This is a genomic window from Sphingobacterium sp. SYP-B4668 (assembly GCF_027627455.1).
GTDB lineage: Bacteria > Bacteroidota > Bacteroidia > Sphingobacteriales > Sphingobacteriaceae > Sphingobacterium.
Window position 1 is genome coordinate 2941244 of the sequence record NZ_CP115483.1, and the last position, 57671, is coordinate 2998914.

Consider the following 57671-nt stretch of genomic DNA (forward strand, 5'->3'; position numbering starts at 1 on the left):
CATTTAATCAATTGGCGTTCATAATCTTAGAATGTTAAATTTAAACCTCCAGTAAATGTCTTCACTAATGGATAGTCATAAATATTGGTATTGCTCTTGCCCGATCTTTCTGGATCAAACCCCTTGAACTTGGTGAGCGTAAATATATTCTGCCCGCTGATAAAAAGGCGAAGCCCTTTGAGCTTTATACGTTGGAGTATCTGATCGGATAAGGTGTATCCAAGTTCAATGTTTTTCAATCGGAGATAGGATAGGTCCTCGACATAGTAGGCGGATTTGATACTGGAACGCTGACTGTCGATATATACTCGTTGATATGTATTATTTGGTCTTTGGGGTGTCCAGCGATCGATCATCCATCCGGCTGTATTGTAGTTATTGAAAAATGGCGATACAAGCTCGCCTTGACTCCACCCCTCACCACCTAAGACTCCCTGAAAAAAGGTGGTGACATCAAATTGTTTATACCTAGCGCCTAAGCTAAACGAATACAGCATATCGGGATTGGGATTACCAAGGGCTACACGATCATGATCCATGTCGATAATACCATCCTCATTTTGATCTTTAAATCTAATATCGCCAGGTGCAGCAATCAATCCTGAATAGGAGTTTACCACTGCTCCATCTGCATCGAAAGTGGTGAGGTGCTGATGTATCTCGGCTTCATTTTGATAGATACCTTCTGTCTCGTAGCCGTAAAGGGTATTGATAGGAAGCCCTTCTTCTAGCAATAAACCTGTCGTACTGTTTAGGATACGAGGCTGATCGCTCAGAGAGAGGATCTTATTCTTATTGAATGATAGTATTACATTACCGTTGATACTCCAATCATCATGAATCTTCTTGTTGTACCCGAGGGATATCTCGAGCCCTGTATTCTTCATCTTTCCGGCATTCTTCCAAGGGGTCTCGGTAAAACCAAACGTACTGGATACAGGGAGCTGCATCAAGATATCATCTGTCTGCTTTTGATAATAATCGATACTGAACTGGAGACTGTTGAATAAGGAAAGATCTAATCCTATATTTCTCTGCGTGGTGGTCTCCCAGGTCAGGTCCTTGTTGGCAATATATGAGGTGGCCGCTCCTGTATACTCTTTATCATCCCAGATGTAATTGGATCCGCCAATCGATAAAATATCAATACCTGCATAGGAGCTCCATATCTTTTCATTGCCCAGCTTGCCCCACGAAGCTCTTACCTTGAACTCGTTGATCCAATCATAATTGTCTTTGACAAATGCTTCTTGTCCGATACGCCATCCCCCAGAAAATGAAGGGAATAAACCCCACTTTTTGTCAACAGCAAATTTGGAAGAGCCATCATAACGCAAATTGGCCTCAAACAAGTACTTATCAGCGTAATCGTAATTAAAGCGACCGAAAAGGGATAGATTAGTTACTTCGGTCTGCCAAGAGGAATTTTTTTGGGTGGTGGGATCACCGACCTCCAAACTAGGTAGATTAGCGGTCAACCTTTTTCGTTCGGTCTGGTAATACTTACCCTCCCATTTACTTTGTTGGCCACCGGCCAAAAACTTAAAATGATGCTTCTCCTGTAGGTTGAACCAATATGATAGGGTTGCAAAACTGGAAAAATTTCCATGTCTATAGGTGCTCTCTCTAATTTCAGACTCTCTATTATTATTCCTTCCGATGGTCTGCTCCCCATTGGATCCTGTCTCGATGGCATATAGATATACATTGGGTGCATAAGTCATGGTAAAATCTTGTGAACGATCATAATTGGCGGCAATATCCATCACCAATCGATTGGTGAAGAATATAGATCCTTGTACATTGGCGTTAAAGTTTTTTAAATCACTTTCACGCTTGCCCCCTTCTTCTAGGACAGCATCGTCATAAAACCAAGAAGTCCATCCATAGCCTTCCATCTTGGCAACCACAGTGGGATGCATCTGTACAATGCGTGCCAAGGTGGATCCCGAGCCGGAAACGCGATCGATCTGAGGGCCGGAGTATCCTGCAAAATTGGACGTTATCTTTACTTTGTTGTCAAAAAAATTACTAACGGTGTTTGCTCTGAAATTGTACTTGCGGTAGGAAGTGCCCTCGAGTATCCCCTTTTGATCCATGACACCACCGGACAGGGTATAACTTGCATTTTCATTGCCACCGTTGATCTTGACGTAATGATTTTGCAGAGTAGCGGGTTTGAAGTAGAAATCTGCCCAATTACGATCGGGATATAGTGCGAGATCCTCTCCTTTTCTAAAGTGATCGATATAATCTTGATTGTACTGCGGCAGTTTATTGGAATTGAGCAGCGCTTCATTATACAATTCCAAAAAATCTACAGACCCCAAAAGCTCTGGGTACCTGGTGACTTGTTGAACGGAAAAATAGCCGTTGTACTCGATGCTGGCTTCGCCCTTTTTTGCTTTCTTGGTGGTAATCAAGACAACCCCATTGGCTGCCTTATTTCCATAGATTGCAGCAGATGCAGCATCTTTGAGGACAGAGATGTTGTCTATATCTTTAGGGTCGACTTTGTCAAAGGAGGACTCGAACCCATCGATAATAATTAAGGGTGAGGCATTGTTGAGCGTACCTATGCCGCGGATGACTACCTCACCTGCATCGGCCCCCGGGCGACCAGAATTCTGGGTGACCTGCACACCGGTGACCTTGCCTTGTAAGGCCATGGAGACGTCGGTCAAGGGTCTATTTTTAAAATCAGCGGTAGATACAGTGGCAATGGCTCCCGTTACTTTGGCTTTACTAGTGGTGCCGAAACCTACAGCGACAGCTTCATCCAGTGCGATAGCAGTCTCTTCCAGCTCTACGATTAAGGGCTTTGTGGCTTCGGTAATAGTGAGTGTGGCTGTTCGAAATCCCATATAGGTAACCTCTAACTGGTCACCTACTTTACCCGTGATGGCGAAAACACCTTGTTGATTGGAGGTACCGATTTGAGAGGTACGGAGATTTCGGATAGTCGCTCCCGCAATTTCCTTCTTGGAAGTGGAGTGCACTTTGCCACTAAACGTCTGCACTTGGGCTTGCTGAGCAAATGTAAAGGTCAAGCTCAAACCCAGTATTAACGTAAGCATAACGATGCGTAACACATGTTGTCGAATTAATATCATAAGTTTAAATTGGTTAATTATTCAAATGTAATGAGGAGCCGTTTAGCGGTCTTATATGTTTGTACTAATATCTGCAAGATTTATGGGTAAACCTGACAGGCACCTTTGAATTAATCAGATATATATGACTACTGAACATATCTGTATATATACAAAATATGACTTTTGGCATGGGTGGTACTGACCAATGAAAAATAGCTAAGCCAAGCAGTAGTATACTATAATAGCAGTCACCGCTACAAAAAAATAAAAATAGTGAGGAGTACAACTACAGAAGCGGATAGCATATGTTTACAATCCTATTGCACAAGAATCAGCGTACTAGGAAGTCTGGAATCGATATCTAGCACTTGGATGGAAAGAGACCCAATTGAAGCGAGATGGTGCTAGATGTATCGGTAAAACCTGCAATCGATAACGTTAAAATTGGATAGATGCGGTGCCGAAAAAGGTAATTGACATGATTAATCAATAAAGATAGGCAATATAAACACATAAATATAAACACGTTACATCATGCATATAAACAAGATGTATCGAGGAGTATCTCTGATAAGGAGGAACTTATCAGAGATACTAGCTATGCATCCTCGAGAATAAAAGTTATTCTGCGTTTGGACTAGGGATTTGTGCGAAAAAATCCTCAATCGCTTGTCTATCTATGTATACGATATCTTGCATGCCTTGCGCAATGCGCTTAATTTTCAAAAATTTGGACCGTAATACCTCTGCTGAATAGGTGTGCCGTTCGGGATTCATCTTATTCGTCTTTTCCAGACTGACATGTGAATCAAATTGACCGATGAAGGTATTGTCCATGGTTAAGTTGTTGGTGGATGCCTGTAGGTCAAAGCTGGACTTTTGCTGTGCAATAAACAAGTTTTCAAAAATCTTGGTTTGATCGGCATATCCACCCCAGGAATCTGACGTCAATATAGAGCGGTGCACGTTGTCAGCACTTTTGGGTCCAGCATAGATAATATTTCTATATATGGATGTCTCCTTCGCCGGGCCTGCAATATGAATGGATGGTGAAAACATACCTACCCGGGTGGGCCGGGTTCGATTCCCATCATCTATACTCAAATTGTACTGTACGCGAGTGCCGATATTACCGATTTGATCCTGTGATTCACCAGAATTACATATCAAAACGAAGCCGCCTGCATTTTGGTGGCTGTAGTTGTATTGGATAACAGTATTCCGGCAGTTGTAATCTGAATCAAATCCTTGTGCATCCCAAGGAGCATTATGTCCGGTGACTTCGTTAAACTGGATGGTGGTATTGTCGCAGCTCCAAGGCCAAAATCCTGCCGCAGCTTCGGTTTGAGGTAACGTCTCTGGGCAATCTATCATTTTGTTGAATTCAATCAATGTGTTGACACAGGCTATAGGCACAATGCCATCCCCAGGTACTCCCTCAATAAAATTGTTTCGGATAATGGTATTGGTACTGGGGAACCACCGATCGTTGCGATTCCAATTGGCACTCCAAATCATCCCGTTCCGTTGGCACCGTTTGATGGTACAGTCTTCAATCACCAATGCGTCAAAATTGGAGAGAATGGAATCGCCGCGGCTTTCTATTAGAATACCTGATCCTCCACCTTCGCTCTTAACCAAGCTGCCGTTGACATCTCGAATGTCTAAGCCGCTCAATACGATAGCATGAGCTGTACCATAATTCTTACTTTCCAGCTTAACACCTGTACGGGAGGGCAATACCGTAGATCCGGTATTGACAACTTCAATGTCTTTGAGCTGTAGATAGGAGCTATTACGAATACGCACTGCATATAAGGAATGATCCGGAGCCATGATGACTGGCTTGGGGCCTTGACCATAAGTGGATACCACAATAGGTTCCATAAAGCTCCCTTGCCCCGAAAGCTCTAAGAGCTGCTTAAATATTTCTCCTCGCTTCAATACAACATGGTCTCCAGCGCTCAACCGAAGATCAGCTAATCTATTAAAGCTTTTCCAAGCCTCTTGGGAAGAAAGACCGGAATTCGTATCCTTACCACCTGTTGGATCTATATAATAAGTACTTGCTGATAAAAAATAAGGTATCAGTAAGAAAATAAGTGATTGCAATTGCTTCATCTCATGAGTTGATAAGGAGTCTAGATTTCAATAATATCGTTGAAATCTAGGCTCGGTTAATTATTTGTTGTTAGCTATTTCCACAGGGGATGTTGCTCTAACTGGCTATTTGCATCCACTTCGGCCTGAGGAATAGGCCAAATGTACTCCTGCTCACCTCTAAAATTGCGTTTCTCATATAAGAAATAGGTGCCGATATTGTTAAAAAGTGCTCGCTCCGCTTCTATGTGATTGACAGCATCTTGTAGCTCCTTCCATCTATATAAATCGAACAACCGAAGACCTTCAAAAGCGGTCTCTACTCTCCTTTCGTGCTTTATAAGATCTAATAATTGCGTCTTTGAAAGGTTCATACCTTCAACATCCTTAATGCTAGGCATGGCAACGCGAGCACGCACCTGATCAACAAGACCGTAGACTTCCTGTTGATTGTAAGTGCCGCTTTGAACTAAGGCTTCTGCTAGTGATAGTAATACTTCGGCATATCGAATGACGTAAAAATCTTGTCCAGAATCCCATGCGTCATTAGAGGATTGATTTGGATTGAAATACTTATACACATATACGGTAGATCTGGAAGGTGCTGCTCCGCCAAAAAACTCTGCATTGGAGCTCCCCCACTTCATCCCGGGAACAAAGAGGGTGGCTTTCAAACGGGGGTCGCGGTTTTCATAGCGCTTGCTATCGGGTCTATTATTTTGGAGGTCGTCAACGCCTTCTACATATACAGATGAAGTATGAGTAGGTTTTCCGTCCAGGCAATAGAAAGATTTGGCGAGATCTAAAGTTCCGTTTTCAGCCTCTAGAGGTGAGTCATAATGGGCGGCAAAAGACGACCCTTCTTTTAGACCTGGGCCTTCAAAACGAACGGAAAATACAATTTCATTGCTATTTTCGGCCGCTTGGGAGAAAAGGGTGCCGTAGTTGTTGTAAAGTCCGTATTTGCCGCTGCTGATGACGGCTTGATAGGCTTGGGCAGCTACATCCCATTGCTCATTATAAAGGGCCAATCTGCCCAATAGGCTTAAGGCGGCTCCCTTTGTGATACGTCCTCTACTGGCTGCCTCGATTGGTAATTTTGCAGCTGCATCACGCAAATCAGCTAGGACAACATTGACGATTTCCTTGCGTGGGGTCTTGGCCGTATTTGCATTGTCCATGCCCCTTTCTTCCCGTGTGAAGGGCACGTCATTGTAAGTCATTGTCAGATTGGTGTACATAAGCGAGCGGATGACGACTGCTTCAGCCTTCATTAGTTCTTTCTTTTCGGCATCCATATCAACACCCTCTATCCTGGTGATGAGCGTATTGCATCGGTTGATAACTTCATAGGATGCCGACCAAAAGGAGCCAATGAGTCCACTGCTAGGTGTATGTGTACCGGTGGCAATATCAAAGCCGGCCATCCAACCATCCCAATTAAAATGCCCCCCATTGTCGGTCAGATTGTCCATCATGGCAAATCCCTTTTCCCAAGGCCCACCGTTGTACAAATAGTTATTTTGGAGACCATCATAACAAGAGGTAAGTCCCATCATAGCGTCTTGTTCGGTGAGCCAAAAAGTCTCATTCGAAATGCCAGTCAAGGAATGTCTATCCAAAAAATCATCGCTACAGGCTCCTAGACTTAAACTGAGCAAGGTGATATATAGTATTTTTTTCATTTCGTTTAAAATTAAAATCTAAGGTTGATACCAAACGAGTAGGTCTTAATATTGGGATGAACATCATTACGCATATCCCAGCTTGCTTTTTCGGGATCGAAATCTTTAATGCTGCTAAAGGTGAGCAAATTGGCTCCGGCTGCATAAAGTCGTAAATTGGAGATGCCGTATTTTTGAAGTAAGGAACCCTCAAAATCATACCCAAGCTCGATATTCTTTAATCTTAGGTAGTCTCCACTGGTCAACCAGAATGAAGAATACCGATCATTGATATTACCGCCGAGACGTGGCATAGTACCTTCGATATTGGAAGCACTGTATCGATCTAACCAACGTTGGGTAATATTCCCCCCATTGGATAGCGTAGTCTGCTCCCAATTGAAGCGATCTAGGCCTGCTATCCCTTGCCAAAACATGGATAGGGCTATTTTTTTGTACTGCAAACCGAGGTTAAATCCATATTCCAACTTCGGGAACGGATTGCCAATGATCATACGGTCGTCATCGCTGATATTGCCGTCTTGATTGATATCGGCATACATAATGTCACCCAATTGGGGTGTATTGCCATACTGGGTAATGGTCTTGGCTACTCCATCGACCACCGTAGTGCGAGCGAGGTCGTCTTGGGTGCGGTAAAGACCTGTGGATACAAGGCCATAATATGAACTGATGGCATAACCTTCTCTATTAATGGTATTGGTTCCGTAATTATCAATACCTCTGTTGTCGACAATTTTATTCTTGACGGCAGAAAGGTTGAGACCTAAGGACCACTTCCAATCTTCTCTTGCATCACGATAGGTTCCTGCAAACTCCCAACCTTTATTTTCGACCCGCCCAGCATTTTGGTAAGGTGCTGCCAATCCGCCCAAGAAAGATGGCGCCATTGCCAATCTTAACAAGATATCAGAGGTTTGCTTATTGAACCAATCGAAGGTCAAAGACAACTTGTTATCAAAGAGGGTCGCATCTATACCTAAATCGGTCATTTCTGTGGTCTCCCATCGAATGTTGTCATTTGCTAGATTGACCTTACGAAGTCCAGTGGATAAGGCATCACCAAAATAGTAATTACCACCTACTTGGAGTGCTTGTGAAAAAGCATAGTTACCAATTTCTTGATTGCCTAGCCGTCCCCAACTTCCGCGAACTTTCAGTGCAGAAATAAAATCAACATTTTGCATAAAGGACTCTCTATCTACATTCCATCCGGCAGAGAACGATGGAAATGTTCCGTACCTATGTTTTTTTGGCATTCGAGAGGATCCATCATGCCTTAAATTGACCTCTAAGAGGTACTTGGAGTCATAATTATAGTTTAATCGTCCAAAGAACGACTGTAGTGCATTTTCATAGGCAGACCCTGTAACTGCGGGATTGAGTGTTCCGCCATCAATCTCGTAAATATTGTCGGTCGGAAAATTCTGTATGTAGGCAGACCCTAAGTCTGTCCGACCAACTTGTAGGGAATGTGCTACCATCACGTCAAAGTGGTGCTTGTCGACAATCTTTTTATAGGAAAGGATATTCTCATTGAGGACGGTGGTTGACTTAAAGTTGTAGTCATTTAGACTGTTGGTCGAAATCCGTTGAAGTATCTTACCATCAGGACCATAAATTGTCCTAGTGGGACTAAACGTAGAGATATCTTGTCTAAATATTTTGTAACCTAAGTTGGTCTGGAATGATAATCCGGGTAATAGTTCAATACCGGCAAACATCTTACCATCGAAGCGTGTATTTTCGTAGTCCTTGTTACCTAGATACAGGGACTCGATGGGATTCTTAAAAATGGTGTGAGAAAGCGAAGTGCCATCAACGTAACCGTAGTGACCATTTGAATATTTGACAGGCACTGTAGGGCGAGTAAACCAATTGATCATACGCATCAGCCCCTCGCCGGTCACATCTGTGATGGGTTCTTGGATATCCTGCTTACTGCCGGATAGATTTAATCCGACATTTACCCTTCCTAGACGTGAATCTACGTTGGATCTAAAGCCATACCTTTTACTACCGGTATTGAGCATGATGCCTTTTTGATCTAAATACTGCGCCGATACCATAAATTTTGACACCTCATTTCCACCATTTACAGAGAGATGATGCTGGTACATTGGAGCGGTTCTAAACATTTCATCAAGCCATTTGGTATCTGCAAATCGATCTGGATCTGAACCGTCCTCGATTTTCTTTAACATATCGGGGGTGTAGATGTCGGCACCTTTGGCATCATTGAATGCCAATGCCCAATCCTTGGCTCCAAGATACTTAGTCATGACACTAGGTGTCTGCGCTGCAACACTACCTGCATAACTGATCTTGGTGTGCTGAGGTAAACCGCGCTTGGTGGTTACCAAAATAACTCCGTTGGCTGCTCTAACACCATATATAGATGCTGACGCGGCATCCTTTAATACGGAGACAGAGGCTATATCATGTGGCGCAATATCTGAAATCTGGGACACATCGCTTTCTACGCCATCGATGAGGACCATGGGATTATTATTGTCGCTCAAGGTGCCTATACCACGAATTCTTATCTCTGGATTGTCTTTACCTGCTTGTGCACCGTTATTGGTCAAAACAACACCAGGAAGTCTACCCTGGAGCATGTTGGTGGTATTGGCCAAGGGAGTATTGGCTACCTCTTCAAAATTTACAGCACTAACGGCGCCTGTTAAATTTTCTTTTTTCTGAGTACCATATCCCACGACGACGACCTCATCTACACTAATTAAATCATCCTCTAAAACAATGGTTAGAGGGGTATAATTTTGAATGCTCTTCGTGACGGCCTTATAGCCTATGGAACTAAAGTTCAGTTGATCGCCAATCGTGACCGGTAGGCTGAAAGCACCCTGTTGATCGGTCTGCGATGAATTGGATTTGTCTTTAACCGTAATGGTAACCCCTGCTACCCCACGCCCTGATACATCCACAACCTTTCCGCTGATGCTTTGTTGGGATACTATCTCTACCGCCTGTGATGCTATCAGTCCTTTGGAACTGATTAGGGACTTGCTCGGCTTAGCTTTCTTGATGATAATGGCCTTATTCTCTATTACATATTCAAGATTGTGCTTTGCGAGAACCATATCTAAGGCCTTTCCTAGATTTTCATTTTTAAAATTGACATCCAAACGCATACTTGCGATATCAGATGACTTGGAAACCACGTCGTAATCGACCTGTTTTTTGATTGCTCGAAAAAAATCGGACATCTTAATATTCTTTCCAGAATAGCTGATTACCTGACTATGAACCGTAGCGAAGCAGCTTAAGCTACAGACTAGGGTGAAAATTAGGGTGAGTTTCATAGATAACATAAGTTGGCTCGGTGGGTACAAAGGATTACACCCCCAAAACATTTTAGGTTTTTTCATATATTTGATTAGTTTTTAATTGAATAAATCTTGTACGGTTTGTTTTTATTGATTACTTCATGCCAAGGAATGGAGGTTCCTTGGCATTCGTCATTCTAATTTTTACCTGCTAACGACTACCCTCCTTCCTTCTATAGCGAAGCGAGCCGCGCCAGTCAACTCGATCATATGTAAAACTTCTTTAATATCCCGATATTTGGAAACTGTCGCCCAAATAAGCTCCTCTTTGATATTGTCTTTGTATTCGACTTCGACATCATACCAAGCGGCAATCTTTTCCATGACCTCTACCAAAGGCTCATTATTGAATAGGAAGTAGCCATCCTTCCATGCTAAAAACGATTCGACCTCTACTTGTTTGACGGGTAAGTCTACCCCATCTCTAGTGGTAAGCTGTTGCCCGGGTCGTAAAACAACTTGTCCTTGTCTTAACGCAACCTTCCCTTCTACTAAAGTGGTCTGACTCTCGTGTCCTAAAGCGCGTACGTTGAATTTGGTACCTAAAACACGAATATCCTGCTGAAGTGCATGGACAATAAATGGTCTGCTCTTATCGTGGCTGACCTCAAAATAGGCCTCTCCGGTGAGTGACACTTTACGTTCGTAATCGCCTAATGTTGTGAAAAATTTCAGGGAAGAATTGGCATTTAGCCAAACTTTGGTGCCGTCCACGAGTACAACCTTAAATTCTCCACCTTTAGGGGTGGTGATTTGATCGACGCCCTCAGCACGCGATGTGCGGCCAGTGAGTGTATAGGTAATGGTCCCATTGTCCGACTTCTGAATCAGGACTCCATTCTTTTCGAGACGCTCGTTGTTGTCGACTTCTTCTAAATCAACAATTTCACCATTGGATAGTACCAGGGTAGCTTTGTTGCCGCCTATTGCAATTTGATTGTCTGCTATAGTGCCACTTCCAGGCCAATAGTATAATCCTGCACAAAGTGTGACGAGCAGAATAGCTGCCGCAGCCCAATATATGTACCGGTTGCTCGCGGACGACTTGCGCATACGCTTGGGATTAAAATGGGCCAGACGTTTTAGATCTTCTTCTATCAAAGCGCTTGGTACATCTATGGAAGACTTTGAGGCTGCTTCCTTTAAATACCAAGCATCAAGAATACTCCTCTCCTCTTTAGATATGGTCCCATTCTGTAGTTTTTTCAATAAATCCTGCAGATTGTCATTCATAAAAATAATTGCTTACTATGTGGTAGACGGCCAGCGGGACAAAAAGGATGACAAGTATTTTTAAATAAATAAAAAAAACATAGCGTTATCCGCAACACTACTTCAGTCAGCGCCTCCAATTAAACCTATTAAAGCGGGATAAGAGGAATCGCATCATAAAAATAGTAGCATAAACTTGACACGAAGTTTTTTCAATGCTCGGCCGATATGTGTCTTAACGGTATTAACAGATATATCTAATGTTTCAGCGATTTCGGCATTGGACTTCTCTTCCATTCGGCTCATATTGAAAACCACACGCATCTGTTCGGGAAGTTGAGAAACTTCTTGTTCAATCAGCTGCATCAACTCTTGCTCACGAGCGGCATCATCCTGAGGAGAAGTGCTTATATCCATATCTAACGTGGTCTGAAATTTTCGTATGGCCGCTTGGTGCGCATATATATCCAAGACCTTGTTCTTTACAGCTCGAAACAAATAAGCTTTAAAACTTGAATGGATGACAATTTCATTGCGTCTCTGCCAAGCCACTGTGAATACATCTTGAACGACATCGGTCGCTTCTTCTGGATTACCAAGCATTTTGAGTGCGTGCATATAGAGCACAGCAAAATTATCCGTGTAAATTTTTTCAAACTTAACTCCGTCTTGGTCTGAAAAAGAAGATATTGACTTTTTCTTATCACTCATGGACATCTCGGTACGCTATTATGTATTAATCATAAATTGGATTGGTCGTGATGTACAATGATACAAATAATTTAAATCAATAGAAAAAGTGAAAGGGAGAGCACAAGTCAACTTAAGCTAAATCTTGCACAACTGTATAGACGCTGTGTAAGGAGCTTATTTTTTTATTTTCTCAACATAGGACAAGTTTTTATTGATCTAGACTACCCATATTTGTATTCACAAATAACCATAAATCAAAGAAGATGAAGCAAATATTTATCAATCTAGCAGTAAAAGACGTTGAAAGGTCGATGGACTTTTATATTAATTTGGGATTTACCGTCAATCCTCAATTTTGCGATGACCACGCCAAATGTATGGTTTGGAGTGATGCGATTTTTGTCATGATCATGAGTCACGAAAAGTTTGCAACTTTCACAAAAAAACCAATTGCGGATACAAAAAACCACATAGCGGGCTTATTTGCTTTATCGGTAGAGAGTATAGACAAAGTGAACGAGATCGTTGAAAATGGACTGCATGCAGGTGGTACTGAACCTATGCCAATGACTGATTATGGCTTTATGCAACTACGGAAAATAGAAGACTATGATGGTCATACTTGGGAAGTATTTTTTATGGACATGACTAAATTACCTAATCGAATCTGACACTAAAAAAGAAGTAGAACAGAGAGATGTATGACGCCCACAACTATGAATTGCTAGCGTACTCTTCTACCTTGCAATCTACAAACGAAAAATTCAGCAATGGAGGATATTTATTGTAATATATTTTAATATATTTATAAAAAATTAAGAATATGAATAGTATAAGCTGTCTTCCCCCACCAAGAAATTAAAAACACTTATTTTTTTAGCAAGATAGATCTATCGTCTGAAGCGATACTCCTGGTCGTGCTTTCGTAAATAAACTTTTACTAATTTCTAATCATCTCCCTAGGAGATAGACAGCTTATATGAAAAATTCTTATTTGGTACTGCATATAGCGGTGCTATTAGCCGGTTTCACCGGTGTATTTGGTAAATTGATTACCTTGAATGAAGTACCCCTTGTCTGGTATAGAGCATTATTTTCAGCGATTATCTTATTTTTTGGATTAAGAATTCTTAAGGTAAAACGACTGACATCTAGCAAAGAAGCTGTCAAAATTGCCAAGGTGGGATTACTTCTTATGGTTCACTGGGTATTTTTCTACGCAAGCATTAAATATTCGAACATCTCGATTGGAGTGGTTTGCTATTGTCTAACGAGTTTCTTTACAGCAATATTTGAACCCCTCTTTAACAACAAAAAATATAGCATCGTCCAACTGTCTTTAAGTGCGTTGACCTTATTAGGTATCAGCCTAATATTCCATTTTGACTCGTCTTACCAAGTAGGTATTATGTTGGGGGTGATATCGTCAGCTTTTGGCGCATTCTATACCATTTACAATGAAAGATTGGTGCAGACCTATGACAGTAAGCTGATTAATTATTACCAAATGATGGGTGGGACGTGGGTATTGGGGCTGCTTTTGCCTGCTTTTTTCTATCTCTTCCCGCATGAACGTATGATACCCAATTGGTCAGAATTACTTAATCTACTCTTATTGGCTTTGTTCTGTACCGTTGGACTCTATGTGTTGTTTGCAGAATCTCTAAAAAGATTGTCTGCTTTCACGGTAAACCTAAGCTTCAATCTAGAGCCAATTTATTCCATCATCATCGCCTTTATATTCTTCCATGAGGGTGGGGAAGTGAATCTGTCGTTCTACATAGGTTTGGTACTGGTGATGCTCTCAGTCATCCTACAGTCGCTGGTATTTTCGAAGCAAAACGATTTAAAGGTCTAAAAAGGCATTAGGGAGTCTCTATACGGAGACTCCCTAAATAAGGGACCTTGATTATGGCATTGAAAATATTAGAATACTATTCGGCCAAAGAAATGCTGTTATAGGTTGCAGAGATATCAAAATGAACTATCATCTTATTTAGTGCCATTGAAGGGCTTTCGGATCTTGTAAATTTTGTTGGCTAATTACATTAATTGAAAAATGCTATATTGTCTATAGGTAAACCACATCTCAAATCTACTTGAATAGGTGGGTTTGCTATGACAAGCGTATATTCGCAAACAACTAAAAACTAGAAATTTACTAATTTAGTCTACCATAACTATTGAAAAAAACAATTTCAATTAACCTCATAAAAGCAATGAAAAGTTTCATATTATCGTTGGCATTACTAGCCATTGTCTATCCCGGATTTGGGCAGACCTACAAAACCAAGGATTTTGTAAAGATACCGCAAGGTGTAGAAATAACCAAAACGATAACGGTAAAAAATTGTGATGAAGTTATAAAAGCAGGATCAGTAATAACGCGGGAAATCAAGAAGAAAAATGGGAAAGAAGAAGTGACTATTGTGAAGGTAGATACCCTGAAAATAGATACGAAATTGGGGTTTGACAAGGCGGTGCCCCTAAAATTGAGTTCGCTACCAGGAAAAGCAAATATATCGGCGAGCGAAAAGGATGGCTCTACTCTATTGATAAACTACTACCTCAATCCGGAACATACGCTTGATAGTGGAACAAATATCAGAATTGTCTATTATAAAATAGACTGTGATGGGAAACCATTTATTGAAAAACAAGAAGCAAGACAACGTAGGTTATCACAGGATACATCTGTGCTATTATGCAAGATATCTAATAAGCAAGACACCGCAGCAGATTGGTTCAAATACAGTGACGTTGTTATTGAAGTATATAAAAATGACATGATAGACTACTATTTGATCAATAAGTACGACCGCAACGGCAGCTACAGTATGCAATTGGATAATCGCGAGTATATCTCTTATACCAAAAGGTCAATGGAATTTGGGGCTATTACGATACCGCTTAAATACCGATTTGGATATACTAGGGATATAGATGGAAATGCCGTGAAAGTCAATAATGAATTTATTGCAGATGCTAATTTAGGCTTATTTGCGGGGTACAAACTGGGACGATATCGCGTCCGTAATGATGGTGGTAAGCTCAAGGACCTGTCTGATCTGGGAGCGACAATTGGCGTATTTGCAAGCCTGTCGTCAACTTCTATCGATAGTCTCTCTACGGCTGGATCGGGCACACCGCTGAAAACAGGAGAAAAAATAAGCATTGGTGTATTCTCTCCGGGCCTGGGCATTATGTTAAGCATCTACAATGTACAGATTGGAGGGTTTATAGGATATGATTTTGGCTTCGGCGCGAATGGGGGGAAGTGGAACTTTCATAAACGGCCGTGGCTTGGATTCGGAGTGGCCTACAGTCTGGCCAGTTTTTGGAAGTCATAGTCGAGGGATCGAGATGCTCTATTTTATAAATTCTGGTCGCGTAAGTTAGCGGTAGCTAAGCGGTCATTTTCAACTTGTTCCTGTCGTCTGATAACAACGGCCAGTCTTCTTTCGGAAGACTGGCCGTTGTTGATTGGTATGCATAGACTCTATTTTTTATCCCACCACACTTTGGATAGAAATGAATCTCCATTGGACATTCGGGAAATCGCCGTTTTGTAGTTGGCTTCATTGAGCTGAGCCTCTTCGGACGAGTAGATTGCTCTTCGAGGAATCTGACCATTGGTAGATCCTTGACTAGATCCTGGCGTCAATGTGGGATACCCTGTCCTTCTCCACTCGGCAAATGCTTCGAAATTGCGCCCAAAAAGGTGAATCCATTTCTGTGTCTGAATCTTTTCAAGTCGCTGATCCACGGAGAGGCCATTAAAAGACAATACTTGATCAATATAAGTTTGTGAAATGCTGTTCATATTATAGGGTGCTGCTGCAAATGCGGCCTTGACGGCATCCTGAAATATCATCTGGGCATCGACCTGGTCCCATCCCAACAGGGCTGCCTCAGCTCTAAAAAATGCCACCTCAGAATATGTAAGGGCATAGGACGGAATAGGAGCAAAAGAGATATTAAACCATGTTTTAGTAGAGGCTGTTGAATAATTGGCGCGGATGATCTGTGCCAACTCATTGTCGGTAAGCGCAACACCAATCCCTTCATACTTGTCGATACCGGAGCCGACAGAACTTGCTGTAGGGGCTACAATCAATGGTAACCGAGGGTCGTTCATATTTTTGAGGGTATTAACGAGTGTATTAGCGAGATAACGGATATCGGAGCTACCTGTGATAAATTGTCGCAGCATAGGGTTGTAATTTTCCGCTTGGGCATTATTGAATGTAGGTACAGCGGCATTATCGGCATTGGAAGCCAATAGTCCATGTGGAGACGCAATAGCCGCGGTCACAGTCTGCTGTGCCAACTGTGCATTGGCATATCGTATCCGCATGCCGAGCTTTAATTTTAAGGAATTACCAAATTTGGCCCATTTGGAAACATTACCTCCATAAAAGAAATCTGCTGTTCCATAAGAATTGTCTGCGGTATTTAAGCGAGACAATGCTACATCTAATTGCTGTATCAATGCCGGATAGATATCTTCCTGCTTGTCAAATACAGGTGTGCGTTGTATATCTCCCGCATCTTGCGTGACGGCGGAAAAAGGAATATCTCCAAATAAATCTGTCATCCGTTGCCAAATATATATTTCGTAAATCTTGGCTATAGCTAGTTTGCTACGTCCTTCAGGGAGATCTTCTTTTCCTTTGAGTTCTTGTCGAATCTGTGTCAGGTTCTTCAACAGGTCATAATGCTGGGACCAAATAGCATTTTCGGGAGCCTCAATATAGCGGGATACGGGTACAATAGGTCCTCCTGCCCAATGCTGGACCCAGGATCCGAATTTATTATTTGGCAACTCACCAGATTCATAAAAGGTACCGTCTCGTAGGGTACGTGAGAGTAAGAGTGCTGGATCGATGGTGGTAACCGATGTAGGTGGTTTGTTAATCTGCTCAAAATCCTTTGTACAAGCGCTCAATATGGTAGAGCCAATAAGGAGACCCAATCCAAATTTGTATATGTTACTGCTTTTCATTGTTCTAGATATTAAAAGTTTACAGATAAGTTGACACCAATGTTGCGCATCATCGGTAATGAAGTAGACTCGATACCGATTGACGAGTTATTGGTATTAAAAGAGGCAGACTCTGGTGAAAACCCATCTGTCTTACGTTGGAAGTAGAATAAATTACGTCCATAGACACCAACTTTGGCACCCTGTATATACTTTTGTGGAAGTATGCCTTTAGGAAGACTGTAAGAAAGGCTAATCTCGCGCATGGCGATATAGCTGCCGTCATTGAGCATTTCCTCAGACACCATGACTTCCTTCTCCCCGGCAACTACATTCCAATAATCTTGGGCGTGCACTTGCATGGTATTCTGCACACCTGAATTAGTCCAAGTATTGTCTGCCTGCAAGCTACCGATATAGCCCGAAGCTACATAGGTGCCGTCACGACCCTCAACCGTCTTATTGGATACACCATAGATAATCTGCTCGCGGTTAGATTGGGAGAAAATCATTCCGCCTTGGCGAATATCGACCAAAGCGTATAATGCAAGGCCTTTGTAACGGAATGTATTAGAAAAACCTCCCAGCCATTTAGGTTGAGCATTACCAAGGTCGGTCGTGACACGACCTGCAGTACGAAGTGGTAGGCCGGTATTGGGGTCAATCAACCTGTTGCCCGCATCATCTTTAATCCACGCAAACTGCGTCCCTATAAGCTGCCCAAAGGGCTTGCCGACTTCCGCTACAACATTGATTCCGCGATCGGACCCCAATAAGAAGACATCTACACCGGGAGCCAATGATTTGACCATATTGCGATTGCGATTGAAATTGAAAGAGGTCTCCCACTGGAATCCTGACGCTGTCTTAACAGGTGTGCCACCTAAGACAAATTCGATCCCTTTGTTGGAAATCTCGCCGGCATTAATTCGATTGACCTTGAACATACTGGAAGGTGCAATGGGAATATCTAGGATCTGATTTTTGGTATTGGCATCATAGTAAGTGAAGGAGAAGCTCATGCGATTACTAAGAAATCGCAAATCAGCACCAAACTCGACTGAAGTGGTCAACTCATTCTTCAAATTTGGATCAGGGATAACATCGGTAAAAGAAGCTAGTGGAGTACCGCCATGGGTATATTGATTCAAGCTGTAGGCTCCTGTGAGCTGATAGGGATTGCCCGAACTACCTGCTTGTGCCCAAGATGCTCTGACTTTAACGAAGGAAAGGGCATTGGAGTTGAATTGCCAGATATCGGAGAGAATCAAACTACCACTAACCGATGGATAGAAAAAGGAATTATTATTTTTGGATAAAGTAGATGACCAATCGTTACGCGCAGAGAAGTCTAAGAAAGCATAATCTTTATAGCTAACTTGTCCGGAAGCATATACGGAATTAATCTCCGACTCAACCAGGTTAAAGATATAGGAATTGGTCGTGGTATTATTGATGACATAAAGATCGGGAACAATAAATTGGTTACCGGTATTGCCTGTATTGCGCATAAACCTGCTCAGGTGGCTCCCCCCAACATTCAATCCAATCTTGATATCGTCTGTAGCACTGAAATTGGAACTTAATAGTGCGTCTAAATTATTCTCACGCGAACGGATTATCTCCTCTCGAATATCGCCTTTGCGATTCAAACTTGCATAAGTGCCGATGGGACGATAGCGGAAACGCTGATCGGTATATATATCAGTGCCTCCGGTTGCTGTCAAACGCAGCCAAGGTGCAAATTCATATGATAATCGTAACAAACCGATCAGACGGTCGCGTCGGTCGGAATTCCTATTTTCCCTAACAGTCCAGTACGGATTGGCTGTTGAACTATTTGTGGCATAGGTCTTCTCTAATCCTTCGAACAAATTGGAGAACCCGAGTTGATTGTCGATGTCCTGCTTTGTCCACTTGTAGTCCGCTAGCACGTCCATGCCCATACTCCGCGGCTGAGAAATCAACAGGTAGGCCGGGTTGTCAGCAGCATCTGAAAGAGTTGGTCTATTGACTCCTTCTTGCATAATATAGTTGGCTTTGACATCAATGCTAAGCTTGTCTGTTATATTGGCTTGTGTGCGTAGGTTAAAACTATTACGATCGATTGTATTGGTCGGTACATATCCATTGATATGCGTATTGGCATATGAAAACCGATAGTTGATCTTTTCATTACCTCCGTCTACACTTAAGTCATTCACAAACTGTCTTTCGGTATCGAAAAAATCGCTATAAGTATTGGGTTTGGGGGTGAGCGCGAGTACATTCCCAAATTGATCTTCATATTGTTGTCCTTGCATCTTGGGACCCCAAGAGGAGCGCATCAATCGGTCTCTCCCGGCACTCATTTTAGGCATACCGATAGAATTGTTGGCAACGGCATCTGCCATGGTCACGATGGAACCATCACTCTTACGAAAATGCGTGAAGTCGCCATTTAAGCCTTGCCCATATATATTCTGAAAATCAGGAAGTACAAGGGCTGTACCTATCGAGAAGTCACTATTAAAATTAATATTGAGTCCTTTGCCTGCTTTTCCGGTCTTAGTGGTAATGAGGATGACCCCATTGGACCCACGTTGTCCGTAAAGTGCTGCGGCATTGGGTCCTTTCAGAACTGACATACTTTCGATATCTTCGGGATTGATATTACTGATGCCATCGCCATAATCTGTCCCCCCGGTACTTCCTGCTGCTCCATGATTCTGATTGTCGATAGGTACGCCATCGACTACATAAAGGGGCTGGCTATTTCCAATTAAAGAGTTATTGCCTCGGATGATTACTTTTGAAGATCCACCTGCGCCAGATGCCGCTCTACTTACCTGTACGCCTGCGACCTTTCCAGAAAGTGCATTGGCCACGTTTGCCTCTTTGCCTTGAGTAAGCTCGTTGCCCTTTAACTCAGCAACGGTATAGCCTAATGCTTTCTTCTCTCGCTTGATACCTAAAGCCGTAACCACAACTTCATCGAGTAAATCATTTTTTGTTTCTAAAGTGACAATAATTGCAAGCTTGTCATTACCTTTTATAGCATAGCCTGTGAGCTCCTTCTTGGTATAGCCGAGCGAACTGATAGTAAAAACATAGCCCTCGCCTGCTGGAATTCCATCGAATAGAAAGACACCTTCGGTATCTGTAGTCGTACTTTTCCGAAAGTTGATTAACTTATTCTCGATGACAATAGTGGCATTGGATATTGTAACGCCCTGCTCATCGCGCACTACTCCGGATACAGATGCCTTGCTCTGTGCCTCGGCTACGGATACTCCTATGAGCATCGACATGGCTAAAGCGTAAGAAAGCCTCGGATTAAAGGACGGTCGCTTCGTCCACAAGTGGAGGGCGAGGCCCACCCTTGGTACAAAATGTCTGTTTCTTTTCATATTAGTTGTATTTGTTCATTACTTTTCTATTCACTAGGACTTCTACGCCTCCATTGGTATGGAGTATGGACTAATTTTTTAACATCTGATGTCGTCAGTAACATGTAAACGTACACTATAAGAGAAACACTCAAGTGTATGGCATCTACCTATTTAATCTTATTTACACGTTCTCCAATTTCCGTCCCTTTATATCTTGTCACTCAATTTGAGCCTTGCTTCAATTGGGCGCCTTTTCCATTCTTATCTACCTCAAGTGTGAGGTGGTATAGAAAAGCGATATCTTGAAGAATAAGCTGATAATCTGTCGCTTCTCGCTCGTATCGTCCGGAAAAGTAAAGCTCATCTATATGTGGAATCGTCCAACGGGTATTGGTACCATATATATGATCAATTTCTTTAAAGACTAGTGATAATTTGGTGTTCTTAAACACCAAATCTGCAGGTTTTGATTTCGCAGCCACAGTCTTTCTCTCCTTTGGAGGCGCTATTTTTTTGCTATTGGCCATTAGAGCAAGTGTAGACCGTTGGATGTGCAACTCCTCTCCTGGACTCAATAGTTGACTGATACGGTGACCATTTGCTTGCTCATGGTGATCCTCAACCCGAATAGAACCTTCAATCAGCCGGACGGCAACCTGCTTGCCCTGACGAGGGGCATCCACCTCAAATTGGGTACCTAATGCAGTCGTAACCAAGGGGTCTGAATAGACCATAAATGGCTTAGTCTTATCTTTATGGACGGTAAACTCTGCTTTACCAATCAACCATACTTCGCGTTTGCTTTTCCACTTGAAGCTCTCGGCATAGCGTACTTCTGCATCCGGATAAAGTAGTACGGTACTGCTATCACTCATGAGAATATTCATTGGCTGGTTGCTGGCATTGATGCGATAGAGGGTGGGCGTCTGTTCTTGGATACCGAAAAGTACGGGAGACTGCAGTTTGTGGGTCAACTGCTCCCCAATGGCACAAATAAATAATAAGATTGCAGCCGCGACTACTCTGTACAGAAATGAAAAATGGAAAACAGGTCGGACCTCGTCTTCATTTAGTTGCTGTACAATCTCATTGAAGACTTCGTCTTGTCTAGACTGACTATATCCAGTAGGAACATCTACAGACCAGGTCTCCCACTCTTCTTCCGGAAGAAAATCAACTACCTCCTCTCCTTGTCCATCCAAATAAGCTTGCACAAAAGCGTGTTCTTCGGGTGTACATAGGCCCTTTAAATATTTATCGACTAATTCTTTATTGATTTCCATCTAACTGGTATACGACACCAATTGGTGTATACCCCTAGTCGTTATAAAAAAAATTTAGAAAAAGAATAATAGAAAGAATAACGTCTTTTTGAGGACTTTGAGTGCGGAAGCAATGTGATTTTCAACGGTACGAACGGAGATATGGAGGCGTTCGGCAATTTGTGCGTATGTTTGATGTTCGAAACGACTGAGGCGAAATACCATCTGACGCATTGGAGGCATACGATTTACTTCCTGGTGTAAGCGGTCCATATTTTCACGGTCTTCGACAGCGGTCTGATAAGTATGATTGGTGTATCCTTCCCATAGGCTATCATTGCGGCTATATCTTGCAGATTGCCGCATGTAATCAATCAGCACGGAACGAGTGATGCAAAAGAGTTGGGCCTCCCACTTGATATGGTCGAGATCGTAATGACTATTTTTCCAAATCTTGATAAAAACCAGTTGTACGATTTCTTCGGCAACAAAGTCCGAACCGGTCTTTTTGAATACGTAGGCATAAACACGGGTATTCCATGCTTTGTAAAGCAATTCAAAAGCGGTAAAATCGGAGGTCTGTTGAGCAAAATCAGCCGACATAATCAAGTGTTAAAATGTGAACGCTGGCTAAAATAGACTTATCATATTACCGCAATGTAAAACATTTATTAACATTGTGATATAGACAGCTGACTATTGTAAACGTGTGCTCGTTAAATAATTGATAATAAGTACTTAAAATCGGTCAACGCAGCGGTAGACATTTTACAGATGCCTAACGAATGTGCTACCTGATTGACTTGATTAAAATTAGTGATATTTTCTGTGTTGACGATGGGTTGTGCAAAGATAAATGTATTCACATTTTTTTCACATTCGAACAAACGGGTATTTTCGCATTACTATGCCTTTCATTTTGTTGAATGTCGCTGTAGGTATTTGACATTAATGCTGAGAAGAATAGGCTTAGGGACTTCCTATTGTAAGTTCAGGAATTAGCGATTAAAAACATCGTCTATTTTAACATGCTTCTTTGGATATTTTCATAGCTATTCAAGGGTATTGAATAGCTATGAAAAGCTATCCTTCAATCCTGACGTTTCTTTGCGAGGTAGTGGTCTATACTGTATAGATAGGTGGGTATGCTTGCTAATAGGAAGCAGGCGCTGACACCTACCCAAACCGAATAGTTAAAAGTAGATTTAATACCGAGAGAGAGGGTCATGGAAAGAGCAAACAGTACCAAAAGTACACCCGAGCCAATGGCTGCAAGGCGTATACGATAGCCGATAAGTAACAAGATGGCTAATAAAACCTCTAACACTGTAGCGGAAACTGCAAAAAAAATGCCGGCCCATGTGGGTGCAAAGAAATTGAGTTGATTGGAATAGGCAACAAAATTCTCCCAATTACCCCATACTACGTCCGCACTGCCGGGTGCACCCCAATAGCCAAAACGATCGGCCACCGCGGATAAAAAAGCCGTGGCTACTGCGAACCGCGTAAATAATTGTATAAAACTGGTATTCATATGCTTACGTATTTATTTCAGTAAAGATAGTTGTCCTTATGCTAGAAAGTGTTAAACCAGTTTAAGAAATTAAAGGGTATCAAGACAATGCCCAAGGATCGCATGGATTCTTGAGCTTTGTAATAGCCTTTTAAAACTTCCAGACAATATCAAAAAAATAGAACTACAATCTCGTCAACAATTTGGTCGTACAGTTTCTCCACCATCTTTAGAAAGTGATATATATCACAAAATCAGATGACACATATCATTGTCTATTTAAAAAAAGATCGAGACTTTAGTCAATTAGCGTGTCAATTATTCAATTTACAGAAACCGAATGAAACAAACCTATCTTCCTAAAGTACCGAACAATCTATATGGAGAAGATTTGTGCGCAGTTATTGACAAACTTAGCAGCACTACAAATGAAAGCCACAATAAGCTATATACCCTTATTTCTAAATTGCTTCAGCTTGATTTATTGGAAGACCATGCTATTACGTTGAATAAAGGCTATACCAATGAGGATAAAGAAACAATCGTGATAGAGGCAAAAAACGTGATAAAATATGTTTCGAATAAGGAAATAGTAGCCCGCTGGTTGGATATGTTGATGCTTGTCAATAAAAAGGAAATAATCAACTGCGTTCCTTTGGTCAGACGTTACTACGCTGATTTGTATCAAACCACCAATAAGGCTGACTACCTCATTCGCTCCTTGCACTTGGTGGGTCTTGCAAAACATACATTTAGCGAGATGTATGTAGAGATTTTTGATGAAGGTAAGCTAGCAGTACTTCAATCACCACCCCCTTTTCTACAAAGAAGGATACTTGAAGAATTGATGCATTTGTTCGGAGCGACGAGGTGCCAAGTTGAATTTTCAACATTCCTACAGGAGCAGATAGCATATTTCAGATTGATGAAAGACTTCGAAGCGGCTAAACATACGCTGCTGTCTTTACTGACTATCCACGCAATCAATAAAAACGAATACCGTATCAAATTCGGAGAGCTAAGTGAGTTGGATGGCGATAGTATCGCACATGGGCAAAGTGGCGATACCTACTATCCCTGCATCTCGCAGATATATCTGGAGGGTCTTAAAGCTATAAAGCCGACCAGAGGATCTGAAGACCTCAAAAAAAGACTGCAGATAAAAGCAAAGGAAGCTCAACGAATTGATGTGGAAATGATACAAGAAATGGGGGGAGATATATTGCCTGAAATCAAAGGTAGTCATGTCGAGAAAATGATTAACAACCTGAATCCAAGCAGCTTTGCGGATGTTTACAACATTTTATTGACTCTACCTGTGCTACCGAAAGCCGAGATAAATGCAATGTGTGCTCAAATAGAGAAACTAGAGCGGAAAAGACGACTGGCAAAGTCTTCTGCGGCACATATAAAAGTTAATGGTAGATCAGCAGGAATGGCGCATGAGGAAGTAATCGCGGCACAAGAAAATGCTGTTAGAATGATTTGTAGAGAACGTATTTTGCGTTTAATACTTGATTTGAAAAACAAATTGGATCGCTATGAAGGATTCAATCAAGGCGATGTAGCTCGACTTCTCGTCACATTTGGAGATGGTGCAGCCTCTGAAAGCAGAATGGAGCTTTATATCAAGGGGATATATGCTGGCTTCGAAAACAACTTTGTAACCAGCGCGCATATACTAATGCCACAAATCGAAGAAAGTCTTAGACTCTTATTAATCCAAAATGGAATTAGCTTGGAAGATTCAGAAACATCGTTGTCACCTGAAAATTCGTTAGGGTATTATCTAGAAAAACTTCGGAGTATTTCTACTGACGATGTAATTGATGAATTGAAAAGTTTTTTGGTAGATGATAACAACTATAGGTTTCAAAATCAACTAGCACATGGATGGATGGAACCAAAGGCCATACAAAAATATGGATTGTACCTCTGGTGGATATGTTTAAAACTCATCTTTAGCACACGCGAGCTTTTTCCCCGGGGCAAAGGATAATTTTAACCAAAATCGAAAAGAGAGAACCCAAGAACATTTTGTGGACGCCTTCGGTTTTTTTGGAGAAGTAGGCGCTCAGCCTATGATTGCTGTGATTGATAAAAAGGAATAAAGCTAACAGCAACACCGTAGCCAACATACTCTTAACTAAATGATATCGCTGATATCGGTTTTTTGTTCGTTAATTCGATTTACAAACAGGACTGGCTTCCCCTGGCTGGACATTCCCAAACTATAGAAAAATTTATATTTTTGAATACAAAGAACTGGACGACCGGACATCACAGCCGGTCTCCAAGAGCAACTTAGCTTTTTCAAACGCTCTACGATGAGGCTGTCTGCCAAACTTCGAACTGTCTGGTCTATCGACCTAAATAGACGACCTTTCTTATCTATATAGAAAAATACGTCAACGCTGTCCGTAATCGTAGGCACAGTAATATCCGCAATGGTTTCTTGCTGGAAATTGATATCGAAGATAAGCCTCTTGGTTCCGTGTTGATAGGCGGGAAGTATGTCTGCAACCGTAAAAATAGAAATCCCTTCACATGTCCTGTCCTTTATCTCATAGCGTTGAAAGCATGCAACTGTCTTCTGATTTTCCAATTTTGCCGCCACAAGCGACGAATCCGAAGGTGGAGCAATCCGCTTTGCGATCGGAAAAGGTACCTGTTGGGCATATGACTTCGACAGGAAGAGCATCCATATCGCTAAACTCCAAATAGATGGAAGAAATAGTATCAAACGACATTTTATGGTTAATAAAGCTTCCATTTTGAATGTATTAAAGATACAAATAAGAATGAAACCCTCCAAAGGGTAACGATTAATACTTATCTTTTTCTTCTGTAATTTGCATGTGCTTAACCATATCGAATAAAATACAAAAGCGCACCGTTAATAACTGATATTGATTTTTTTACAATACATTTGGAGTGGTTTGTTTATTGATAGATACCAAAAAATGAAATTAACTAAATTCCTTTTCGGCTACGTCGCTATCTTTTTACTCTTTGTCACCGACAGCTTCGCTCAAAAGCTCAACACCACTATTCTGCATTCTTTAAACTTTTGCGACACTATCCCTTTCGAATACACAAAGGGTAAAATTATTGTAAAGGCAATTGTAAATGCTAAGCCGGCTCGTTTCATATTTGACACCGGTGCTCCATTCCTAATATCCGATAGACTATGCGATGAACTACGATTGAGCTCTCATCAACATATCAGGGTGACGGATGTATCTACTGCATCGCAAGACCTTCCTATCGTGGAGGTAAACAAGCTGGCAGTTGGGAACATCAATTTTTCAAATGCTCAGGCAATAGTTTATGAAAAAGGTAAAACTGGAATAATGGATTGCTTTGACGTAGAGGGCCTGATTGGGAGCACAATAGTAAAAGACTGTATAGTACATATAGATGCCAAGAGACAGGTCATCATTTTGACAGACCGAGTAGAAAATATAGGGATAGAGAATAGTACCCCAACAAAAATAAGATTAGATGAGAATAGTCGTCCATTTGTACCTTTACACATCGGGGTGAAATCGAAGATTGAAGCTCTTTTTGACAGTGGCTCGGATAAAATACTGCCCCTATCATTTGCTACCTTTCAAAAGTTGGAGAAAGAAAAAGCAGTGTCGGTATTGAACAAAGGCTATGGCTCCATCTCTTCGAGCTTGTTTGGACCTGGACAAAAGGGAAAGGAATATAGGATACATATAGGATCACTTCTAATCAACACTACGCATGTAGACGGTATAGTAGCCACAGCATCGGAATATAAGAATAAAAATGCGATAGGGATGGGCATTAGTCAGTATGGAACGATTACTATCGACTACCCTAAAAAAAGATTTTATTTTAACCCTTATAAAGCGGTGGAGTCTGTTAACAATCAGTCTTTTCTGGGGTTTGAGGCCCAACAAATGGGTGATAGTTTCGTTATTTCAGCTGTTTATGAAAACTCTCCTGCCGCTAAATCCGGATTAAAATATGGGCAAAAGATTATACAAATTGACGATTTGAAGATAAATGGCTCAGAAGATGTGTGTGAGGCTTACCTTAAAGATACGCTGAAAAGAGAGTCTATTGTAATCACTATAATGGAGGAAAACGGAGAAGTAAAAATCTTAGGCGTAACACGCGAGCAATAAAAGGACGGAAATCTAAATCGTCGCTTACGGCAGCGGAAATCGACTAATAAGATAAAAATAAGCCGAATACCCTCGATTGAACTAGGAACTGAACGACTAAAGAATGAAATACCAGCACATTTTCAAAGCAGCCTTAAACTGGAAGCAGCCAGCAACATCAACACATAAAATCTACAACAAAAGCCATCAAATTTCTATTGTAGGTAAAGCAGATATGCAGGTATCGGCAGCTAAAGCTTTCAAGGGAGACCCAGCATTATACAATCCGGAAGACATGTTGCTGAGCAGCTTGATGTCGTGTCACATGATGTCTTATTTGTATGTGTGTGACCGACACGATATCGAAGTAATTTCTTATTCCGATTATGCAGAAGCGGTGCTGGAAGTAGATACAGCTGGTAGTGGTCGTATTGTACAGGTACACCTTACCCCTCAGGTAACTATCCGAAATGCCTCTCAAATAGAATTGGCGTTAAGTTTGCATAAAGAGGCAAATAAGCTCTGTTTCATAGCTAATTCATGTAATTTCCCTGTACACCACCATGCAAAATGTAATGCAATTTAAGTAGTTTAACCCAATGAGTAACGTGATTTGTCACGACAAAGGCAAGGACCGATACTAAGCAAAATAATTGTTTAAAAGCGATAGCGAAGCATAACTCCTCCCGGTATATTTAGGAAAGTCGATGCGCCTTACGGTACAGCCGGATTCGCCCCTAATCGGTCATGAACCCTCATTATCAAATTTCATCCTTTTGGATCCATTTTGTCATCTGGGGTGCTTCGTACCTTTCCATTTTATCCAGTAAATCTTCAATGGTCTCCGCAACTAATAACATTCGTTGATTTTCGGGTTTCAATAAACCTTCATTGACCATGTGTTCGATAAATTGAATCAAATGGTCATAGAATCCATTTATATTCAAGAGGCCTACCGGCTTGTTATGTAAACCGAGCTGTCCCCAAGTAATCATCTCAAAAAGCTCTTCAAGCGTACCAAATCCACCCGGAAGCGCGACAACGGCATCTGAATAATCATGCATAATTCGCTTACGGTCGTGCATAGTATCCACGGTAATCAATTTGGTGACTCCAGTATGTTCTCGTTCCTTGGAATTCAAGAATTGAGGAATGACACCAATCACTTCACCTCCTTTTGACAATGCCCCATTTGCCACGGCCCCCATCAATCCAACTCTACCTCCCCCGTATACCAAACGGATACCACGTTGTGCAAAAATATGCCCCACATATGTCGCTTGTTTTTCATAACAATCGGATTGTCCTAAACTAGACGCGCAGAAAACAACAATGCTTTTAACTTTATACATAAACAATTATAAACAAATTTGTGCATCTCTCGTGTTTTTTAGACAAAATGAATATGACTAGAGGTCTTCTTGAACTTATAAAAGATATCTCAATAAAAGACAATAATCTTATATTTACGATACTAAAGGAATGACGATTTTAAAGATATTTGGCTATCATCAAAATGACATTTGAAGAAATAACAAGTAATGACCTCGAAGAATTAAGAACCTTAGGTCCGGATGATTGGAACGATATCGTTCCAGACTTTGAATTTTACATTCGGTCTCCCTACTGCCATCCCATCAAAGTTGTTGAAGCAAAAAGAATTATCGGAATAGGATCGTTAATTATATTTGAGCACACAGCTTGGTTGGCGCATATCATTGTAGATACTTCTTCTAGGGGCCGAGGTATCGGAGCAATGATCGTCAACGAATTGATTCAAATTTCAACCGTTAAAGGGATAAAAAGTTGTCTGCTCATTGCTACGGAATTGGGAAAACCCATATATCTTCGAGCTGGATTTAGAATAGTAGGCGAATATACATTTCTCAAAAGAGATAAAGGATGGCCATATTTTAAGATATCAGAAGATGTAATACCCTTTGAAGAAAAGTATCGACATGCTCTTTATAAATTAGACCAACGAATTTCGGGTGAAAATCGTGAGAATATACTAAAGGAGCAGTTGCGTGAATGTTTGATATACGTCAAAGAGGAAAAAGTCGAGGGGTACTACATGCCAAATCTAAAAGAAGGGATGATCTTCGCAAATACGGTTCATGCAGGAATAGAACTTATGAAAATAAAATATGAAACTATTGACAAAGCAGTGCTTCCTTCGGCCAACTTTCAGGCCCTCGCCTTTCTCAAACAGAATGGATTTATTGAAACAGCCACGGCTCCAAGAATGGCTGTAGGGCCAGATATAAACTGGGAACCAACGAAGATGTACAGCAGAATTGCCGGGAGTCTAGGGTAATGATAACGTTAATTAGCGCCTTTCTCCACACGAGCAAATTGTTGCCGATCAAACAGAAGGTTTACGATTTGATGCGTGTTGACTATGAAGAGATTTAATACCTGAATATGATAACCATACAGAATATATTGAAGCAAGTACTGATTGCCTCCACCCTTTTGATGGTATGTAGTTGTAGTTCGACCAATTCAGAAAAAACTGCACTAGTAGGCAAATGGGAAGGGTCGCTTAAAGATTCAACAAGTGGAGATAGCCTTGAAAAGATTATCTTGGAATTTACCACGAACGGCGAATTGCGTCAACATTTAGGTGAAGGGCAATTACAAAATACGATAGAATCGGAATATGAGGTGAAAAATGGTCAAATCATCACAATAGAGAAGGAGACCAAGGAAAGGGACAAAAGTAGTTACAACATAGTAAACGACACCTTGACGATCGTTTATGAAGGGCTTACGAATACGTACATCAAGTTAAAGCAAGAAAAGGAATAAATAAGGCTATCTACATCTGATAAATAGCCTCTTTACCTTAAAATAATGCTTGACGTTAAATCGATAACACCCACCTTACATCAAAGAGGTCCGTGATTTCGATGAGTGTCTGATTTTCCCAATTTTTCGTTGGAAGCATAGTCATACCACCTGTCAATCGCTCTGCAAGCAGCTTTCTATCAGCAATCGTCTTACAGGAGAGAAAAATAGCTATGTAATTGCCGATTTCCCGCCCCTCGTCATGCACTAAATCTGAACCGTGAATGATGACACTGCTGGAAATTAGGGAACCACTGATGATCGGCGCTTCTGTGTACCCCTCTAATTTGGCCTCCAAAACTTCAAAGTACAAGAATCCTCCAAAACATTTTTGATAAGATGTAAGTGCTTTCTTACAATTTCCAGCGAACGTAATGAAGATACCACTGGTTGCTCTAGCGCGATCTTGAACAAACATATTATAGGGATTAGGCTTCCGGGATATCAGGTTCAACTAATTTTTTCATTTTATCCAGCGACTCTTGCCAACCTAGGTAGCACATTTCAACCGGAATCATATCTGGAATATTTTCTTGTATGACTTTCAACTCGGTACCGCACGAGACTTTATTCAACCACACAGTAGTCGTTATTTCGCCAGGCAAATTTGGATTATCAAACCGATCGACGTATTTGACTAGTTCGTTAGGCACAATTTCCAAATACTCCCCACCGAAAGAATGCCCCTTGCCCGTACTGAAATTAATAAAGGTCATTTTGAATACGCCACCGATCTTAAAGTCCATCTCTTGCACCGTACAGATAAAACCGTAAGGTGGCAACCAACTGGCGTGTGCTACCGGATCTGCAAAGGCACGAAATACTTTTTCAGGACTCGCCTGAATAATCCTATGTAAGGAAACACTATTATTTTTCATCGTTATAGATTTTTTAGATTTGACTTATTCATTATTAAATTCTTCATTTCGCCTATATCCGAATCGCACTTACTGATTTATTGGCATTCGGACTGTGAGATGATATAGCGTATATCTATCCTTTAGTTAACTGCCCTTATCTAATCTTGTTGTTGTAAATATAAGAGACTGCAAGTATGCCAAGTACCACAACTGGCATCAACATAAATCCAATATTCTTGTCAACAAACGCATGACTAATAAAGGCAAAAATAAGACTAAAAGAAAGACCAGCATATGCCCACTCTCTTACAGTAGCAGACATTTTGGGATAGGCAATTGCTATCACACCCAGTACTTTGCAAATAATAAGTGTATAGGCAAAGTAATCGGGATATCCTAAAGGTTTTGTGCCTGCATTTGCATATTGCGGAGCAAAAAGAAGAGTGCCAAGTGGCATTACACCTTCCCAGAGGATAAGGATGACCGTCGCTATCCAAAAGATAATTTTGTTCTTTTTCATGGTTATAAACTACTAATAAGTGACTGATTCCACACACTTTAACTATAGACCGGAATTAGGGATCTGCTCACACTTGTTATGTGTGCGTAATATTTCCGTCCAGTCCATGTGAATAACCGCCAATTATTTCATTGTTACATATTTTACGAAGTTATCTAAAATAGCTTGCCACCCTTGTTTCTGAAATTCAGGATCATTTTGTGTCTCTGGATCAAAAATTGTTGTCAACACCGTTTGACCATGATCCTCTTGAAATACTGTACTAACAGTACGACCATCGGACATCGTATAGGTGATTTCTTTATAACGCTCGACCGTATCATATATTCCTTCAAAATCAAATCCAAAGCTGCCATCTTTGGCTTCCATTCTATTCTTGAACTTACCGTGTACGCGGAGGTCATTTTCGCTGGCTGGGCAATGCCAGCTTGGGTCGGGAGTATTCCATTGCATGATATCGGAAGGTGTATTCCAAGCGTGCCATACTTTCTCTACGGGAGCATTGATTGTTGCTTCTACCTTGATTTTTGTTTGTTGTGTCATTGCTTAAAATTTTTGGTTTATAATGCTACTACAAAGATGGGACAGGTTACAAAATTCCAACCATTGCAAAAACGACAACTTTAGGGGTGTATTACGACAGAAACAATATGTATATTTACTTTACTAACGAAAAAGATATGCGCATCTCAGTTTTTGTACCTCAACACGGAGTAATAGAAGCAATTACTCCGGCATTCAGGACCTTTCATACGGCTAATGAATTTCTTACGGTATTTGGGAAAAAACCAATTTTTGATGTAGAATACGTGGGTTTGCAGGAATATGTGCCCGCCAATAATGGCGAGTATACGATAAAAACGAATCGACTTATTAGCGATGTCACCCAAACAGATTTGCTTATCATACCGCCCACTTTAGGGGATATGGACTACGGCATAAAAGCAAATGCAGAGGCCATACCCTATTTTACAAAGCTACATTTAAAGGGAACCAGTCTCGCTAGCTTATGTGTGGGAGCTTTCCTCCTAGCAGAAACTGGATTGCTAACCGGTAAAAAATGTTCTACACATTGGGCATATATCAATGAGTTTAGGGAAAAATACCCACAAGTAGAAGTAGAAGATGGCGCCATAATAACCGAATATGAGAATATCTATAGTAGCGGTGGCGCTAGCAGCCTCTGGAACCTAATACTTTACCTAGTAGAGAAGTATTCTGATAGAGAGACTGCCGTGATGATTGCCAAATATTTTGCTTTGGATATCAGTAGAGACAGCCAATCTCAATTTGCTATCTTTAGAGGACAGAGAAATCATAGTGACGCTGAGATGCAGAAAGCGCAGGACTATATAGAAAAAAACTATGAAGGAAAAATTACCGTTGAGGATTTAGCAAACCTTACTAGCGTAGGCCGGCGAACATTTGAAAGAAGATTTAAAGAAGCGACAAACAATACTCCTATTGAGTACATACAGCGAGTACGAATTGAAGCTGCTAAGAAATTTTTTGAGGCATCCCGGAAAAACGTATCTGAGGTCATGTATGATGTAGGGTACACGGATACTAAAGCATTCAGGGACATTTTTAAAAAAATTACAGGTCTTACGCCGATAGAGTATCGGAATAAATTTGCGAAGGTTTCGAACGAAGTATAGGGCTCATCATAAGAGATTAATTACTTTTTCCAGCGGGCGACCAATAATCGCCTTTCCGTCTTTTATGATAATTGGTCGTTCTATCAATATCGGGTGCTTTAACATAATCTCAAGCCAATCCTCATCACTTAAAATAAGGCTTGCGAATTGTTGCTGAAATAGTGACTCATTCTGTCGTATAAGCTCAAACGGCTTCATTTGGAGTAACTTCAAGATGGCAATCAATTCCGCTTTACTCGGCACGTCGTAAAGATACTCCTGCACTTGGAGTTCAATCTGACTCTGATTTAGCAAATCTAGTGCAGCACAGCTTTTACTACACATCTTATTGTGATATATCTTGATCATGATTACTATTTAATGGCTCTTCGCATCGTCTTAAAGCTTGTATAGCACATCTTCCCATACATAGGCTTCATATTACTGTTTTTTATGGAAATTATGATAGTTTGCAGATGGATTAGTTTCCTGGGCCAAACTATGAGGATTTGTCCCTTATTTATTGGATCTTTTTTTGATTGTTCAATATTTTCTTTATCATTACTATTTGACCGAGGTGGTAATAGCTATGCTCTATCATCGCCTCTATATTCCTCAAATAAGTCCCATACTTTTCTTCAACAAAATATTCAGAGAGTCGACCCTCAGGCAACCGCTCTACAAGTTCTGCAAATTCTTCGGCATCTCTCCAAAATTTGAGAAGAAAATTAGTCCATTGTTCCTGTGATTGAATGAGCTGGAAATCGAAACTATACTTATCTTTTATATCCAGTGCACCCCCCAACAATACTAGTCTAATTCCATTGATGTAATAGTGAACATGTTGCGCAAGAACCGAAATGGAATTTAAATCTAGAAGTCTCGTTATTGCGACTTGCCAATCCAAATTTCCCAATTGATCTTTATAATTTGTATTTGCTATCCAGACCCCATTTAGGATCACCTCTCGAAATCTATTTGCAAGTTTAACTTGACTTGTCATAGTTCCCTCCGCCCCTAGTTAATATCCAACCCAGATACTCACGAGAGCCTCGTTGAGCATGATTTAGGACCATATGTGATTACCTTCTGTTAATATAATCGGTTTTCCATCTGTTATGACGATGGTATGTTCATGCTGTGCCATGTATCCTCCTTTATTACCAACCATTGTCCAACCGTCACTGAGCTCTGTTGCATAAGTAGATGATGTAGAGATAAACGTTTCAATCGCGACGACCGAATTCTTTTTAAATCGCCGTTGATCAAACCTGTTTTTGTAGTTTAGTAATTCGTCTGGCTCTTCGTGCAAACTCCTTCCTATACCGTGACCGCCAAGATTTTTGATAACTTTATATCCCTTTTTTCTTGCTTCAGACTCCATCAAATGTCCTACATCAGCTATTTTGACTCCGCCACGGATATTGTCTATCGCTTTTCTTAAGATATCTTTGGATGCATCCACTAGTTTTTGATGTTGATGGATATCTGTGCCTAGTACAAACGATGCTCCATTGTCCGACCAAAAGCCATTAAGTTCGGCCGAAACATCAATATTTATTAAATCACCATCTTGGAGTACACGCCTATCTGAGGGAATGCCATGGCAAAACTCATCATCAACACTAATACAAGTCCACCCAGGGAATCCATAGGTTAAAAAAGGAGCTGAATTTGCACCAAATTCGGTCAAAATATTTGCACCATATTCATCCAAGTCTTTCGTGCTCATTCCAGGTTGAGCGTAGTCAATCATTTTTCTTAATGTATAGGCAACAGCTTTACTTGCCTCCTGCATTCCTATTAATTCGGATTGTGATGTTATGGACATTTCGATATTTTATTAGCACCTTATTGTCCTTTCTGGAGCTTCTCATTCAATGACAATCCAATGACAATCAGCGAATTGAAAACGATACACCCCCTCTTTGGACACTCAAATTTACCAAAAAAATATCGAGAATAATGTATCTATTCCTTTATAATCTACCATCAAGGAGATGATTTGACATAAAATAAACGGTAAAAACTAATCTGCTGGCAGCCCCAAAGTCTATCGTCAACATTAATTAAATTCTTATGTAAGAATTTAGAAACTGTAATTCCTCTAGGGCTGAATCATCGTAAACTATCTCTCCATTATTCAGGAAAAATATATTGGGGAAACAAATCTATATGTGTCCTTATGAGAGCTAATCTTTATAAATCAGGTATTTTTTACGCATTATTTTGTATTTGGCAAGTCCGGGTGCCCAACTTTTCCGAATCTCCGCCTCACTCACTCCATTTTCAATCTGCGTGCGAAAAGCATCTACACCGACGAGCCTCTCAATACTTCCAATTTGCTTTGAAAAACTTTGATCGAAAAACTTATCTTTTTCAGGAGACTTTTCATATAGCTCCTTAATCCAAGTCAGATTGATTTGTTTGCTATTCACAAGTTCCTGCAAATTATAGCTTCGTAAATCTAGTCCATAACACATTTCGTTCATAAAAAGTGGCGTCTCACTCATTCCTTTTTTACTGACAGGCGTAAAGGAAAATGAATAAATTCCCTTATAGACGGGGCTTCCAAGTATAGTGAAAGGAAAATCGGTCCCTCTACCGTGATTTATTTTCACTCCCTCAAAAAGGCAGGTGCTGGGATAGAGCAATATGCTTTGTTCGGTATTCAGATTTGGCGAAGGACTTACCGGTAGTCGATAGAGCATATTATGCTTGTAATTTTCGACAGGGATAATCTTTAACTTACATTTCTTAGAGGTAGCCATCCATCCTTCTCCATTGACCATTTGAGCAAATTCAGCAGTTGTCAAGCCGTGTGCAATAGGAAGAGGAAATTGACCAATACCTGATTTATGCTTCATATCTAGTATTGGCCCATCGATAAGATAAGCATTTGGATTGGGGCGATCCAAAATCATAAGTTCCTTACTATTTTCCGCGCAGGCCTCCATAATATCACGCAATGTGTTAATATTGGTATAAAAACGCACGCCCATATCTTGAACATCATATATGAATATATCGACGTCTTTCAAATCCTGATTTGATGGCTTCTTCTTGTTTCCATACAATGAGATGATAGGAATCTGGGTTTGTTGGTCTATCTCATCAGACACCTCCGTGCCATTACTGGCATTCCCTCTGAAACCGTGTTCCGGCCCAAAAATCTTAACAATCTGGATACCCAAGCTTAAAAGACTGTCCACAAGATGCTTATCTTTAATCACCGTGGAGGGATTGCCAAGTATAGCAACCCGTTTTCCTTTTAAATAAGGGACGTAACGCTCCGTTTGTTCTGCTCCAGTACGTATCCGATCATTACAATAATCAAGAGTTGTTTGGGCTTTCAAGAATGTAACATTCATTGCAATAAACATTACGGCAATCAAAAGATGAAATTTATAACTCATAACAAGGTTGTAAACAAATGAATAGTAAATCTAATGAAAATTGCTGCAATTTGCAAATCTAAATATTAAAACGGCATAAAAACGGAGCTATATTTCTTTATTCCTCTTTCATAAATACATAGCATCACTATTATTCGGTGATGTAAAAAATAGCTACCAGTAATAGGCTCCGAAAAACGACAAAAGGCTATCTTCTTATAGTAGCCTATTTTAATTACTACTTTCAGAAGATGGCCTACTGTAAAGGGATCGATTTGTTTTATTCGGCTATGATAGATCTATCCAGATGCACATAGCCACCATCTACGTGGATCAACTGTCCTGTCGTATGGCTGGACCGGTCTGACAATAGAAACACCGTCATATCGGCAATCTCCTCTGGCGTAGTCATCCGGTGTTCCAAAGGAATACGATCAGTTATCTTCTTCAATGTCTCTTCGGGATTTGTCAATGTCTGAATCCATCGGTCATATTGGGGGGTAGAAGACTCCGCTACGACAATAGCATTGACTCTGACCGAATATGGTAAAAGCTCAACAGCCCACTCCCGGGTCAATGCGTTGCGCCCACCGTTGGATGCGGCATAAGCTGACGTATTGCCCTGCCCCGTCTCCGCGGTCTTAGATGTGATGTTGACGATACTGCCCTTTGCTAGCTTTAATGCTGCCAGTGAATGATGGGCCATTAAATAGTAATGGATTAGATTTTTATGAAGAGAATCCACAAATTTTTGATAATCTCCAGACGCCAATCCTACTCCGTCATTGACTCCTGCATTATTAACAAGCCCATCAATACGTCCGTAGCGCTCCAACGTCTTTTCAACGGCAATTGCATTATGCTCGGGGATGGAAAGTTCGGCTTCAATACATAGGGCTGTGTTGCCTAACGCTTCTACCTCCGCTTTAACTATTTCATTATCCTGCGTATTGCGTCCAACGATAACAGGGATAGCACCTTCGGCAGCGAGCGCGAGCACAATCGCCCGACCGATGCCTTTGGCTCCGCCCGTGACAATGACCACTTTATCTTTAAGGTTCAAATTCATGATGTAATTCCAAATTATAGATTATAAATTTTTACAGCATTCAAAGCCCAAAAAGCATCACGCTGATTGGTATCGAATGTGTCCAGCTTAGATTCAACAATAGCTATTCCCTCTTCATAAGAAGCTGCAAGCAGACATACTGGCCAATCTGATCCAAACATAATACGATGATGCCCAAAGCAAGCAAACACATGTTCAAGATATCGAGCAAAGTGTTCAAGTTTCCAACTTTTCCACTCGGCCTCGGTAGCCAAACCCGACACTTTACAGCTCACATTTGGAAATGACGAAAGTTGCTCAATGAAGTGTGCCCAATCGTCAAATTCTTGTATTTTGATTGGGGGTTTCGCAATATGATCTAATATGAATTGTTGCTCAGGATTATTGGATACGCAAGTAAGCACACTCGTGTAGTGTTTCGGACTAACTAACAGATCGTAAGTGAATCCGTATTGGACGAGTTGAGCAAGCCCATTTTGGAAGGAATCACGTATCAAAAAATCAGGATCTGCCTCTGCTTCCACCACGTGTCTAAATCCTTTGATCAATGGCTGCTTTTTGTACTTTTCCAGATATTCTCCAATCTTAGGGGAACGAAAGTCAACCCAACCAATTACTCCTTTAATAAAGGAATTTTGAATGGCTAATCCAACCAAGAAGTCGGTTTCTAGATGTGACTGATCTGCTTGAACAGCAATGCAGGCCTCAAATCCATTACGCTGTAGAATAGGCTTCAGGTCTGCCGGCATAAAATCTTGCCGAATCATATCCATCTCCGCTGTAATCCAACTGTCACGAACGGGATCAAATCTCCAGAAGTGCTGATGTGAATCTATGCGCATAATCCTAAGATATTAAGACCGATAAGCGACTACTTCTTGACGTGATTCACCCAAACCATCAGCACCCAACTCTACAACATCACCAGGTTGAAGATAAATAGGAGGATTGAAACCAAGACCTACGCCTGCTGGAGTACCTGTGGAAATCACATCACCTGGTAGAAGAGTCATGAATCGAGAGACATAACTAACAATAAAAGGTACTGAGAAAATCAGGTTTTTGGTATTTCCATCTTGATATTTCTTACCGTTGACCTTCAGCCAAAGGCGTACATTGTTGATATCTTCAATTTCGTCTGCTGTGGCCATATAAGGTCCCATTGGAGCAAAGGTATCGCATCCCTTACCTTTATCCCACGTGCCACCTCTCTCTAATTGATACTCGCGCTCTGATACATCATTATGCAATACATATCCTGCAACATAGTCCAATGCATTGGATTCTTCCACATAAGACGTTCGCTTCCCGATGACAATACCAAACTCAACTTCCCAATCAGTCTTAACCGAATTCTTAGGAATCATGATTTGATCGTTCGGTCCCATCAATGAGGTGGTAGATTTCATAAAAATAATAGGTTCAGCAGGAATTGCCGCACCGGTTTCTTCAGCATGATCCTTATAGTTAAGTCCTATACAAACAATCTTAGAAGGACGCGCAAATGGTGCACCTAGACGTATTTCATCGGCTACCTCGACTAATTGACCTTGGTTGGCTTTTACAAATTCTTCTAATCTAACCAGGCCATCTTCCTCAAAAAATGACTCATTATAATCTCCTCCAAAAGCAGAAGTGTCATAATTGACTCCATCTATCTGTACGCCAATCTTTTCTTTTCCTTGCTCACCGAAACGAATTAATTTCATATTTTTTACTTTTAGTATTATGTGTCTTGACATGTACTGTGTGTGATTATTTCGGACTGGAATAAAATTCAGGCCGGTCATATCTTACCTCACTTACATGCTTATTATTAGTTATTCAATTTAATAAATCCACCATCAATCGGATAGTCGTTGCCAGTGATAAATCCAGCATCGTCACTACATAGGAACAATGCTAATTTAGCGATTTCTTCTGGTTGTGCCATTCGACCTATCGGTTGACTCTTGGACAACTTATCAAACATTTCCTGCTCCTGCCCTGGATAATTTTTTGAAATAAAGCCATCCACGAATGGCGTGTGAACCCGTGCGGGCGAAATACTATTACAACGGATTCCATCGGCCATATAATCTCGGGCAACCGACAGCGACATTGCGAATATAGCACCTTTACTCATAGAATACGCAAATCTATCTGCGATACCCACCCAAGCGGCTATAGAAGCCAAATTCAAAATAGCCCCTCCCCCCTGTCTCTTCATCACGGGAATCACCGCATACAATGCGTTATATGCCCCTTTGACATTGACATTAAAAACGCGTTCAAAATCTTCCGATTTACAACCTTCCAAGTTGCCGACATGGGCTATCCCAGCATTATTAACCAATACATCCACCTGACCAATACCATTCACGACAGCCAAAACCTCGTCTTGAATACTGACATTGCAAATATGAGCTTCCGCTAATCCTCCAGCATCTTTTATCTCGCCGACCACTTGGGCTGCCCCTTCAGTATTAAGGTCCAAAATATGCACGTGTGCGCCATTGGAGGCAAACAAAAGACTAATGGCTCTACCTATACCACTACCTCCTCCAGTAATAATTGCAGACTTGCCTTGTAATTTATTCATAATATTATTTTTATAACAGACTAATAACTATTCAAACTCAGCAACATTGGATTATAAAGATACACCTCTGCGCCAAGGTATGAAATCATCCTGACCTAGTAGCACCGCTTTCGGTTGCATTTGACCACTGGCTACTTGGATGACATACTCTAAAATGCGATGTGCTGCCTGTTCAATAGTCTCCTCTCCCTCTATAATTGTCCCACAGTTCAAATCAATAATATCAGACATTTTTTCATAAGTCTTTGTATTTGTCGAAAGCTTTACTACAGGTGTAATTGGATTGCCAGTGGGTGTACCCAAACCTGTGGTAAACAACACGATATTAGCTCCTGCAGCAACCTCAGCAGTCGTACTCTCCACATCATTCCCTGGGGTACACAATAGGTTGAGCCCAGGTTTGTTGGCTACTCCAGGATAATCCACTACAGCCGTAACTGGAGATGTACCCCCTTTTTTTGCGGCACCTGCAGACTTAATTGCGTCGGTAATGAGACCGTCGCGAATATTTCCGGGTGAAGGATTCATATAAAACCCCGAACCATCAGCCTCGGCTTTAGCATTATATGTCCGCATCAGATGCATAAATTCACTTGCAATCTCTTCATTGACACAACGATCACTGAGCTCCTGCTCAACTCCACATAACTCAGGAAATTCCGCTAAAATGACGGAACCACCCATACTCACCAACATATCTGATAAAAATCCCAATGCCGGATTGGCCGATATTCCCGAAAATCCATCAGACCCCCCACACTCCAAACCAATGCAGAGCTTGTTCAATGGTGCTGGACGCCGTTCATTTCGATCAGCCTGCATCATACCTGCAAAAGTAGCTTTAATGGCTTTGTGCATCAACTCCTTTTCTGTACCTTCTTTTTGCTGTTCAAAGATATAAAGCGGTTTATCAAACTGCGAATCTCGCTTCTCTATCTCCGAACGCAGAATAGAAGCCTGTGCATGCTGACAACCCAAACTAAGAACTGTAGCCCCCGCGACATTTGGATGGCTAATATAACCGGCCAAAAGTCCACAGAGTGCATCCGAATCTAATCGAGTACCACCACATCCCATATCGTGATTTAGAAATTTAATCCCGTCCACATTTTTAAAAAGACGGTCTCCGGCTGAAGTCGCTCCGCTCGTGGCCAAGTCTTGAGCGATAATACCATCTACATCCACGCCTGAGCGATACAGTTCAATCAGACTCTCGACCTCCGTTGTATAGTCATTGGCCTTAATTTTGTACCCAAGCTTCTCTTCAAACGCAGTTTTCAAAGTCAATACGTTCCTATTTTCGCAGAACACCAGTGGGATGACCAACCAATAATTGGCCGTACCAACCGTGCCGTTCGATCGATGAAAACCATTGAATGTCCTATCTTTAAAAGTGGAGATATCTGGTCGATGCCAGTCCAACTTACGTTTTCCCATCTTAAAATCATCAGCTGCGTGCCTTAAATTCGCTGTTGAAATTAATTCACCTTGCTTCAAGTCAAAGTTTACCTTGCCAACCAATACGCCATACATATGCACATCTGCGTCTTGCTGGAGATCTTGGATGGTAAACTTGTGCTTTGCGGCGACATCCTGTAACAACTCAAACTCCTCCCCGTCCCATTGGATTAGCGTACCTTTCCCAAGATCCTGCAGAGCAACCAACACATTGTCTGACGGATGGATCTGTAGGAACATATGTTTCTCTGTATTCATCTCTCTTTATTTTGTACATTATCTAACCATCAATCTGAAGTCAGAATGGTGTGACACTACTTATTTAAATCAAATATTTTCTCCATTAGTACCCATTTCCCTTCGGAACCAGCCCCTGGGATGGCGGACTGATACTTCCACATCAATTGCTCCCATTCTTGCACTTTCGGATTTCGCAAATCCATATCCGCCTTTCGTTCGAAGGAAAAGTCATCGCTCACTTCCATAATCATAAACAAACGATTTCCAAACCTATAAATATCCATTACAAGCACATCCGCGCCAATGATAGAGGCCTTGATTTCGGGCCAAACACTTCGATGATGGGCTTCATATTCAGCAATCAATTGGGGGTCATCCACCAAATCAAGACCCAGAGCATATCTTCTCATTACTACAAATTATTTTTATTTACCTTACTTCTATTATTCCATGCAAAAAGCAATACTATGACAAAACACAATAATGCGATTAAATAGGAGGTCTGCATATTGTCTGTCATATCTGTGATTTGGCTAGCCAATGGCGGCACAACCGCTCCCCCTACGATAGACATAATAATCAAACTCGACGCCGACTTAGTGTCTGCCCCGACTCCCTTTATTCCTAAAGCGAATATAGTTGGAAACATAATGGACATAAAGAAAGTAATAGCCACTAACGCATACAACGTCACAATACCCGTTCCGAATACGACTACAAGACAAAGTATACAAGACGCAATACTATAGATAATCAGTAGCCTATTTGCTGACATATATTTCATAAAGAACGTGCCAATAAAACGTCCAACCATAAATAGAAATCCAGCAACACCCAAATAGTATTTACCTTCTTGCCCGGTAATCCCCGTTACATCACTCGCAAATACCAATAGAAAACTGAATACATACACTTGTACACCCACATAAAAAAACTGGGCTACAACTCCCCATCGCACATTTTTGTGCGCAAATGCACCCAAAAAGCCCCTTGACGACTCCCCTTCTTCTTCATCTTTAATATCCGGCAATTTGGTAAAGAAAAAGAGAGCGGCAACAATCAAAATCAATAAGCCAAGTACAAAATACGGCCCTTTGACCAATGAGGTTTCGGCCTGGATATAGGCTTCTCGCGCACTTTCACCTAGCGCTGCTATTTCATCAGCAGATTTTGGTTCTTCGGCCAGTATAAATACTCCCCCTACTATAGGAGCGATAGATGCCGCAAGACCATTAAATGACTGTGCGAAATTCAGTCGTTGCTCCGCTTTATTAGGATCACCTAATATCGTAATATAAGGATTGGCGGCTGTTTCCAAAATAGTAAGTCCACATGATAAGACGAAAAGTGCTGCTAAGAAGAATGGATAACTGATGGTATTGGCTGCAGGAATGAACAAAAAGCACCCCAATGCAAAAAGACTCAAGCCTACCAATATGCCAGCCTTATAACCATATTTTTTCATAATCAACCCAGCAGGAATCGCCAGCAAAAAGTATGCAGCAAACACGGCTGAATCAACCATTGAAGCCTGAAAATGGGTCAGGCTGAAAGCGCTCTTCAAATGCTTGATTAATATCGGATCCAGATTATGGATAAATCCCCAAAAAAAGAATAGTGATGTCACTAATACAATAGCCAAAGAATAGCTTTTCGTTTTCGTCATACGTAATGTATTGCTAATATTTTATAATTGATAATGTAAAAATCAACATATTAATTCTGATTAAATTGATGAATATTACCAAAAGATTGAACTATTTTACCATTATTTGTGCATTTGAAAGTTTTATTACGTTATAATCATTTACAAACATTCGATATGAAACCCCAACTTCTGACGATAGACGCGCCCTCGGCCTCGGCTTTTTCGGTCAGACAAGACATACAGCCCCAACAACATAACAATTGGCATTATCACGAAGAGCTAGAGCTCATCCATATTGCTAAAGGTACAGGTACACAGTTGGTGGGAGACAGTATCAGTAACTTCGAAAACGACTCACTTTTCTTAATAGGGTCCAATCTCCCCCACTACTGGCTTTTTGACGAGCGATTTTTACAAAACAATGCAGATATCAGAGTGGCCCACTTCAAGGAGAACTGCTTTGGACATGGTTTTTTCAATCTGGCTGAAAACAAAAAAATTAGAGAACTCTTTATCAAAGCCAAAAGAGGAATGCAAATATACGGACAGGCAAAATCAACCGTAAAAGACATATTGGAAAGGATGGTGTTAGTTTCCGGAACTCAGAAAATCATCCTTTTATTAGAAGTTTTGGATATCCTATCTAAAAATGAACAGATCGAAAAACTAACAAGTCCAACATATGTAGCGGATAATCAGGAGCTAGATTATGACCGACTGAACTCCATCATCACATACGCCACTTTACATTTCAAGAACAAGATAGCACTGAAGGAGTTGGCTGATGTCATAGGCATGACGGAAAATTCGTTCTGTAGGTTTTTTAAAACAAAAACTGGAAAGACTCCAATTGAATTTATTACCGAATTGAGAGTAGGACATGCTGTCAAACTTTTACTGGAATCAAGCACACCTATCAAGCAGATTTGCTTCGAATCCGGCTTTCAGAATTTTGTATCCTTTCACAAAGCTTTCAAGAGAATAAAGGGTGCTCCACCCTTGGTTTATCAAAAAAGTATACAAAAATAGGCCGCGACATAAATCACGACCTATCAAACAAACAAACTAATATAAAATCTATTTAGATTCCAAGCTCAGCGAGAATGGAAGGTCTCCTTTTGCAGTTCCTCTAGAGGTGTTTGGCTTGGGACTCATCTCAAACTTGAGATTGGCTCCTTTAATTAATTCGCTATGGCGAATATAATTCTTTGTATAGTCCTTACCGTTAAACTTCATGCGTTGGATATACTTATTCTGAGCCGAATTCTGTGGAGCTTGAATAATAATTTTCTTTCCATTCGAAAGATGCAACGTGGCCTTTTTAAACAATGGGGCTCCTATAATATATTCATCCGTAGCAGGAGTGACAGGGTAGAATCCTAGCGCTGAAAACACGTACCAAGCCGAGGTTTGTCCATTATCTTCATCTCCGCAATAGCCATCTGGATTTGCAGAATACATCCTATTCATTGTCTCTCTAATCCAGTACTGTGTTTTCCATGGTGTACCAATATGTCCATAAAGATAAATCATATGCTGTATAGGCTGATTACCGTGTGCGTACTGGCCCATATTGGCGATTTGCATCTCGCGTATCTCATGAATAGGAAATCCATAATAAGAGTCATCAAATATTGGAGGTAAGGCGAAAACAGAATCCAACTTCACTTCCATCGCTTGGTGACCTCCCATCAACTCGGCCAACCCATTGACATCTTGAAATACTGACCAACTGTAATGCCAACTATTACCTTCGGTAAAAGCATCACCCCATTTAAATGGGTTAAATGGAGATTGAAAAGACCCATCTTTATTTTTGCCTCGCATAAGTCCGGAGGAAGGATCAAAAAGGTGCTTGTAGTTAAAAGAACGCTTACGATATAAGTCAATGTCATCTTGGCTTTTATTCAACGATTTAGCCAATTGATAAATGGCAAAATCGTCATAGGCGTACTCCAAGGTACGCGCTGCATTTTCATTTATTTTGACATCATAGGGTACATATCCCAGCGTTTTATAGTACGCTGCTCCCGCTCGACCTACGGCAGTCAAAGGTCCCTCATTATTCGCGCCTTTCAACACCGCTTCGTACAATGTTTCGATATCCTCTTGTCCAACACGTACACCTTTAACCCAAGCATCTGCCACTACAGAAGCAGAGTTATTTCCGACCATAATATTTCTAAATCCCGGACTAGCCCACTCTGGTAGGAACCCTCCCTCTCGATATGCATTTGCCAATCCCTGCTGCATCTTTTCACTCATTTCGGGATACATTAGATTCAGAAATGGAAAAAGGGCCCTAAAAGTATCCCAAAAACCTGTGTCTGTAAAGAAATAACCGGGTTTCACCTCCCCTGTATAAGGGCTGTAGTGAACAATATCACCTTTGGCATCAACCTCATGAAACATCCTTGGGAATAACAATGAACGATACAAAGATGAATAAAAGGTACGGGCTTGGTCGATACTTCCTCCTTCGATTTCAATCCGCCCCAGTACTTCATTCCATTTTTTCTCACCACTAGCGACTTGCTGGTCAAATGTCAATCCGTTCAATTCCTGAAGGTTAAGCTCGGCTTGAGCGGGGCTGATAAAGGAAGAGGCAACCTTAAGGTGTACTTGTTCGCCTCTATTAGCAATGTGAAAACTCACGATAGCGCCGACATGGTCAGCCTGAATCTTATATCGACCATCTTTCATCAGGGAGTCTGCAAAAGTGCTAATCCCCGCGAAAGGTCTATCAAAAGTTAGGACAAAATAATTCTTAAAATTATCTGGGACGCCGCTACTATTCTTAGTTGAATAGCCTACAATCTTGTTTTCAGAAGGAATTACTTCTACATACGAGCCTTTATCGAAAGCGTCAATAAGGATATGTGCTTGATCGGTTTTCGGAAATGTAAATCTAAAATACGCAGCTCGATCCGTAGGTGTTAACTCCGTTTTAACGTCGAAATCGGCTAAATAAACCTCATAATAGTGAGGCTTAGCAATTTCTGCTTTATGTGAAAACCAACTCGACCGTTTGTCTTGATCAAAAGTCTTCACTCCTACCATAGGCATGATTGAAAACTGGCCATAATCATTCATCCAAGGTGATGGCTGATGGGTCTGTTTAAATCCTCTAATCTTATCAGCTGTATACGTATACATCCAGCCGTCTCCCATCTTGCCAGTTTGTGGACTCCAAAAATTCATACCCCAAGGCATTGCAATTGCTGGATATGTATTGCCATTTGATAATGTATATGTTGATTGTGTGCCTATTAAGGGATTCACAAAATCTACAGGATTACTGACCTTGCCTATTTCTTGAGCAGAGCTAAAAGATACACATAGACAAAGTAAAATCGCAGCGATGTAATTTCTTTTCATAACTAACCAATGGTATATTGGGTTCTAAAATAGAAAAAAAAATCGAATTCGAACATGCTAAAAGTATTTAGCAAACATTTTGTTAAACAGAAACTCGAAGAACTAATTTGCCATACAAAGCCCCACTTTCCATCTGTCGATGGGCTTTTGCCGCTTCAGACAATAAGAAGATTTCACTAATTCGGGGGACAAAACGTCCATCATTGATAAATGGAAACACATAATGTTGGATATCCTTAGCCAGTGTATGTTTAAATCCAATATCACGACTACGTAAGGTACTACCTGTTACCGTTAATCTCTTTTGCATCACTTTCAATACATTTAACTCGACTCTGCCCCCCAAAGTAGCATTGATATAAACTAGGCGTCCGTCTGTATTTAACAGATTAATGTTCTTCTCAAAATAAGGCCCACCAATACTATCCAATATCACATCTATTCCCTGAGCACCAAATACAGACTCAAAATCCTCTTGTTTATAGTTAATGGCCCGAGTAGCACCTAGCGATTCGCAAAACCGACATTTATCTGTATCTCCAGCAGTCGCGTAAACAATACTCCCCCAAGCACTTGCCAGTTGTATAGCGCAACTTCCTATCCCACCTGAACCGCCATGGATTAATACTTTTTCACCTGGCTGTAATCTTCCGCGTTGGAATAGATTATGCCATACTGTAAAGACAGTCTCAGGTATTGCTGCAGCTTCCTCCCAAGTGAGTTCTCTCGGCTTAGCAAGACAACTTCCCTCATCTACCTGTACATATTCTGCATATCCACCACCCGCCACCAATGCTATTACCTCATCTCCCACCTTCCACATAGAAGTCTTCGTCCCAAGCTCGACAATCACTCCCGCCACTTCTAGGCCAGGAATATCTGCGACCACTCCATCTGGAGCAGGGTAATTTCCCTTCCGCTGGAATATATCTGGTCTATTGACGCCAGCAGTCCGTACTTCTATGAGTACTTCATATTCTCCTAGAGTAGGGATTGCTCTATCAACGATATGGAGCACCTCTGGTCCACCAAATTCAGAAATGACAATTGCTTTCATATTCATCTATATTTACAAACACAACTTCCTTCTATTTATCGCTCGATGCCTCCCGCTCGACAAACAGATCTATGACTTTTTCGGATACTTTTGTAGGCGTAGATTAAGCGAAACCATAAAGTAACGAGCTAACCGATTGTTTCGGATGTCCAAAATATCATTACCAATAATCTCACGGGAAATACCAGTATTTTGATTCAACAAATCAAACCCTTGCAATCTCAACATGGCCAACTTATTAGGCAGAAAAGTATATTCAATGTATGAATTAATGACAGTGGGATTAACATTCATGGTACTACCTCTATAACCATCATTGAATCTTTGTGAAAGCTCCACGCCCAGAGTCATATGCTCCGTGCAATATATCTTATTCCCCAAACTAAGGACAAAGGAGTGTGCCGTAATCGAATTCTCAAAGGGCCATTTGTACTTCGCTGAATTTAGCATATAATTACCATTAAATTCGGACTCGATTACATCATCCAACGTATAGCGGAGCTGTAAAGATTGTGAATAGATAAACTGTCTGTTGGTAATCCGACTTTCATTAATCTGCGAGACATTGTTGTAAAAATCACCGTTACCATTGATATTCAACTGAAAATAATCTGAAATGAAAGGAGTAGAAAACAGATAATAGGACCTCACATCATAATATCCTGGCATATTCAAATAAGTCGTCTGTTGTACGGTAGAGTTGGCGGTGGCCGTTCGATCGGTCACAATCTTATTCTGTACAAAATTGTAAGCTAAATTAGCTTCGAAATATTGCCCCCTTGAGACAATTGATTTTCTAAAACGCGTGGATATCCTATTGGCAAATTCAGCCTTTAATTCAGGATTTCCAGTGACTATATTTTGCGAGTTGGAGATATCTCGAACAGGCTGTATTTGGTGAAAGCTTGGTTGATTATTTTTACCCAGATAATCGACCGAAAAATCTGCTTGATCGTTAATCTTCCACTTAAAACCTGCTGTTGGAATCAAGTTCACATTATTATAAGTGTAGAGCTCATTCTCCGCATACAATCTACCCGATATCTCTAATGGCTGTACTCCAAACCCCACATTATATTTATACCTCTTATCTTTAGAATCATATTGATAATTAATCGCTGTCTGATTGCTCCGAAAATTATAATTATAGTTTAGTCCCAAGGAGTCGATAAAGACCATGTGTCCCAAAAGTTTCGAACGCTCAAGGTCCTCAACCCGTCTATTCGCGTCAATATCATTGCGCTCGAAGTCGTAAGTGACCTCCAAAGAGCTTTGTTTATTGATGGGTTCGATATAAGACCCGCTCAACTTATATGAACGGTTTTCATTAATTGCTTCGATATATTGTCGCTGAAGAAAAAATGAATAATCATTCTTTTTCAACTCATCTAGTATCACGTATCGATCCTCAGCCTGTTCCACTTTATCGCCAGAACCTATCGAAGCCCTTAAATTAAAAACTAGTTTACGACCATCTTTTTTAAAGGCTTTCGAGTATAGTGCCTCCACATCCAAATTGGGGGTCATATTTTTTGATATGGATGAATAACTTCCATCATTGGTAGTTGTATTACTCTTAAGCCTCTTTTCCCTATAATTGTTGATGTACGTACGACTATAGGTAAAAATTGGTTCTACCTTGAGCACATCATGATTCTTAAACTTGGTATCAAAATTCAATAACAACCGATGATTGAAATCCTTGGTCTCTACCTGATAGTCTTCTTGGTTAAATATGGATGCATTTCCGTAGACGGATTGCAATACCGAATTGCCCACTGTTAGATTTTGCCGCTTGGTAAATGCATATTGCCCATTTACTGTTGTATTTTTGAAAAGATTGTCCGAAAAACTTGCGCCTATTGAACTCGTAGTATTCAATCCGTCAGATGGCTCTGCAAAATCTGCCAACTCACCCATGTTACGCTCGCGGTTTCCGCCATTCGGAGACCCAAAGGAAAACAGGCTTGTATTCGTATTATTTAAAGACCCTACTAGCGAGAACTCTTGACCGTCATTGAAGTTGTTAATCCCTCCACTAAGCAAGTAGCGATCTTCAGATCCACCACCTCCAGTAAGTTGACCAAAGACAATCTTTTTCTTATCATCTTTTAACACGATATTCAATACTTTCTCAGATTCACTACCTTGTGTACCCTTGGCACTATGGTATTCACCATACGAATCAATAACCTGCAAATACTTTATAAAATCTACAGGTAGATTGCGTGTAGCTGTCAGCACATCTCCACCAAAAAATTTTCGACCGTCTACTTGGACAGATGAAATCGGTTGACCAAAAGCATATACAGAACCGTCTCGAGACACCTGTATATTTGGCAGTTGTTTGAGTGCATCCTCTAGAAGCAAACGTCGATTAAAGCTAAATGCGTTCATATTGTATTGAACCGTATCCTGCTTAAATATCACAGGGACGGTCTTCACGACTAATACCTCCTTCAGTAATTCTGACTGGGGTGAAAGTACCACTACTGGCAAAGAAGATTTAGAAAGCACTTCCGAGGCCGAATAGGTCTTTTCTAAAATTTTATAGCTCAACAACGTATAAGTAATTCGGATTTGTCCAAGTGATACATCAGAGAACATATACCTACCATTCGCTGATGAAGCCTGATTAAATGTACCATCTGGTGAGGTAAGACGCACACTAACACCCTTAAGTGGTACACCTGCGGTGTCCACCACAGCGCCCTCAATGGTTATCTTTTTCGACTGTCCTCGTGCAGTATGAGAAATGATAACCAAAGAAAGCATGATAAAACAATATAGCTGAAAGCGACGTGTAGCCAAGCTTCTATCAATTAAGAGTTACTTTTGTCAAGATAGAAAAAATTACGCATAATATTTCCCTACAAATAAAAAAACGTACGTTAACAGGTTTATAATATAAAAAGCGGGCTAATTTTTAAAAAAAATTAACCCGCCTTCAATATGCGTTAATGTTGTTCGTAGACTATTCGCCTTTGAATGCGACTTTATTAACGTGTTTGTCAATTTCCCAGCGTCCTGTACCTTCTTCACCGATGACATCAAACATGTCCAATATACGTCTAGCAACATATTCTTCTTCCACTTGCTCTTCCAAGAACCATTGAACAAAATTGAAGGTCACGTAGTCCTTAGCCTTCATACATCTATCGGCAATGTTATTAAATTGTTCAGTAACAAACATCTCTTGCTCCAAGGTCTGCTCAAATACACTTCTGAAGGATTCGAAGTCAACAGGGATACCTGTGATCTCCGGAGATATAGCACGACCGCCTCTATTATTAATATAATTAAACAACTTCAACATGTGCTCACGCTCTTCATTTGATTGTTTTGCGAAGAAATCAGCACTGAAGTCCAGACCTTGTTCGTCACACCATGAAGACATTGCCAAATACAATGATGACGAGTGCGCTTCTACTTTAATCTGAGCATTCAATATATCCTCAATCTCCTTTGTTAGGGATGATTTTAATTTCAATAAATCTTTCATATCAATTTTCCGTTAAGGTGTTTAATATTCTATACTTTAAAACATAGAAACAGGTGAATTGTTTCACCGCTTCCGTAATACAAAGATAAGACGGAGAGTGGATAACTCGCTATAAAATATGCAATACGAATTAAGTCTAAATTAGAGATTTTAGAGGTAAGTAGTTTAGAATCAGTATAATTTAAAGAAAGTTTTAACTAACAAAAACAGGAGCAGGACATCTCTTCAGGCACGAATTAACAACACCATTTAATTCAATCATAAATCGAGCCCCACGAAGCAGCTCTCTTAGATTGAGAACATCAGCGACAGACAACACAAAACATCGCTCCGAACGGAAGGGCATAATTACCTCATAGTCGAATGACCTTGATGCATCATTAAGCATCGCATCAATATCAATACCTTCAATACGTTTTTTAAAATTAAAAAAGTCGGCTACTTTAAAAGCTGAGGTTTGGCCCTGAAAATCCAACCAATAACAATTTTGACGGCTACACTGATACACTGCCCCGTGTGCAGTCACGAATACTTCTTCTACCTGTGCTAGAGGGCAAATCATTTTATCCATTTATTGAGTTGGTTTTATAGCGAGTTCAAATGTTTGTTGTGCGAAGGTAAGAACTATCAAGATTCAATCCAAATAAAATCAAAATTATTTCGATTAATTCTAAATAGTTTTAAACGCAAGCGCAACTACTTCTTCAAATGACCTGGTGTCGGAATGCAAAATTTGAAAAACAGAAAAGGGCCGGCATATAAGCCGACCCTTAAAAACTGATCTAATATTTATATCTAAAATTCCTCCTCTTCGGAATTGAGCAACTCTTTATGATTGCTAACCGCAGTTCGCGTTTTGGTCTTATGTTTATTTATCTGTCTACGAATTGATTCTACAGTCAGATCCGTAGCCTCTTCGAAGGTCTTGGCCTGCGCCTTAGCAAACAACTGACTTCCGGGTACATTTATTTTCAGTTCAACAATTTTATTTGCCTCATCTTCCACGTTTTCCAATCTCAGGTAGCACACCCCTTCGATAATGTTATCTAAAAACTGTTCCAATTTAGATGTTTTTCTTTTGATGAAATCAACAAGTTTTTGATCAGCATCAAATTTGATGGATTGCACAGTAATGTTCATTTTTCCTCCTTTTTTTTAAGCCTTTGGATGAGCTTGTTTATAAACTGATTTTAATCTCTCAACTGAATTATGCGTGTACACCTGGGTGGCCGCCAGGCCTGCATGGCCCAACAACTCTTTGATAGCGTTTAAATCTGCTCCGTTGTCCAATAGTGCGGTCGCAAAAGTATGTCTAAGCACGTGAGGACTTCTCTTTTTTTGAGAAGTAATCTCGCTCAGATATCGCTGCACTATTCGATAAATCATTTTCGGATAAGATTGCTTCCCCTCATTAGTAACGATTAAGAACGATGTTTTGTTGTCATTTTTTTCTTCATTTAATTGATGGACATATTCCTTTAATTTGTCATGAAGGGTTTGGTTGACCGGAACAAGCCTCTCCTTGTTCCTTTTCCCTAATATAAGAATATTTTTATTATAAAAATCAATATCAACAATCTTTATTTGCAAAAGTTCGGACAGCCGTATACCAGTCCCAAATAACAATTCCAATACGATAAAATCACGCTTTTCTGCAAAGGTAGATTCCACCATGTCTATCCGATCCAAGAGCTTCACCATCTTGTCTTTTTCTACAATTGTAGGAAGTCGTTTTGGAGTTTTCAATGCCTTGATAAGTACTGTAGGATTTTGTACGACCAATGATTCTCGTAAGAGAAACTTATAAAATGACCGCAAAGCAGAAATAGATCTGTTAATAGATGATGCCATCCTGCCATCTTCCATCAACTGCGAAAGGTACATTCTAATCACACGGTAATCCACCTCCTCCTCTCCCACAGCATTTTTTGTCAAGAAATCAAAAAACATGGCCAGCTCATGAGCGTAGGCTTCTACAGTATGCTTCGATGATCGCTTTTCAAAACGTAGAAAATTCAAGAAACGCTCTTTATACATAGATGTCCATATTATCATTTGTTCAGAGGAAAGTTAGATAATAAAATTGCAATAAAAAAGTCCAACCCGAAGATTAGACTTTTTTATTGCAATTCTAAATAGTAAGGATATTTCCTTTCTATACTACTGTCAAGAGAATACCTCTACAATTTTGTATTTACATCTATTGCATTAAGCTCTTCGAAAGCTTGTTTCAAACGAGCCACAAATGCTTCTTCTCCCTTACGCAACCATACCCGCGGGTCATAGTATTTCTTATTCGGAGAATCACTTCCCTCTGGACTGCCGATTTGGCCTTGCAAGTAATCGTGGTTCTTAGCTTCATAAGCGCGTACGCCATCCCAAAATGCCCACTGCATGTCAGTATCGATGTTCATCTTAACAGCGCCATAAGACAATGCCTCTTCAATCTCGGAAGGAGCAGACCCAGACCCACCATGAAAAACAAAATTAATTGGCTTCTCAGCAGAAAGATTGAATTTAGACTTTACAAACTCTTGCGAATTATGAAGGATTACAGGCTGTAATTTGACGTTTCCAGGCTTATATACACCATGTACGTTCCCAAAAGCAGCAGCAACTGTAAATTTATCAGACACTTTAGAAAGCTCTTCAAACGCATAAGCAACTTCCTCTGGCTGTGTATATAACTTAGAGCTATCTACATCCGAATTATCGACACCATCCTCTTCACCACCTGTTACACCAAGTTCAATCTCGATAGTCATTCCTAGCGGCTTCATGCGCTCTAAATACTTTTTAGAAATTTCAATATTCTCTTCGATAGATTCTTCTGAAAGATCTAGCATGTGCGAAGAAAACAAGGGCTTACCGTGTTGCGCAAAAAATTTCTCGCCCGCGTCCAACAATCCATCGATCCAAGGCAACAATTTTTTTGCAGCATGGTCAGTATGTAGGATTACAGCAACACCGTAATGTTCCGCCAAAAGGTGAACGTGTTGAGCAGCAGATACTGCACCAAGCACACATGCTTTCAAATTGTCGTTATTCAACGTTTTACCAGCGTAAAACTGTGCGCCACCATTTGACAATTGAATAATAACCGGGGAGTTAACGGCTTTAGCCGTTTCCATTACTGCATTAATGGAATTAGTTCCAATAATATTAACCGCTGGTAACGCAAATTTGTGTTTTTTGGCAATTTCAAATAATTCCTGAACTTGATCACCGGTCAACACACCTTTAAAATCTTTTAGGCTCATTGTATTGTTTTAAAATTTATTTATTCTTGTTTTTTCTAATTCTGTGCCCTAAGATAAAAATATTTTTTTAATTCCTCTAAATGAAATAGTGTAAAATATACACTAATACGCCCCATTATATTAAATCCCTTCTTTTTTAGCGTAATATAAAGGTGACACTACAGACAAAGTGATTGTATTGCATATAAAAGCAAATTTATCTAAGTTTGGAAGAATACTAAACATAACAGACAACAAAATGCTTCACGTTTACGGAATCAAAAATTGCAATACAGTCAAGAAGGCGTTAGATTATCTTGGTGAAAAAAAAATAGAATATGTCTTCCATGATTTCAAAAAAGAGGGAGTCTCTAAGGAAAAGCTACAGTCTTGGGAAACAATTGTAGATTGGGAAAAATTAGTCAATAAAAAAGGTACGACCTGGAAAAAGCTAACAGATTCGGAAAAAGCCACAGTGGTGGATGCTGACTCTGCTAACCAAATCTTGATTTCCAATACCAGTATGATTAAAAGACCGGTAATTGAATATTCATCGGGAATACTTCTGGGCTTTGATCAGCTTGAATACGATGAAAATTTAAAATAGAATCCGTATTGATTATGAGAAAAACAAAATTATTCACTTCAATGTTAGTTGGGCTATTAGGATCAAGTTCGACAAATAGTGTGGCCCAGCTTGCGCAAAGTAATTACAATTATACACAAGCCTTTAATCCCTCGTTCTACTCATCCAATGGAAATGTGTATCGTTCCGCTAGCGGACGACCTGGTCATTTGTATTGGCAAAACCGGGCTGATTATGCGATAAAGGCCTCTATAGATGCCAGCAACAATCGCGTGAGTGGCAATGTGGTAATCTCTTACACCAATAATAGCCCTGATGATTTGGACTTTCTCTGGCTCCAACTAGACCAAAATCTCTTCCAGACCGATTCTCGTGGTCAAAATACCGTACCGCAGACCAATAGTCGATATGGCGAAGCAGCCTCTGATTTTGAAGGAGGTTATGAGCTCACTGCGGTAACGACCAACAATACACCACTTTCCTATACGATAAGCGATACTCGTATGAAGATAGACCTTCCGAATGCATTAAAATCAAACGGTGGTCAGATTCAATTTTCAATAAACTATGCCTACACCATTCCAAAGTACGGTGCGGATCGTACTGGCATATTATCGACTAGTAATGGTGATATCTACTCGATTGCACAATGGTACCCAAGATTAGCAGTATATGATGATATTTTAGGCTGGAATACTGATCCTTATTCAGGTCCAGGTGAATTTTACTTAGAATATGGTGATTTTGAAGTTGAGATTACAGCGCCTGCAGACCATATAGTCGTTATGGGTGGAGAGTTGCTAAACCCAGCAGAAGTGTGGACTAACGAACAACTGAAGCGTTATCAACAAGCTCAAAAATCGAATGAAACCATTATCATCCGCAGTGCAGCAGAAGTTCTACAACCTAGTTCACGTCCCAACAAAAATACCCTTACTTGGAAATATAAGTTACAAAATGCACGGGATGTTGCTTGGGCGTCTTCAAAGGCTTTTATCATAGATGGTGCAAAAATAAATCTTCCAAGTGGCAAGACTTCCTTCGCTCTATCGGCCTATCCCGTAGAAAGTGACGGTCAGCAAGCCTGGTCCCGATCTACAGAATACACCAAGTCATCAATAGAGTATTATTCCAAGAAATGGTTCGAATACCCCTACCCTGCCGCTGTAAATGTAGCCTCTAATGTTGGTGGTATGGAATACCCGGGGATTTCTTTTTGTGGTTCCAAAGCTAAAAATGATGGACTATGGGGGGTTACAGATCATGAATTTGGCCACAATTGGTTCCCGATGATTGTAGGCTCCAATGAAAGGTCTCACGGCTGGATGGACGAAGGTTTTAATACCTTCATCAATGGATTATCTCGCGAAGCCTTCAACAATGGAGAATACAATAAGACTATTGGCAACCGTAATAAAATGGCCAGAGCATTTGACTCACCGGGCTTAGAGCCCATTATGTCCACTCCTCAAAACATGAAGGAGCGTAATATTGGTACGCTTGTATATTACAAGCCTGGATACGGATTGCGACTACTTCGTGACGAGGTCATTGGTGCCGAAAGATTTGATGAAGCCTTTAAGACCTATATCAAATATTGGGCTTATAAACATCCGACACCGAATGATTTTTTTAGAACTATAGAAAATGTAACTGGCGAAAACTTAAGTTGGTTTTGGAGAGGCTGGTTTCAATACAATTGGAAACTAGACCAATCCATCGATAAGGTCGAATATATCAATTTTGACGCCGCAAATGGCGCATTAATCACCATCAGTAACTTGGAAAAATTGCCAATGCCTGTTGTAATCGAGGCGACAACAGTCTCCGGTAAGAAAATCAGAAAAAAACTACCCGTAGACATCTGGCAACGCAATACCTCCTGGACATTTAAGCTTGATTCCCAAGAAAAATTAAACGCCGTAGTCATCGACCCAGACAATGTCTATCCGGATGTTAACCCTGAAAATAATAGTTGGCCGAAGCGATAGATTTCGTAGTTTTACAACAAATAATATGTATATGTCAAGCTCCCGATTTCCATTTTACAGATTTTTTGGATTTATTATCCTTCTGGCCTCCTTATGCAACCATGTATCTGCTCAACAATTGACTGGTATTGTTTATGACCTCGAAAACAGTCAGCCCTTATCTGCCGTTAATATTCAGAATCTAAAAACATTCAAAAATACCACAAGTGACAAAGACGGCAAATTTCTAATTGAAGCCAACATGGGTGACAAACTCAGTCTT

The 57671-nt window shown here is 40.6% G+C and carries 49 protein-coding genes (1 of these 49 cut by a window edge); 13 read left to right on the forward strand and 36 right to left on the reverse strand.

Annotated elements, in window-relative coordinates:
- Positions 1-26: 26 nt before the first annotated feature.
- From OQ289_RS12245 to OQ289_RS12270, 6 genes are all read right to left on the reverse strand, one after another.
- Positions 27-3113 carry a SusC/RagA family TonB-linked outer membrane protein gene (locus OQ289_RS12245; RefSeq protein ID WP_270087147.1) on the reverse strand — a complete coding sequence of 1029 codons (3087 nt, stop codon included), beginning with the start codon at positions 3111-3113 and terminating at the stop codon, positions 27-29.
- Between the two features lie 603 nt (positions 3114-3716).
- Entirely contained in the window at positions 3717-5216 is a 1500-nt protein-coding gene (locus OQ289_RS12250) for a right-handed parallel beta-helix repeat-containing protein (RefSeq protein WP_270087148.1), read from the reverse strand.
- Between the two features lie 74 nt (positions 5217-5290).
- The gene (locus OQ289_RS12255; RefSeq protein ID WP_270087149.1) at positions 5291-6880 is read right to left on the reverse strand and encodes a RagB/SusD family nutrient uptake outer membrane protein; all 1590 of its coding nucleotides are present in this window, start codon (positions 6878-6880) and stop codon (positions 5291-5293) included.
- A gap of 11 nt (positions 6881-6891) precedes the next feature.
- Positions 6892-10203, reverse strand: coding sequence for a TonB-dependent receptor (locus OQ289_RS12260; protein ID WP_270087150.1), 3312 nt, complete (start codon positions 10201-10203; stop codon positions 6892-6894).
- A gap of 168 nt (positions 10204-10371) precedes the next feature.
- The gene (locus OQ289_RS12265; protein WP_270087151.1) at positions 10372-11460 is read right to left on the reverse strand and encodes a FecR family protein; all 1089 of its coding nucleotides are present in this window, start codon (positions 11458-11460) and stop codon (positions 10372-10374) included.
- Positions 11461-11613: 153 nt separating this feature from the next.
- On the reverse strand, positions 11614-12150 hold the full coding sequence (locus tag OQ289_RS12270) for an RNA polymerase sigma-70 factor (RefSeq protein WP_270087152.1): 537 nt from the start codon (positions 12148-12150) through the stop codon (positions 11614-11616).
- 245 nt (positions 12151-12395) lie between these two features.
- On the opposite strand from OQ289_RS12270, the gene OQ289_RS12275 reads away from it, so the two are divergent.
- The 3 genes from OQ289_RS12275 to OQ289_RS12285 all read left to right on the forward strand — a co-directional run bounded on the left by OQ289_RS12275 (position 12396) and on the right by OQ289_RS12285 (position 15482).
- Positions 12396-12803, forward strand: coding sequence for a VOC family protein (locus OQ289_RS12275; RefSeq protein WP_270087153.1), 408 nt, complete (start codon positions 12396-12398; stop codon positions 12801-12803).
- Positions 12804-13111: 308 nt separating this feature from the next.
- Positions 13112-13990 (forward strand): DMT family transporter, encoded by an 879-nt coding sequence (locus tag OQ289_RS12280; RefSeq protein WP_270087154.1) that lies wholly within the window; start codon positions 13112-13114, stop codon positions 13988-13990.
- Positions 13991-14351: 361 nt separating this feature from the next.
- Positions 14352-15482 (forward strand): hypothetical protein, encoded by a 1131-nt coding sequence (locus OQ289_RS12285; RefSeq protein ID WP_270087155.1) that lies wholly within the window; start codon positions 14352-14354, stop codon positions 15480-15482.
- A gap of 149 nt (positions 15483-15631) precedes the next feature.
- On the opposite strand, the gene OQ289_RS12290 is transcribed toward OQ289_RS12285, so the two are convergent.
- The 5 genes from OQ289_RS12290 to OQ289_RS12310 all read right to left on the reverse strand — a co-directional run bounded on the left by OQ289_RS12290 (position 15632) and on the right by OQ289_RS12310 (position 23283).
- Entirely contained in the window at positions 15632-17137 is a 1506-nt protein-coding gene (locus OQ289_RS12290; protein ID WP_270087156.1) for a SusD/RagB family nutrient-binding outer membrane lipoprotein, read from the reverse strand.
- Between the two features lie 11 nt (positions 17138-17148).
- Complete coding sequence (locus OQ289_RS12295) at positions 17149-20505, reverse strand: SusC/RagA family TonB-linked outer membrane protein (RefSeq protein WP_270087157.1); 3357 nt, start codon at positions 20503-20505, stop codon at positions 17149-17151.
- Positions 20506-20708: 203 nt separating this feature from the next.
- On the reverse strand, positions 20709-21770 hold the full coding sequence (locus OQ289_RS12300; RefSeq protein ID WP_270087158.1) for a FecR family protein: 1062 nt from the start codon (positions 21768-21770) through the stop codon (positions 20709-20711).
- A gap of 54 nt (positions 21771-21824) precedes the next feature.
- A complete protein-coding gene (locus tag OQ289_RS12305; RefSeq protein ID WP_270087159.1) occupies positions 21825-22352 on the reverse strand; it encodes a sigma-70 family RNA polymerase sigma factor in 528 nt (175 codons plus the stop codon).
- A 487-nt stretch (positions 22353-22839) separates the two neighbouring features.
- The gene (locus tag OQ289_RS12310; protein WP_270087160.1) at positions 22840-23283 is read right to left on the reverse strand and encodes a hypothetical protein; all 444 of its coding nucleotides are present in this window, start codon (positions 23281-23283) and stop codon (positions 22840-22842) included.
- Between the two features lie 319 nt (positions 23284-23602).
- Here OQ289_RS12310 and OQ289_RS12315 point away from each other — a divergent pair, with 319 nt between their 5' ends.
- Positions 23603-25261: a hypothetical protein gene (locus tag OQ289_RS12315; protein ID WP_270087161.1), complete on the forward strand. Its 1659-nt coding sequence runs from the start codon at positions 23603-23605 to the stop codon at positions 25259-25261.
- Positions 25262-25408: 147 nt separating this feature from the next.
- Here OQ289_RS12315 and OQ289_RS12320 read toward each other — a convergent pair whose 3' ends face one another.
- Entirely contained in the window at positions 25409-26035 is a 627-nt protein-coding gene (locus OQ289_RS12320) for a hypothetical protein (RefSeq protein ID WP_270087162.1), read from the reverse strand.
- 190 nt (positions 26036-26225) lie between these two features.
- Between OQ289_RS12320 and OQ289_RS12325 the strand changes: the two genes are divergently transcribed.
- Entirely contained in the window at positions 26226-27419 is a 1194-nt protein-coding gene (locus OQ289_RS12325) for an aspartyl protease family protein (protein WP_270087163.1), read from the forward strand.
- A 103-nt stretch (positions 27420-27522) separates the two neighbouring features.
- On the forward strand, positions 27523-27984 hold the full coding sequence (locus OQ289_RS12330) for an OsmC family protein (protein WP_270087164.1): 462 nt from the start codon (positions 27523-27525) through the stop codon (positions 27982-27984).
- 175 nt (positions 27985-28159) lie between these two features.
- On the opposite strand, the gene OQ289_RS12335 is transcribed toward OQ289_RS12330, so the two are convergent.
- Entirely contained in the window at positions 28160-28750 is a 591-nt protein-coding gene (locus OQ289_RS12335) for a TIGR00730 family Rossman fold protein (protein ID WP_270087165.1), read from the reverse strand.
- A 164-nt stretch (positions 28751-28914) separates the two neighbouring features.
- Between OQ289_RS12335 and OQ289_RS12340 the strand changes: the two genes are divergently transcribed.
- Complete coding sequence (locus OQ289_RS12340; protein WP_270087166.1) at positions 28915-29715, forward strand: GNAT family N-acetyltransferase; 801 nt, start codon at positions 28915-28917, stop codon at positions 29713-29715.
- Positions 29716-29822: 107 nt separating this feature from the next.
- Positions 29823-30209, forward strand: coding sequence for a hypothetical protein (locus OQ289_RS12345; RefSeq protein WP_270087167.1), 387 nt, complete (start codon positions 29823-29825; stop codon positions 30207-30209).
- Positions 30210-30264: 55 nt separating this feature from the next.
- Here the strand turns inward: OQ289_RS12345 and OQ289_RS12350 are convergent, their stop codons facing one another.
- From OQ289_RS12350 to OQ289_RS12365, 4 genes are all read right to left on the reverse strand, one after another.
- Positions 30265-30666, reverse strand: coding sequence for a glyoxalase (locus tag OQ289_RS12350; protein ID WP_270087168.1), 402 nt, complete (start codon positions 30664-30666; stop codon positions 30265-30267).
- A gap of 10 nt (positions 30667-30676) precedes the next feature.
- Positions 30677-31126, reverse strand: coding sequence for an SRPBCC family protein (locus OQ289_RS12355; protein WP_270087169.1), 450 nt, complete (start codon positions 31124-31126; stop codon positions 30677-30679).
- A gap of 136 nt (positions 31127-31262) precedes the next feature.
- Positions 31263-31628, reverse strand: a complete 366-nt coding sequence (locus tag OQ289_RS12360) for a DoxX family protein (protein ID WP_270087170.1) — start codon at positions 31626-31628, stop codon at positions 31263-31265.
- A 123-nt stretch (positions 31629-31751) separates the two neighbouring features.
- Positions 31752-32171, reverse strand: a complete 420-nt coding sequence (locus OQ289_RS12365) for an SRPBCC family protein (RefSeq protein ID WP_270087171.1) — start codon at positions 32169-32171, stop codon at positions 31752-31754.
- 137 nt (positions 32172-32308) lie between these two features.
- Here OQ289_RS12365 and OQ289_RS12370 point away from each other — a divergent pair, with 137 nt between their 5' ends.
- Positions 32309-33286, forward strand: coding sequence for a GlxA family transcriptional regulator (locus tag OQ289_RS12370; RefSeq protein ID WP_270087172.1), 978 nt, complete (start codon positions 32309-32311; stop codon positions 33284-33286).
- A gap of 6 nt (positions 33287-33292) precedes the next feature.
- On the opposite strand, the gene OQ289_RS12375 is transcribed toward OQ289_RS12370, so the two are convergent.
- The 11 genes from OQ289_RS12375 to fucP all read right to left on the reverse strand — a co-directional run bounded on the left by OQ289_RS12375 (position 33293) and on the right by fucP (position 43674).
- The gene (locus tag OQ289_RS12375) at positions 33293-33634 is read right to left on the reverse strand and encodes an arsenate reductase family protein (protein ID WP_033562596.1); all 342 of its coding nucleotides are present in this window, start codon (positions 33632-33634) and stop codon (positions 33293-33295) included.
- Between the two features lie 151 nt (positions 33635-33785).
- A complete protein-coding gene (locus tag OQ289_RS12380) occupies positions 33786-34268 on the reverse strand; it encodes a DUF1572 domain-containing protein (protein WP_270087173.1) in 483 nt (160 codons plus the stop codon).
- Between the two features lie 63 nt (positions 34269-34331).
- A complete protein-coding gene (gene map / locus OQ289_RS12385) occupies positions 34332-35096 on the reverse strand; it encodes a type I methionyl aminopeptidase (protein ID WP_270087174.1) in 765 nt (254 codons plus the stop codon).
- A gap of 361 nt (positions 35097-35457) precedes the next feature.
- Positions 35458-36636: an exo-beta-N-acetylmuramidase NamZ family protein gene (locus tag OQ289_RS12390; RefSeq protein WP_443020439.1), complete on the reverse strand. Its 1179-nt coding sequence runs from the start codon at positions 36634-36636 to the stop codon at positions 35458-35460.
- A gap of 304 nt (positions 36637-36940) precedes the next feature.
- Positions 36941-37729: an SDR family oxidoreductase gene (locus OQ289_RS12395; protein WP_270087176.1), complete on the reverse strand. Its 789-nt coding sequence runs from the start codon at positions 37727-37729 to the stop codon at positions 36941-36943.
- 14 nt (positions 37730-37743) lie between these two features.
- Positions 37744-38571, reverse strand: coding sequence for an amidohydrolase family protein (locus OQ289_RS12400; protein WP_270087177.1), 828 nt, complete (start codon positions 38569-38571; stop codon positions 37744-37746).
- A gap of 12 nt (positions 38572-38583) precedes the next feature.
- Positions 38584-39438, reverse strand: coding sequence for a fumarylacetoacetate hydrolase family protein (locus OQ289_RS12405; protein WP_270087178.1), 855 nt, complete (start codon positions 39436-39438; stop codon positions 38584-38586).
- A 107-nt stretch (positions 39439-39545) separates the two neighbouring features.
- Positions 39546-40310 carry an SDR family NAD(P)-dependent oxidoreductase gene (locus tag OQ289_RS12410; RefSeq protein WP_270087179.1) on the reverse strand — a complete coding sequence of 255 codons (765 nt, stop codon included), beginning with the start codon at positions 40308-40310 and terminating at the stop codon, positions 39546-39548.
- Between the two features lie 51 nt (positions 40311-40361).
- Positions 40362-42026 carry a UxaA family hydrolase gene (locus tag OQ289_RS12415; RefSeq protein ID WP_270087180.1) on the reverse strand — a complete coding sequence of 555 codons (1665 nt, stop codon included), beginning with the start codon at positions 42024-42026 and terminating at the stop codon, positions 40362-40364.
- Positions 42027-42082: 56 nt separating this feature from the next.
- Positions 42083-42418, reverse strand: coding sequence for an L-rhamnose mutarotase (locus tag OQ289_RS12420; RefSeq protein ID WP_270087181.1), 336 nt, complete (start codon positions 42416-42418; stop codon positions 42083-42085).
- 2 nt (positions 42419-42420) lie between these two features.
- On the reverse strand, positions 42421-43674 hold the full coding sequence (gene fucP, locus OQ289_RS12425) for an L-fucose:H+ symporter permease (protein WP_270087182.1): 1254 nt from the start codon (positions 43672-43674) through the stop codon (positions 42421-42423).
- Positions 43675-43830: 156 nt separating this feature from the next.
- Here fucP and OQ289_RS12430 point away from each other — a divergent pair, with 156 nt between their 5' ends.
- On the forward strand, positions 43831-44685 hold the full coding sequence (locus OQ289_RS12430) for an AraC family transcriptional regulator (protein WP_270087183.1): 855 nt from the start codon (positions 43831-43833) through the stop codon (positions 44683-44685).
- Positions 44686-44733: 48 nt separating this feature from the next.
- On the opposite strand, the gene OQ289_RS12435 is transcribed toward OQ289_RS12430, so the two are convergent.
- The 8 genes from OQ289_RS12435 to fbaA form a co-directional block, all read right to left on the reverse strand.
- Positions 44734-47034 carry a GH92 family glycosyl hydrolase gene (locus tag OQ289_RS12435; protein ID WP_270087184.1) on the reverse strand — a complete coding sequence of 767 codons (2301 nt, stop codon included), beginning with the start codon at positions 47032-47034 and terminating at the stop codon, positions 44734-44736.
- An 82-nt stretch (positions 47035-47116) separates the two neighbouring features.
- Positions 47117-48091: an NAD(P)H-quinone oxidoreductase gene (locus OQ289_RS12440; protein ID WP_270087185.1), complete on the reverse strand. Its 975-nt coding sequence runs from the start codon at positions 48089-48091 to the stop codon at positions 47117-47119.
- Positions 48092-48160: 69 nt separating this feature from the next.
- Positions 48161-50866 carry a TonB-dependent receptor gene (locus OQ289_RS12445; protein WP_270087186.1) on the reverse strand — a complete coding sequence of 902 codons (2706 nt, stop codon included), beginning with the start codon at positions 50864-50866 and terminating at the stop codon, positions 48161-48163.
- Between the two features lie 199 nt (positions 50867-51065).
- On the reverse strand, positions 51066-51593 hold the full coding sequence (locus OQ289_RS12450) for a ferritin (RefSeq protein ID WP_270087187.1): 528 nt from the start codon (positions 51591-51593) through the stop codon (positions 51066-51068).
- 193 nt (positions 51594-51786) lie between these two features.
- Positions 51787-52155, reverse strand: coding sequence for a hypothetical protein (locus tag OQ289_RS12455; protein WP_270087188.1), 369 nt, complete (start codon positions 52153-52155; stop codon positions 51787-51789).
- 233 nt (positions 52156-52388) lie between these two features.
- Entirely contained in the window at positions 52389-52733 is a 345-nt protein-coding gene (gene hpf / locus OQ289_RS12460) for a ribosome hibernation-promoting factor, HPF/YfiA family (protein WP_033562608.1), read from the reverse strand.
- Between the two features lie 15 nt (positions 52734-52748).
- The gene (locus OQ289_RS12465) at positions 52749-53630 is read right to left on the reverse strand and encodes a tyrosine-type recombinase/integrase (protein WP_270087189.1); all 882 of its coding nucleotides are present in this window, start codon (positions 53628-53630) and stop codon (positions 52749-52751) included.
- A 143-nt stretch (positions 53631-53773) separates the two neighbouring features.
- The gene (fbaA, locus tag OQ289_RS12470; RefSeq protein WP_033562610.1) at positions 53774-54853 is read right to left on the reverse strand and encodes a class II fructose-bisphosphate aldolase; all 1080 of its coding nucleotides are present in this window, start codon (positions 54851-54853) and stop codon (positions 53774-53776) included.
- Positions 54854-55091: 238 nt separating this feature from the next.
- Between fbaA and OQ289_RS12475 the strand changes: the two genes are divergently transcribed.
- The 3 genes in view from OQ289_RS12475 to OQ289_RS12485 are tightly spaced (at most 31 nt apart) and all read left to right on the forward strand, a layout consistent with a single transcriptional unit that may run on beyond the window.
- Positions 55092-55439 carry a Spx/MgsR family RNA polymerase-binding regulatory protein gene (locus tag OQ289_RS12475; protein ID WP_033562611.1) on the forward strand — a complete coding sequence of 116 codons (348 nt, stop codon included), beginning with the start codon at positions 55092-55094 and terminating at the stop codon, positions 55437-55439.
- Between the two features lie 14 nt (positions 55440-55453).
- Positions 55454-57409, forward strand: a complete 1956-nt coding sequence (locus tag OQ289_RS12480; protein WP_270087190.1) for a M1 family metallopeptidase — start codon at positions 55454-55456, stop codon at positions 57407-57409.
- Positions 57410-57440: 31 nt separating this feature from the next.
- Positions 57441-57671, forward strand: the 5' portion of a protein-coding gene (locus OQ289_RS12485; protein ID WP_270087191.1) for a hypothetical protein. It continues 471 nt past the right edge of the window; 231 of the gene's 702 nt are visible here — the first part of the coding sequence; its start codon is at positions 57441-57443; its stop codon lies beyond the right edge, outside the window.

Coding starts and splice junctions, on each gene's coding strand:
- OQ289_RS12245 (WP_270087147.1), bottom strand. CDS start 3,113: ATGATATTAATTCGACAACATGTGTTACGCATCGTTATGCTTACGTTA.
- OQ289_RS12250 (WP_270087148.1), bottom strand. CDS start 5,216: ATGAAGCAATTGCAATCACTTATTTTCTTACTGATACCTTATTTTTTA.
- OQ289_RS12255 (WP_270087149.1), bottom strand. CDS start 6,880: ATGAAAAAAATACTATATATCACCTTGCTCAGTTTAAGTCTAGGAGCC.
- OQ289_RS12260 (WP_270087150.1), bottom strand. CDS start 10,203: ATGAAACTCACCCTAATTTTCACCCTAGTCTGTAGCTTAAGCTGCTTC.
- OQ289_RS12265 (WP_270087151.1), bottom strand. CDS start 11,460: ATGAATGACAATCTGCAGGATTTATTGAAAAAACTACAGAATGGGACC.
- OQ289_RS12270 (WP_270087152.1), bottom strand. CDS start 12,150: ATGAGTGATAAGAAAAAGTCAATATCTTCTTTTTCAGACCAAGACGGA.
- OQ289_RS12275 (WP_270087153.1), top strand. CDS start 12,396: ATGAAGCAAATATTTATCAATCTAGCAGTAAAAGACGTTGAAAGGTCG.
- OQ289_RS12280 (WP_270087154.1), top strand. CDS start 13,112: ATGAAAAATTCTTATTTGGTACTGCATATAGCGGTGCTATTAGCCGGT.
- OQ289_RS12285 (WP_270087155.1), top strand. CDS start 14,352: ATGAAAAGTTTCATATTATCGTTGGCATTACTAGCCATTGTCTATCCC.
- OQ289_RS12290 (WP_270087156.1), bottom strand. CDS start 17,137: ATGAAAAGCAGTAACATATACAAATTTGGATTGGGTCTCCTTATTGGC.
- OQ289_RS12295 (WP_270087157.1), bottom strand. CDS start 20,505: ATGAAAAGAAACAGACATTTTGTACCAAGGGTGGGCCTCGCCCTCCAC.
- OQ289_RS12300 (WP_270087158.1), bottom strand. CDS start 21,770: ATGGAAATCAATAAAGAATTAGTCGATAAATATTTAAAGGGCCTATGT.
- OQ289_RS12305 (WP_270087159.1), bottom strand. CDS start 22,352: ATGTCGGCTGATTTTGCTCAACAGACCTCCGATTTTACCGCTTTTGAA.
- OQ289_RS12310 (WP_270087160.1), bottom strand. CDS start 23,283: ATGAATACCAGTTTTATACAATTATTTACGCGGTTCGCAGTAGCCACG.
- OQ289_RS12315 (WP_270087161.1), top strand. CDS start 23,603: ATGAAACAAACCTATCTTCCTAAAGTACCGAACAATCTATATGGAGAA.
- OQ289_RS12320 (WP_270087162.1), bottom strand. CDS start 26,035: ATGGAAGCTTTATTAACCATAAAATGTCGTTTGATACTATTTCTTCCA.
- OQ289_RS12325 (WP_270087163.1), top strand. CDS start 26,226: ATGAAATTAACTAAATTCCTTTTCGGCTACGTCGCTATCTTTTTACTC.
- OQ289_RS12330 (WP_270087164.1), top strand. CDS start 27,523: ATGAAATACCAGCACATTTTCAAAGCAGCCTTAAACTGGAAGCAGCCA.
- OQ289_RS12335 (WP_270087165.1), bottom strand. CDS start 28,750: ATGTATAAAGTTAAAAGCATTGTTGTTTTCTGCGCGTCTAGTTTAGGA.
- OQ289_RS12340 (WP_270087166.1), top strand. CDS start 28,915: ATGACATTTGAAGAAATAACAAGTAATGACCTCGAAGAATTAAGAACC.
- OQ289_RS12345 (WP_270087167.1), top strand. CDS start 29,823: ATGATAACCATACAGAATATATTGAAGCAAGTACTGATTGCCTCCACC.
- OQ289_RS12350 (WP_270087168.1), bottom strand. CDS start 30,666: ATGTTTGTTCAAGATCGCGCTAGAGCAACCAGTGGTATCTTCATTACG.
- OQ289_RS12355 (WP_270087169.1), bottom strand. CDS start 31,126: ATGAAAAATAATAGTGTTTCCTTACATAGGATTATTCAGGCGAGTCCT.
- OQ289_RS12360 (WP_270087170.1), bottom strand. CDS start 31,628: ATGAAAAAGAACAAAATTATCTTTTGGATAGCGACGGTCATCCTTATC.
- OQ289_RS12365 (WP_270087171.1), bottom strand. CDS start 32,171: ATGACACAACAAACAAAAATCAAGGTAGAAGCAACAATCAATGCTCCC.
- OQ289_RS12370 (WP_270087172.1), top strand. CDS start 32,309: ATGCGCATCTCAGTTTTTGTACCTCAACACGGAGTAATAGAAGCAATT.
- OQ289_RS12375 (WP_033562596.1), bottom strand. CDS start 33,634: ATGATCAAGATATATCACAATAAGATGTGTAGTAAAAGCTGTGCTGCA.
- OQ289_RS12380 (WP_270087173.1), bottom strand. CDS start 34,268: ATGACAAGTCAAGTTAAACTTGCAAATAGATTTCGAGAGGTGATCCTA.
- map (WP_270087174.1), bottom strand. CDS start 35,096: ATGTCCATAACATCACAATCCGAATTAATAGGAATGCAGGAGGCAAGT.
- OQ289_RS12390 (WP_443020439.1), bottom strand. CDS start 36,636: ATGAATGTTACATTCTTGAAAGCCCAAACAACTCTTGATTATTGTAAT.
- OQ289_RS12395 (WP_270087176.1), bottom strand. CDS start 37,729: ATGAATTTGAACCTTAAAGATAAAGTGGTCATTGTCACGGGCGGAGCC.
- OQ289_RS12400 (WP_270087177.1), bottom strand. CDS start 38,571: ATGCGCATAGATTCACATCAGCACTTCTGGAGATTTGATCCCGTTCGT.
- OQ289_RS12405 (WP_270087178.1), bottom strand. CDS start 39,438: ATGAAATTAATTCGTTTCGGTGAGCAAGGAAAAGAAAAGATTGGCGTA.
- OQ289_RS12410 (WP_270087179.1), bottom strand. CDS start 40,310: ATGAATAAATTACAAGGCAAGTCTGCAATTATTACTGGAGGAGGTAGT.
- OQ289_RS12415 (WP_270087180.1), bottom strand. CDS start 42,026: ATGAATACAGAGAAACATATGTTCCTACAGATCCATCCGTCAGACAAT.
- OQ289_RS12420 (WP_270087181.1), bottom strand. CDS start 42,418: ATGAGAAGATATGCTCTGGGTCTTGATTTGGTGGATGACCCCCAATTG.
- fucP (WP_270087182.1), bottom strand. CDS start 43,674: ATGACGAAAACGAAAAGCTATTCTTTGGCTATTGTATTAGTGACATCA.
- OQ289_RS12430 (WP_270087183.1), top strand. CDS start 43,831: ATGAAACCCCAACTTCTGACGATAGACGCGCCCTCGGCCTCGGCTTTT.
- OQ289_RS12435 (WP_270087184.1), bottom strand. CDS start 47,034: ATGAAAAGAAATTACATCGCTGCGATTTTACTTTGTCTATGTGTATCT.
- OQ289_RS12440 (WP_270087185.1), bottom strand. CDS start 48,091: ATGAAAGCAATTGTCATTTCTGAATTTGGTGGACCAGAGGTGCTCCAT.
- OQ289_RS12445 (WP_270087186.1), bottom strand. CDS start 50,866: ATGCTTTCTTTGGTTATCATTTCTCATACTGCACGAGGACAGTCGAAA.
- OQ289_RS12450 (WP_270087187.1), bottom strand. CDS start 51,593: ATGAAAGATTTATTGAAATTAAAATCATCCCTAACAAAGGAGATTGAG.
- OQ289_RS12455 (WP_270087188.1), bottom strand. CDS start 52,155: ATGATTTGCCCTCTAGCACAGGTAGAAGAAGTATTCGTGACTGCACAC.
- hpf (WP_033562608.1), bottom strand. CDS start 52,733: ATGAACATTACTGTGCAATCCATCAAATTTGATGCTGATCAAAAACTT.
- OQ289_RS12465 (WP_270087189.1), bottom strand. CDS start 53,630: ATGTATAAAGAGCGTTTCTTGAATTTTCTACGTTTTGAAAAGCGATCA.
- fbaA (WP_033562610.1), bottom strand. CDS start 54,853: ATGAGCCTAAAAGATTTTAAAGGTGTGTTGACCGGTGATCAAGTTCAG.
- OQ289_RS12475 (WP_033562611.1), top strand. CDS start 55,092: ATGCTTCACGTTTACGGAATCAAAAATTGCAATACAGTCAAGAAGGCG.
- OQ289_RS12480 (WP_270087190.1), top strand. CDS start 55,454: ATGAGAAAAACAAAATTATTCACTTCAATGTTAGTTGGGCTATTAGGA.